Genomic DNA, 56,217 nt, shown 5'->3' on the forward strand with positions numbered 1-56,217 from the left:
GGGCGCGTTGTCCGACCTGGCAGGCTGCGCGCGCAGCGGGGTGATCCAGCAGGCCTCGCGCGCCGAGCGTCGCAACATCACGCTGTCGTACGACGGCGCCAACCAGGCGTGGGTCTCGGTCTCGCATGAAGACGCCGCGACGCTGGTGGAAAACGTGCTCGACAACGCCGTACGCGAAACACCCAACGGTGGCGAGGTGCGCGTGGCCGTCAAGCGCATCGAGCAAGCCGGCGCGCCGATGGTCGAACTGCGCATCGAAGATTCCGGCCCCGGTATCCCGCCCGACGAGCGCGATCGCGTGTTCGAGCGTTTCTACCGCCCGCGCACCAGCCAGTCGCAGGGCAGCGGCCTGGGCCTGGCGATCGTGCGCCGTATCGTTGAATTGGGGAATGGCTCGGTGGCCATCGAAGACGGTCTGGCGCATGCGGAGGGCAGGGGTTGCGCGATCGTGATCCGCCTGCCTGCGCTGGATTCCGCGCCCGAGCCGATCGAGCCCGACGATGCGCCTCCCGGCATGGCCGATACGCCCAGCCATTGATTGGCGTGGCTCGCGTTGGGTTGTCCTGGCACTGGTGGCGCTGGGGCATCTGATGCTGCTGGCGTGGTGGCGCGATCGGCCGGCGCCGATTCCGCACGATGCATTCCCGGTGCTGCAAGGGCAGTTGCTCAGCCTCGAGATTCCGCATGCGCCGACGCTGCAGGCCGAGCGCAGCCGGCCGGCGGCAGCGCAGTTGCCTCCAACCCATTCCATGCCGCATTCGACCGAGCCAGCGCAGCAGCGTATGCCTGCCGCGCCGGCGGGTGCCGATGCGGTTGAGGCACGCACGCTCGACCTGGGCGCACCACCGATGCCCAGCCCGCACGCGCGGTCCCATGCCGAAAACAACATCGCCCAGAGCACTGGGCGCGGTACTGGCCACGCCTTCGGGCCAGACGTCGCCTCGTCGCCACGTGCCGCAAGGCCGATCGAGGAGTCGCGCGGCGCTGCGGGCCGTTGGCAAGCCCGCGTGGAAGTGGGCGGCAACGCTTACTGCCTGAGCGCGCAAGACCCAAGCCTGCGCCGCGATCCCTTTGAAAAGGCACTGGCCGTGCCTTCCCTCTGCCGCTGATCAGTAACCGACCGTGAAACGCTGGCGCGGGTGTGCGGGCTTTTCCGTTTCGTCGAGGAATGCGATGGCGAAGTCCTCCATCGAAATCCAGGGCTTGCCGTTCGCATCCACCAGCAGCGAATCCTTGCCGACGCGGAAGTGCCCCGTACGCTCGCCCGGCTCGAAAATGGCCGACGGCGAAACGAAGGTCCAGTTCAGCTCGGTTTCCTTGCGCAGCGCATTGAGGAAATCGCGGCCGGCCGAGGCTTCTTCAAAGTACTCCTTGGGAAACTGCGGCGTGTCGATCAGCGCGACGCCCGGTGCCACTTCCAGGCTGCCGGCGCCACCCACGACCAGCAGGCGCGGCACGGCGGCATTCTTCACCGCACCCACGATCTGGTCTGCATTTGCCTGCAGGAAACGCACGGTGCTGTAGACCACATCGTTGCCGGCAAGCGCCGCCACGAGGCCGGCCTGGTCGGCCTCGTCGACATCCTTGGTCGTCAGGCCGGCACGCGCCGGCAGCTTCGAGGCGGTGCGCGCAATGGCTGTCACCTGATGGCCGCGGCGCAGCGCTTCGTCGATCAGGCGGGTGCCCACGCGCCCCGTGGCGCCGATGATTGCGATCTTCATGGTCAATTCCTTGTGGTTGGTCTGGGTGGTTGAAACGTTATATGTAATTAATGCAGTTACATATAGGGGTAAAAAAATAGGCCGACATGTGGCCCGGCTAGGCCCGACGGCGGCGGCGCTGCGCGTGCCCCACCTCGCTGAGGATGCCGGCGATGGTCTGCGCAGCCAGCTCGGCCTCCAGCGCGGCCTGCGCGCGCTCCGTCACGCGCTCCAGCACGCCGGTGATCTCGCGGCCGACCTCGCACGCCGGGTTGGGTGCGTTGGGCGGCAGCGCAATCAGCACCGGAGATTCCACTACACGAAAGACGTCGAGCAGCGTGATGCGATCTGCTGGCCGCGCCAGCGTGGCGCCGCCTGTTGCGCCCATCTGCGAGGTCACAAAGCCGGCGTCCGCCAACTGCGCCACCAGACGCCGGATCAGCGCCGGGTTCGTGCCCACGCTGCCAGCAATGAGCGATGACGGCACCGGCCCCTCTGCGCTGGCAAGCAGGGTGAGGATATGCACGGCGACGGCGAAGCGGCTGCTGGTAGACATGGAGTTAGGCGCGAAAGTGTAACCATGTTAGATACACTTTGGCGCGCAGTCAACCCGGTGGCCAGACGTGCATTTCAGAAGGCTGCGCCCAATGCCGCCGCCCGCGCTTTGGCATCGGCCTTGGTCGCCGCCAGCAGATCGGGCGCCGTGAGCGTGGGGGCGGCGCTGATTTCGGTCACGTCTTCGATGCCGAGAAAACGCAGCCAGCGGCGCAGATAGGGCTTCTGGAAGTCGTCCGGCGATTCGCTGGCACCTTCCGTGTGTGCGGCGTACGCCCCGGCGCTGGCGTAGATGAGCGCCGCCTTCTTGCCCGAGAGCAGCGCCTGATAACCCGTGGCGGGCGACCAGTTCCAGTTCTGCCCCGGCAGCGTCACCACATCAATGAAGTGCTTGAGCCGATACGGCACACCGAAATTCCACATCGGTACGGAAAAGAGGTAATGGTCGGCCGCATTGAACCGCTGCGCTAGCGCCACGGCGCGCTGCCATTGCGCATGCTGCTCCGGCGTGGCGGTCTGGGTGCGCAGAACGGCAAACTTGGCGCCGATCATGTCGGCGTCGAATTCGGGCAGGTCGATGTCCCGGCTCCACAAGTCGATCGTGTCCATCTCGTGGCCGGGGTGCGCGGTGCGGTACGCGTCGAGAAACTGCTTGGCCACGTCGATGGAGTGGGACAGCGTTTTCATGGGCGAGGCTTCGATATAGAGCAGGCGAGTCATGCTGGGCTCCTGGATACGTTTTACGCAGCGTTGAAGAAGTTGAGGCCGACGGTGCCGGCAATCACGAGCCCGATGCAGGCCAGGCGCGCGGGCTGCATGCTCTCGCCAAAGAGCACGATGCCCAGCACCGTCACGCCCACCGAGCCGATGCCCGTCCAGATGGCGTAGGCCGTGCCGGCGGGCAGGCCGCGCATGGCATGCGTGAGCAGAAAGACGCTCGCAAGCGCCGTCACGATGCCGAGCACGCTGGGAATGGGGCGCGTCCACCCTTGCGCAAATTTGAGCGAGACCGCCATGGCGATCTCCACAGCCCCGGCTGCCAGCAGCCAGAGCCAGGCGGTTTGAAGCATGGGACCTCCGAGATGTCCGCTGCCGGGCCGGCAAGCGGATGCGTTGCGATGCACTCAGAGTAAGGACGGTGCGGTGCGGCAACAAGTACGCACCTGGAGGTAACCACCATGGGCGGCGCGGGTATGGGTCTCAGGGCATTCGGGCATCCGGGCATCCGGGCGCCCACCAAACGATCTGTGCGCCGCGTTGGCAAAAACGCAATTCGCTGCCGTGTCGCGGCGCCCGATCGGCACCATCGTCGGCACCGCTGCTCCTAAGCTAGACGCCATGCAAGGCGGCTTGCCGCCACCCTTGGATTCATTCTGGCGTTCAACCATTCAGGAGCGTTGTCATGGCCCTTCGGGATTTCAAAGTGCTGACTTTCGACGTCGTCGGAACGTTGATCGATTTCGAGGGCGGCATGCTCGCCTACCTGCGCCGTGCGGTGCCCGACAGCAAGGTCACCGACGAGGATTTTCTTGGCGCCTACCGGGCCGCGCGCAAACGCGGCCAGACCGAGTGGTACCCCGACGATCTGGTGCCGTGCTGGCACATCGTCGCGCAGCAGCTTGGCTTGCCCGATACCGATGCGCTGGCGCGCGGCTTTCGCGATTCGGTGGCCGAATGGCCGGCGTTTCCCGATTCGGTGGAGGCGCTGCAGCGGTTGGGCAAGCGCTTCAAGCTCGTCACCATGACGAACGCGCAGTCGTGGGCGCTCGATCATTTCCAGCGGACGCTGGGCGCACCGTTCGACCTGCTGCTCAGCTGCGACGATGCCCTGTGCGAGAAGCCCGATGCGCAGTATTTCGCCTATGCACGCGGCCGCTATGAAGGCGCGTGGGGCTTCAAGCAGGCCGACAACCTACACGTGGCGCAGAGCCAGTACCACGACATCGGCATCTCGAAACGCCTCGGCATCACCACCTGCTGGATCGAGCGCCGGTACGGCATGAAAGATTCGGGCGGCACCATCGAATCGGAGCACACCGTGCCGGATTACCACTTCCATACGCTCGCCCAGTTGGCCGATGCGGTCGAGGTCGGCAAGTGAAGCGCGACGACATTGCCGCCCCCGTCGCCGATCTGCTGCCGGACCTCGTGGCCCTGCGCCGCGACCTGCATGCGAATCCGGAGCTTGCGTACGAAGAACACCGCACGGCGGGCATCGTCGCGCAGTCGCTGCGGGTGTTGGGTCTGGAGGTGGAAGAAGGCATCGGCGGCACCGGCGTGGTGGGCACGCTTCGCGGCGGCCCGGGCACCCGCAGCGTTGCACTGCGCGCCGACATGGATGCCCTGCCGATGGTGGAGCTGGGCCGGTCAGCGCATGCGAGCCGCATGCAGGGCAAGCACCACGGTTGCGGGCATGACGGCCACACCAGCATGCTGATCGGCGCGGCCCGCCAGCTTGCGCGAACGGGCGTCGACGGCACGGTCCACTTCATCTTCCAGCCGGCCGAAGAGGGTCAGGCCGGCGCGCGCCGGATGATCGAAGACGGCCTGTTCGAGCGTTTTCCGTGCGACAGCGTCTATGCGCTGCACAACTGGCCCGACCTGCCGCTCGGTCATGCGCAGACACGGCCCGGCCCGATCATGGCGGCGGCCGACCGCTTCGACATCACCGTCCGGGGGCGTGGCGGGCATGCAGCCCAGCCTCACCACACGCCGGATGCCATCCTCGCGGCCAGCCAGCTGGTGGCGCAACTGCACACCATCGTGTCGCGGCGGATCGATCCGAACGAATCGGCGGTGCTGTCCGTCACGCGCATGGAAGGAGGGCACAGCCACAACGTGCTGCCCGCCGAGGTGCGCATCACCGGCACCGTACGCAGCTTCGATGCGGTATCGCAGGATCGCATCGAGGCGGCGCTGCGCGACACGGCCAACGGCATCGCGCTGGGCAGCGGCACGCAGGTGGAAGTGGATTACCGCCGCTATTACCCGGCGACCATCAACACGCGGGCCGAAGCGCTGCTCGCGTTGGATGCGGCGCAGGCGATCGGCCTGGAGGCTGCAGAGGCGTCACGCGCTGCCTTCACGTCCGAAGACTTTGCCTTCATGCTGCAGCGCAAGCCCGGCGCGTATCTCTGGCTCGGGCAGGGACGTGCCGATGCCGGCCCCGATGGCGAATACCCGCTGCACCACCCGTGCTACGACTTCAACGACGACGCGTTGCCGCTGGGCGTGCGCTGGTTCTGCGAGGTCGCCCGCCGCGCGTTGGCCGCCGTTCCATCTGGTTCTTGAACTGCGGCCATGCGCGTCGCCCTTCCGATATTGCAGCCCTAGAAATCCGCCACCTTGCCCCAGGCCGAGTGCTTGAAGCGCGCCGGGTCGTACGGGGCCGGGTCGAAGATCGGCTTTTCACCGGTCACCAGATCGGCAATCAGGTGGCCGGCACCGGGGCCAATACCGAAGCCGTGGCCCGAGAAGCCCGCGGCCAAAATGAACCCAGGAATCTCCGGCACCTCGCCGATACCGGGCACCCCGTCCGGCGTGTTGTCGACGAAACCGGCCCAGGCGTTGGCGATGCCCGCTTGGCCCAGCACCGGCAGCAGTTCGACGGCGCGGCTGTAGGTTTGCTTGACCGCTGCCGCATCGGGCCGTGGGTCGAGAATGCGCATGCGCTCCATGGGCGTGGGGGCATCGAGCCGCCACCGCGCGAGTGTTTCGTGGCCCGCGCGAATGCCTTCCAGCCCACCGGGGAACACATTGCGCCAGCGCTTCGCGAACATCGGCAGAAACTGCGGCGCGAAGCGCAGCAGCTGTGCCGTCGGGTCCACGCGTCCGCGACCGCTGATGGCCAGGTTGTAGCTGCCATCGCTGCGGCGCGTGATGGATACGCGTGCAGTGTGCAGGGCGTCAGGCACCGGCTCGGTCACTCCCGTCACACGCACGATGGACTGGCGAACGGTCGCCTGCGGAAAACGGATGCCCAATTGGCGACAGAACGACGAGGCCCACGCGCCGCCTGCAAACACCACGGTGCGGGTCTTGATGGTTCCGGCTTCCGTGACGACGCCGCTTACGCGGCCGCCCTCGATTTCAATGCCCCGTGCGGCGCAATTCTGGTGAACGGTGCCGCCGAGCTTCATGAGCGCAGCCGCCACAGACGGTGCAGCCTTGGCCGGGTCGGCCGTGCCGTCGCTCGGTGAGAACACGCCGCCTTTCCACGCGCGACCGGTCAGGCGGCCACGCTCGGAGGCTTCAGTGCTGCTCAGCATGTGCGTGGTCACGCCGGCCGTCTTTGCGAAATCGCGCCACTTCGTCCAGCGGGCAAGTTCTTCTTCGTCGTTGCTGAGATAGAGCAGGCCGCAGCGGCGGAAACCTGTGTCTTCGCCCGTGTCGGCGGCAAACTGCTCCCACAGTTCAAGGCTCTTGGTGGCCATCGGCAGTTCACGCGCATCGCGGTTTTGCTGTCGGCACCAGCCCCAATTGCGGCTCGACTGCTCGGCCCCGATGCGGCCCTTTTCGACCACGGCCACCGACACGCCGCGCCTGGCCAGGTAGTACGCAGCAAAGACGCCGATGATGCCGCCGCCGATCACGACGACGTCGGCCTGCGCTGGAAGGGGAGAGGCGCTCTCGATGAGGCGCAACGGTTGAGACATGACTCGCTTTCCTCGTTCGTTCACGCCTGGGCGTTTTGCACCACGTAGAACTTGGCGACGCGCTCCGTGCTGAGCCATCCGATGGCGGCGCCCTGCGGCACGAAGATGGCATCGCCGGCACTCACGGACAGCACGCTGCCATCCGGGCCAGCGAACTGCACACCGCCATCAAGCACGTACATGAACTCGTTCACCGGATGCGCGCGGACGATGCGGTGATAGGGCGTCGAGTCCCAGGTGCCGGCGCGGTATTGCGTTGGCTCGTCGGTGAAGACGTTGTCGCTGCGGCACTGCGGAACCGGCCCGATCAGCACTTCCGGCGCCGGGCCGCCCGAGGGTTTGAAGTCCGCATCGGCGTGCAGCGGGATGAGCGCCGGCGTGGTCGGTGTGTTGATGACAGCAGCGCAGAACACGAATCGAACGCCCGTAGCAGCCTCGATGCGCACGGCCGTGCCGGATGCGATGACCGCGCCCGCGCCCGGGCCGATCACGTGCGGTGCAGAGCCCGGCGCCGTGAGCGTCAACTCGCCCTCCACGACGGCGAGCGTCTCGGTATGGGGAAAGCTCGCGACATCCCGTTCGCCGACAAAGCTCGCCCGGCCGGCGCTCATCGCGTTGGGCCCTTCCCAGGCAATCTCCCGTTGTTGCGCGAAGGGGTCGTCGGGGCTCAGGGCGGCGGGCCGGAACGCGGTTGAGATTGGGGCGCCATCGGCGCGATGCAGCATCAGGGCGGTTGTCATGCAGGGTTGGTCCTCACCGCATCCAGCAGTGGACTCGGCTTCGAGGGCGTCAGCGTTGGTTGGGAAAGAGCCGTTCGATCGGACAGTGCGTTTTGATGAACGGCGATTTGATGACGATGTAGCTGAAATATTTGGCAATGCCGATGTTGCGCTCCAGCAGCTCTTCAATCACCTCCTGGTAGTGATTGACGCCGCGCGTGATGAAGCGCAGCAGGTAGTCGTAGCCGCCGGAGAGCAGGTGGCATTCGAGCACCTCGTCCACCTCGCGGATGGCCGCTTCAAAGCGCACGAAGGTTTCGCGGTGGTGGTCCGACAGCGTGACTTCCGTGAAGACGGTCAGCGTGTCGCCCAACTTTTCCAGGCGGATGTGCGCGCCGTAGCCGGAGATGTAGCCGGCTTGCTCCAGGCGCTTGACGCGGATCAGGCACGGGCTGGGCGACAGGCCCACGGCGTCGGCCAGGTCCACGTTCGTCATGCGCCCGTTCTTCTGCAGTTGGGCGAGGATGCGCAGGTCCAGACGATCGATCTTGAGAGCTTCGGTCATGGCAGGGGCGAAGGCGTGGAAGATAGATCCGATTCTGCGGCAGCCAGTGTCTTTTGTGTCAGCTTGTTGGGGCCTGTTGCTACCGGTTGCATCAGGCGAGCGCCGCACGCACGGCCGGCATGGCCAGCACGTCGTCGAGCGTCTTCTTCAGGCGCGCGAAGAGCTGGGCGAACTCGTCTTCGGTGTAGGTCAGCGCCGGGGCGAAGCCGAGGATGTTGTCGCCAAACGCCCGGAACACGAGGCCATTGCCGTAGGCCGCCGTGGCAATCAGGTTGGGCAGGCCAAGTGCCGCATCGAAGCCCCGCTTGGTGGCCTTGTTGCTCACGAGTTCGAGTGCGCCCAGCAGGCCGCGGTGGCGCGCGTCGCCCACCAGCGGATGCGTGAGCAGCCCGTCGAGCCCCGCTGCAAAACTCGTCGCGCCGCGCTGGCCATTGGCGAGGATGCCGCCTTCTTCGTACAGGCGCAGCACTTCGAGCGCCACCGCTGCGCTCACGGGGTGCGCCGAATATGTGGCGCCGTGGCCGATCGGCACACCGGCGGGCGCGCCGTCGGCAATGCCCGCGTAGAGCTGGTCGGAAATCAGCGTCGCGCCCATCGGCACGTAGCCTGCCGTGAGCCCCTTGGCCATCGTCATGATGTCCGGGTCGACGCCTTCGGCATCGCAGGCAAACATCGGGCCGGTGCGGCCAAAACCGGTGATGACTTCATCCACGACGAACAGGATGCCGAGTTCGCGCGTGGCGTCGCGCATGGCTTTGAGCCAGCCCTTGGGCGGGACGATCACGCCGCCGGAGCCCTGGATCGGCTCGCAGAAGAACGCGGCAACGTTGTCCGCGCCCAACGCCGCCACCTTGGCGCGCAATGCTGCCACCGAAGCGTCGATGATGCCTTGCGCGTCCGCCGGGTTGGCCGCGCGGTATGGGTTGGGCGAGGGGATGTAGTGCTGCGTAGGCAGCGGCAGGTCGAAGTCACGATGGAAGGCCGGCAGCGCCGTCAGCCCCGCGCCCGTGGAAGACGAGCCGTGATACCCGCGCTCCAGCGAAATGAAATGCTTCTTCGTCGGCTTGCCCACGGCATTGAAGTACTGGACGATGAAGCGCACGGCGGCATCCACCGCCTCAGACCCACCCAGCGTGAGATAGACGTGATTGAGCGAGCGCGGCGTGATCTGCACGAGCTTGTCGGCCAAGCGGATGGCGGGCTCGCTGCTGAAGTGAAAGTAGCCGGTGGCGTAGGGCAGGCGGCGCATCTGCTCGGCGGCGGCCTGCACCACGCTCTCCTGGCCATAGCCGACGTTGACGCACCAGAGGCCCGCGAAAGCGTCGAGCAACTCGTTGCCATGCGCGTCAGTCAGCCACGCACCGCGTCCGGATGTCAGCACGGTCGGCCCGCGTTGCTCGTGGGTGCGCCAGGCGGCCACCGGGTGGATCAGGTGTGCGCGGTCGATGGCGTCAAGCGAGGCAAGCTGGGGCAGATCGGTGAGCTGGGTCATGGCAGAGTCCGTTCGTGCAATGAAGGCAATCAATGGACTCAAGAGTAGGCTGTGCGGCCTGAGGCTTGGTGCTGCTTTGCGCGGGAAGAACGCAGCGTGCTGCTGTTGTTCGGCGCGCAGCAGCAGATCGTGCGGCGCGCCGTTTGATGCATCGTTTCAGTAGCCGCGCGAGCGGTCCACCAGCCCGACCATGGGTTCGCCGGCGGTGAAGCGGCGCAGGTTGTCGATGACCACCGCTGCTGCGGAAAGCGGCTGCGTCATGCTGGCAATGTGCGGTGTGATGTGGACGCGCGGATGGCGCCACAACGCATGGCCGGCGGGCAGCGGCTCCGGGTCGGTCACGTCGAGCATGGCTTCGCTGAGCTGCCCACTGTCGAGCGCTGCAAGCAGGTCGTCGTTCACCAGCTGCGGGCCGCGGCCAACATGCACCAGCGCGGCGCCTTGCGGCAGTTGGCCGAACAGCGCTGCGTTCAGCACACCGCGCGTGGCATCGGTCAGCGGCATCAGGCAGATCAGGATGTCGGTGCGCGCCAGGAAGGCGGCCAGTTCGTCTTGCCCGGCAAAGCACTGCACGCCGTCGATGGCATGGCGCGATCGGCTCCAGCCCGCGCAGTCGAAACCGAAACCCTGCAACTGCGCCAGCACGGCCTGCCCGAGCGAGCCGAGCCCCAGCACGCCAATGCGGCGTTCATTGGCGGGCCGCACCGGCAGCGGGTGCCATTGCTCCGCCTGCTGCTGGCGGCGGTAGGCAGGAATATCGCGGTGCAGGCTCAGCACGGCATGCGTGACGTACTCCACCATGCCGCGCACGATGCCGGGCTCGACCATGCGCACCACGGGCAGCGTGGGCGGCAGCGCTGCAAAGTTGAATTGATCGACCCCCGCGCCCGAGGAGAACAACACCTCCAGGTGCGGAAACTGGGTCGCGATATCGGCGGGCGGCTCCCAGGCCGCAAGAAAGCGCACCCGCAGCGGATCGCCGATGTCGGGCCAGATGCGGAAGTCGATGTCGGGCGCGTGCTGGCGGAACACCTCGGCCCATTGCCGACCGCGGACGGGGTCGGACTTGTAGAGGAAAGTGGTCGTCACGATACGGTGTTGGCGCGGTGTTCGAGGTTCAACCCATCGCCTGGGTCACGATGGCAAACAGCGTAGGGCCGCCGGGCGGCGTGGTCAGCGGCGCGCCGCGCACCATGGTGGTGGGGGCGTCCACGCGCAGCAGGCCGATGCTCTCCAGCCACTCCGCCAGGCCGCTGTCGAAATCGATATCGATGCGGGTGAAGTGGCCGGCGTTGATGCCTGCCAGATGCGCGATCAGCGCCTTGGCGCTCTCGGCATCCGGGGCGACCACGGGGCCGATGGCGTGGCCGCGTCCGAATCGGCGCAGCATCGCGAAACCGCGCGCCTCGCCGTCGTCGTCCAGTACGACGCAGGCGTCTGCGCTGGCGAGCAGATCGTCGATCAGTGCATCGCGCGGCATCCCCCGCGCCTGGGCGTCGAGCCGGCGCAAGTCCGCAGCCTCATTGAGCCCGGCGGGGCGCAGGCGCCAGCCGGCGGGCAGGGCGATCAGCGGCGTGGGTTGCGCAATGCCCTGGTGCTGGCGCATCTCGCCGGTGCGCACAAAGCCCAGTCGCTCATAGAGGCCGCGTCCTTCTGCGGTGGCATGCAGCAGCACGGTGTGGTTGTCCAGGCCGTCGAGCAGCGCGCTCATCAGGCGATGGCCGATGCGCCGGCCCTGGCATGCGGGCGTCACGATCACCAGCCCGATGGTGGCGTGGCGCGGGCCCCAGCGCCAACGTTGCGCGGTGGCGATGAGCTGGCCGTCGCGCTCGGCGACGATGCCCTCGGCGTGCGCAAAACTCTGCGCCCAGTCGGCCGGGCGGTGCGGCCAGCGCTGCTCTTCCGACAAGGCGTGCGTCTGGGCCAGATCGTCGGCGGTCATGGGGCGCAGCACCACGCCGTCGTCGGCGGGCAGGTTCTGGGCGGGGACGGACGAGGAAGACATGGGAGGTTCCTTCCGGCGAAGGATGAAGGTGGCACCGGCACTTATCTTGGACGACATCGCGGCCCGGAGCCAGATCGAATTCGGGTTTGCCCGCAATTTGCAAGCATCGTCTGCGCAGGGTGTGGCTTTCGCAATTCGATGCGGTAGCGCCCGCGGTTACGAAACCAAATGCCGAGCCTTCCTGCATAGGATCAATGACCTCATTTCGATATGGGTGCCGGGCTTCGGCGCCCCCCAATTTCGTGGCCAAATTCGACCCCCAGACCATCCGCGTGCCCTCCGGTCATTTCATCGGCGGCAGGCTTGTGCCCGACGCGGGCCGCATCACCGTGCGCCGCCCTTCCGACAACGCCGTGCATGCGGAGCTGCCGCTGGCGGACGCTTCCACCGTCGACGCTGCCGTGCAGGACGCTTGGCAAGCCTGGCGCACGACGGACTGGGCGCGCCGTGCCCCGCGTGACCGGGCACGCGTGCTGCGCCGCTGGGCCGACCTGATCGACGCCGACGTGGCAAACATGGCGCCGCTCGAGGCCGTGTGCTCCACGCGCCCGCTGCGCGACGCCGCTGCCTGGGACGTGCCATTCACCGCCGAAGGCCTGCGCTTCTTTGCCGAATACGCCGACAAGCTTGGCGGCGACGTGGCGGCCACGCGGCACGACAACCTCGGCATGGTGGTGGCCGAGCCGTATGGCGTGGTCGGCGCAATCACACCGTGGAATTTCCCGCTGGTGATGGTCTCGTGGAAGGTCGGCGCGGCGCTGGCCGCCGGCAACGCAGTCGTGCTCAAGCCTTCGGAATTGACGCCGTATTCCGCCATCCGGTTGGCTGAACTCGCCATCGAAGCGGGCGTGCCGCCGGGCCTTTTCAACGTGGTGCAGGGCGACGGCCGGACCACGGGCGACGCGCTGACGCGGCATCCGCTGATTTCCAAGATGACCTTCACCGGCTCGACACGCACCGGCGCCGCCATCATGGCGACCTGCGCCTCGCATGGTCCGAAGCCCGTCACGCTGGAGCTGGGCGGCAAGAGTCCGCAGCTCGTCTTTGCCGACGCGCCGGACATCGACCGGCTGGCAGGCATTGTCGCGGGCGCCATCACCGGCAACGCGGGGCAGGTGTGCGTGGCCGGCTCGCGTCTGATCGTGCAGCGGCAGATTGCCCAGGCATTGATCGAGCGCATCACCGCACGCTTTGCCGCGCTGCGGCCCGGCGCCACCTGGGACGACACCGCCACGCTGCCGCCGATCATTTCGGCCGCGCAGGCTGCGCGCATTCTCGACATCGTGGAGCGGTCGCGCGATGCCGGCGCGCAGGTGCGCTGCGGCGGCGGCCTGTTTGGCGACGGCCCGGGCGGGGCGTACTTCCAGCCCACGCTGCTCGAAGGCGTGCGCGCAGACAACCCCGCCGTGCAGGAAGAAATCTTCGGCCCCGTGCTGACGGTGCAGACCTTCGATGACGAAGAGGAAGGCCTGGCACTCGCTGCGCACGAACACTACGGCCTGGCCGCCGGCGTGCACACCGCAGACATCGGGCGCGCGCTGCGCGCCATGCGCGGCATCGCAGCGGGCACGGTGTGGATCAACCGTTATGGGCGCAGCGCCGATTTCGTCATTCCCACCGGCGGCTATCACCAATCGGGTATCGGCAAGGATCTGGGCCGGCAAGCCGTGGAGGCCAACCTGCGCTTCAAAAGTGTGCTGATCGATTTTGCTGCGACGCATTAACGTGCCTTGGCGGTGCGCGGGGCACGCCAGCGGTGCAGACCGCATGGCATGCCGCGAGTGCCATTCGAAACAGCAGCTTTCTCACGTGAGACCGCGCATTTCCCTACAACCGTTGCGAGTCTGCGTGCTTCAATGATTTCGTCATAACCGTGCTGCAAAGACGGCATAACGGCAGCCACCTTCAGGACCTGAGGACCTCAAACCATGACCTTCCGCCCCAAGTACATCACCTTTGACTGCTATGGCACGCTCACGCGCTTTCGCATGGGCGAGATGACGCGCGAGTTGTTTGCGGACCGTATCCCGGCCGAGCAGATGGAGCAGTTCATTGCCGACTTCACTGCCTACCGCTTCGACGAGGTGCTGGGCGACTGGAAACCGTACGAGGTGGTCCTGAAGAACGCCGTGCGCCGCCTGTGCAAGAAATGGAAGATCCAGTACTTCGACACCGACGGCCAGGCCTACTACGACGCCGTGCCGACGTGGGACCCGCATGCCGACGTGCCAGCAGGTCTGGCCAAGGTGGCCAAGGAAATCCCGCTGGTGATCCTGTCCAACGCCGACGACGCGCAGATCCAGAAGAACGTGGCGATGCTCGGTGCGCCGTTCCACCGCGTGTACACCGCACAGCAGGCCCAGGCCTACAAGCCGCGCCTGAAGGCGTTCGAATACATGTTCGATTCGCTCGGCTGCAACCCGGAAGACGTGCTGCACGTGTCATCCAGCCTGCGCTACGACCTGATGTCGGCCGACGACCTCGGCATCGTCAACAAGGTGTTCGTCAACCGCGGCCACGGCCCGGGCAATCCGGCGTACCGTTACACCGAGATCCAGGACATCGGCGGCCTGCCCGGTGTTGTTGGCCTCTAAGCCGCGTCTCCATCGTCGCCCCACATGACCTCCATGAAACTCGACTCCTACTGGAACGACTCGGTGCCCGCGCTGGCGCTGGACGCGCACGATCTGCCGGCGCAGGCAGACGTGGTGATCGTCGGTGGCGGTTTCACGGGGTTGTCGGCGGCGCTGGCGCTGGCCCGGCGCGGCGCCAGCGTGGTCGTGCTGGAAGCGGGCGAGAGGGTGGCGCCCGAGGCGTCGGGGCGCAATGGCGGTCATGTGAACAACGGCCTGGCCGTCGACTACGCCGACCTGGCCGCCAAGGTTGGCGTGGACCGCGCCCGCGCCTGGTATCACGCCTACGACGCCGCCGTGGATACGGTGGAGCGCATCGTGTGCGACGAGGGCATCGCCTGCGACTTCCAGCGCAACGGCAAGCTCAAGCTCGCCACCAGGCTGTATCAGATGGACGCCCTGCAACGCAGCGCGGACCGGCTGATTGCGGATGGTGTGGATCGGGATGTCGAGATACTCGATGCTGCCCGCGTGCGCGCGGAGGTGCAGAGCGAACGCTTCCAAGGCGGCTTGCTCTACAAGCGCAGCGGCCAGATGCACATGGGCCGTTTCGCGCAAGGCTTGGCCATGGCAGCGCAACGCCAGGGTGCACAGATTCATACGGGCACTTGCGTGCAACGCGTCGAGCGTGTGCAGGGGCAGGTGCATCGCATCCACACCGCGCGCGGCACGGTGCTGGCCAAGCAGGTGCTGCTTGCGACCGGCGCGTCGCGTCATGGCGGTTACGGCACGTTCGGCTGGTTGCGTCGGCGCATCGTCCCCATTGGCAGCTTCATCGTGACTACCGAACCGCTTGGTGCAGAGCGCGCGCACGCGTTGCTGGCAGCGCGCCGCACGTATGTGACGGTGGCGAATATTCACCACTACTTCCGGCTCACGCCAGACCACCGGCTGGTCTTCGGCGGCCGCGCGCGCTTTGCGGTGTCGAGCCCGCAGCAGGATGCGATGAGCGGCGAGGTGCTCCGCGCAGGCCTGACGGAAACCTTCCCGCAGTTGTGCGACGTGCGCCTCGATTACTGCTGGGGCGGGCTCGTCGACATGACGCAAGACCGCCTGCCGCATGCGGGTGAGCGTGACGGCTTGTTCTATTCCATGGGGTACAGCGGGCATGGCACGCAGATGTCCGTGCATATGGGCGAGCGCATGGCCGAAGTCATGGCCGGCGACGCTGCAGCCAACCCGTGGCGCGATCGCGCGTGGAGCGCCATCCCCGGTCACTTTGGCCCGCCGTGGTTTTTGCCCGCGGTCGGCATGTACTACCAGCTCAAGGACCGATTTGCCTGAGCGGCGCCGCAAACGCAGTCTTCCTCCGTATCCAACGATCGCAACGCATTCCATTCAGACCAGATCCACCAGGAGCCCCCCACCATGAGCGACAGCCATAACGAGTTCGAGAACCTTGTCGGTCCCGCCGAAAGCCAGCGCGTGATGGCGTCGCTCAAGCGCGGTGCCTCGCGACGCGACGTGTTGAAGATGCTGATGGCCGGCGGCATGCAGGCCACCTTGGCTGGCAGCTTGGCGGGCACAGCCGCCAGCGTGTATGCACAGACGCCGCGCCGTGGCGGGCGCATCCGCGTGGCGGCCGCCACGGCAGCAGCGACCGACACGCTCGACCCGGCCAAGCAGTCGAACCAGAACGACTACGTGCGCTGCAACATGGTCTACAACGGCCTGTTTGTGCTGGACGGCAGCCTGACGCCGCGCCCTGCGTTGGCGGAGTCGTACCACACGGCAGATGCCAAGACCTGGGTGCTGACACTGCGCAAAGGTGTGACGTTCCACGACGGCAAGGCCCTGTCCCCGGCGGATGTGGTGTATTCCGTCATGCGCCACAAGGATCCGACCACGGCGTCAAAGGCCAAGGTGCTGGCCGACCAGATCGAGAGCGTCAAGGCGACCGGGCCGAACGAAGTGACGGTGGTGCTGACCGCGCCGAATGCTGACTTGCCGGTGATCCTGGGCACCTTCCACTTCCATATCGTCAAGGACGGCACGACCGATTTCAACGCCGGCATCGGTACCGGCCCGTACAAGCTCAAGGAGTTCAAGCCTGGCGTGCGTACCGTCGTCGTGCGTAACGACGGCTACTGGAAACCGGGCAAGCCGTATCTGGACGAGATCGAGTTCGTCGGCATCGGCGACGAAAGTGCGCGCGTCAATGCGCTGCTGTCGGGCGGGATGGACCTGGTGGCCTCGGTCAACCCGCGTGCTGTGGCACGCGTCAAGAGCACGCCCGGCTACGCGATCTTCGCGACGCAATCGGGACAGTACTCCGACCTGATCATGCGCAAGGATACGGGCCCGGGTGCGAACCCCGATTTCGTGATGGCGATGAAGTCCCTGTTCGACCGCGAACAGATGAAGAAGACCATCGCGCTGGACTACGCGGTGCTGGGCAACGACCAGCCGATCGACCCGACCAACCGCTTCTATTTCAAGGAGCTGCCGCAGCGCGCGTTCGATATCGAGAAGGCGAAATTCCACCTGCAGAAGTCGGGCGTGACGGGCAAGATTCCCGTGGTGGCATCGCCGGCGGCACAGTATTCGGTCGAAATTGCCCTGGTCCTGCAGCAGGCCGGTCAGCGCATCGGTCTGGACCTCGACATCAAGCGCATGCCGGCGGACGGTTACTGGTCCAACCATTGGCTCAACAGCCCGGTCGGGTTCGGCAACGTCAACCCGCGCCCGAGTGCTGACACCATCCTCACGCAGTTCTTCAAGTCCGATGCGGCCTGGAATGAATCGCGCTGGAAGAGCCCGAAGTTCGATCAGCTGCTCACCGCTGCGCGCGCCGAAACCGACGTCGCCAAGCGCAAGCAGATGTATGCCGACATGCAGACGATGATCCATGGAGAGGCGGGCATCGGCATTCCGCTGTTCCTGGCCAGCATCGACGGGCACACAACCAAGCTCAAGGGCCTGGCGCCGATCCCGCTGGGCGGCCTGATGGGCTATTCGTTTGCCGAAAACGTCTGGCTTGATGCCTGACGGCGCGGTGGTAGCGTTCTTGCGGAAGGTGATGAAGGGGCTGTCATGAATCGAGTCATCCTTAAGCTGCTGATGCGGCGCGTGGCGCTGGCGCTGCTGTCGTTGCTGGCGGTGTCGGTCATCGTGTTCTCCATCACCGCTGTACTGCCCGGCGACGCCGCGCAAGAGCAGTTGGGGCAGGACGCCACGCCCGAAGCCCTGGCCGCCCTGCGCGCACAGATGGGCCTGAACGTGCCGGCGCCGCAACGCTATGCGCACTGGCTCGCCGGCATTGCGCGCGGTGACCTCGGGCAGTCGACCACCACGCAGATGCCGGTGGCCGAACTCGTGGCAAGCCGCTTGCCGAACTCGCTCCTGCTGGCGGCGGTGACGGCGCTGTTCTCGGTGCCGATTGCGCTCAGCCTTGGCGTTGCCTCTGCTGTCTGGCGCGGCTCATGGTTCGACCGGGTGGCCTCAACCGCCTCCGTGGCTGTGGTGTCGGTGCCGGAGTTTCTGGTGGCAACGCTGGCGGTGCTGGTGTTTGCGGTCAAGCTGCGCTGGCTGCCGGCGCTGTCGTACGTCAACGACATCGAATCGCTCGGCCAAATGCTGCAGGCCTTTGCCATGCCGGTGCTGAGCCTGTGCTGCGTGATCGTCGCGCAGATGATGCGGATGAGCCGCGCTGCCGTCATCGACCAGCTCGAAGCGCCTTACATCGAAATGGTGCGTCTGAAAGGTGCCTCGCCGATGCGCGTCGTGCTTGCGCATGCCTTGCCCAATGCCGTGGGACCGATCGCCAATGCGGTGGCGCTGTCGCTGTCGTACCTGCTGGGCGGCGTGATCATCATCGAGACGATCTTCAACTACCCCGGGATTGCCAAGCTGATGGTGGATGGCGTATCGCAGCGTGACATGCCGCTCGTGCAGGCCTGCGCCATGATCTTCTGCGCGGGCTACCTGCTGCTCGTGACCGCGGCCGATGTGCTGGGTATCGTCGCCAACCCGCGTCTGCGCCACCGTTGATGCTGATCCTATGAACAAGAGCCTGACGATGGAAACCACGCCAACTTCCCCTACGTTGCCGGCCGGCACACCACCGGCGCCGCCCGCACCGCGCCACCCGATACGGCGCCTGCTGAGCGGCTTCGGTGTCACGGGCCTCATCGGCCTGGCCGTGCTGGTGTTCTGGCTGCTTGCGGCAACGGTTGGGCCCGCGCTGCTGCCCGCGCACCTGATCACCAGCGGCGACGGCAACGGCGATGTCTTCGGGCCCATGAGCGCGGCCCACTGGTTCGGCACCGATTACCTCGGCCGCGACATGTTCGTCCGCGTGGTGGAAGGTGCGCGCTACACCGTGGGCGTGGCGCTGGTTGCCACCGTGATGGCGAGCGGCACGGGCACGGTACTGGCACTGTTTGCCGCCGCCATGGGCGGGCTCGTCGACGCCACGCTGAGCCGTGTGCTCGATACGCTCACCGCCATCCCGAGCAAGATGTTCGCGCTGCTGATGGTGGCCGGCTTCGGTTCTTCGGTGACGATGCTGGTGGTGACCGCCGCGATCATCTACGTGCCGGGGGCGTATCGCATTGCACGCTCGCTGGCGGTCAACATCAACGCGCTGGACTACGTGACCGTGGCGCGCACGCGCGGCGAGGGCACGCTTTACATCATGCTGCGCGAGATCCTGCCGAACATCCTCGGGCCCATGCTGGCCGATCTGGGATTGCGCTTTGTGTACGTCGTGCTGCTGCTGGCGAGCCTGAGCTTTCTGGGCCTCGGCATTCAGCCACCGTCGGCCGATTGGGGTTCGCTGGTGCGCGAGAACATCGGCGCGTTGCCGGATGCGGGTGCCTCCGTCATCGTGCCGGCGCTGGCCATTGCGAGCCTGACGATCGCCGTCAACATCGTCATCGACAACCTGCCGGGCCGGGGTCGTTCCGGTGCCCGCGAACGCGGAGGGCGTTGAACATGGGTGCGTCCGTCGTCGTAGAAGGCCTGCGCATTACCGCAGGCGAACAGACCCTCGTAGACAACCTGAGCTTTGCCATTCAACCCGGCGAAGTGCTGGCGCTGATCGGCGAGTCGGGTTCCGGCAAGACCACCACTGCGCTGGCACTGATGGGCTATGCGCGGCGCGGCTGCGAGATCGCATCGGGCAGCGTCCGCATTGGCGAAATCGATGTGCTGCACCTGCCGCCCGCAGAGCAACGCGCGTTGCGCGGGCGCACCGTGGCTTACATCGCGCAGAGTGCAGCAGCGTCGTTCAACCCGTCACGCACGATCCTGGATCAGGTGGTGGAGCCTGCGCGCATTCACGGCACGATGTCGCGCGCGCAAGCCGAGGCCAAGGCCGTGGAGCTGTTCCGCGAACTGGCGCTGCCCAATCCCGAAACCATTGGCGAGCGGTATCCGCATCAGGTGTCGGGCGGGCAGTTGCAGCGGCTCATGGCCGCCATGGCGCTCATCATCGATCCGGATCTGGTGATCCTGGATGAGCCGACCACCGCGCTGGACGTGACCACCCAGATCGAAGTGCTGCGTGCGTTCCGCCGTGTGGTGCGCGAGCGCCGCGCCACCGCCGTCTACGTGAGCCATGACCTGGCCGTGGTGGCGCAGATGGCCGATCACATCCTGGTGCTGCGCGGTGGGCAAATGCAGGAGATCAACCCGACCGCGCACATTCTCGCCACGCCCGATCACGACTACACCAAGAGCCTGCTGGCCGCGGCACGGCCAAAGGCGCGCCCGGCAGAGCACTGCCTGGGCGAGGGCGAATTGCTCCTCGATGTGCAGGGCTTGGGCGCCGGTTACGGGGCGGTGGATGCCAAGGGCCAGCCCGCCACGCGCATCCTCGACGACATCAACTTCAAGCTCTATCGCGGGCAGGCCATCGGCGTGATCGGTGAGTCGGGCTCGGGCAAGACCACGCTGGCGCGCGCCATTGCCGGGCTGATTGCGCCGTGCGAGGGCAGCATGACGTTCCGCGGGAAGGCGCTCGAGCCCTTGCTGGCAAAGCGCTCTCACGACGCGTTGCGCCGCATCCAGATCGTCTTCCAGATGGCCGACACGGCGCTCAACCCGTCGCACACCATCGAGCGCATTCTGGCGCGGCCGCTGCAGTTCTATAAGGGGCTGAAGGGCGAAGCGTTGCAGCGCCGGATTCGGGAGTTGCTGGATCTCGTGCGCTTGCCGCACAGCGTGGCCCAACGGCTGCCGGGCGGTCTCTCGGGCGGCCAGAAGCAGCGCGTGAACCTGGCGCGTGCCCTGGCGGCCGAGCCCGATCTGATCCTGTGCGACGAAGTGACTTCCGCGCTTGACACGGTGGTGGGCGCCGCAGTGCTCAACCTCATGGCAGACTTGCGGCGCGATCTGGGCGTGTCGTACCTCTTCATCAGCCACGATCTGCACACGGTGCGCGCGGTGTGCGACGAGATCGTCGTCATGCAGCACGGCCGCAAGCTCACGCAGGTGGCGCGTGCCGATTTCGATCGCGGCCCGCACCATCCATACTACGAACAACTTGCCAACTCGGTGCCCGAACTGCGCCAGGGCTGGCTTGACGAGCGGGACCGTACGGTGACCCATTCCGCGGCGGTCTCCATCTAACAGAGAAAAAAAGGAACGACATGATTCCCGCATTCCGCATCGCGATCATTCCAGGAGACGGCATCGGCAAGGAGGTCATGCCAGAAGGCCTGCGCGTCATCCAGGCGGCGGCCGAGCGCTTTGGCTTCGAGCTTGAGTGCCACACCATCGATTGGGCCAGCTGCGACTACTACCAGCAGCACGGCCAGATGATGCCCGACGACTGGAAGGCCCAGCTCAAGGGCATGGATGCGATTTTCTTTGGCGCGGTCGGCTGGCCCGCCACGGTGCCCGATCACGTTTCGCTGTGGGGTTCGCTGCTCAAGTTCCGCCGCGAATTCGACCAATACATCAACCTGCGCCCCGTGCGATTGTTTGAGGGCGTGCCGTGCCCGCTCGCCAACCGCAAGCCCGGCGACATTGATTACTACGTCGTGCGCGAGAACACCGAAGGCGAATACACATCGCTCGGCGGCGTCATGTACGAAGGCACGGATCGCGAAATCGTCATCCAGGAATCGGTCTACTCGCGCAAGGGTGCAGAGCGGCTGCTCAAGTTCGCCTTCGACCTTGCACAAAGCCGCCCGCGCAAGCACGTGACGCTTGCCACCAAGAGCAACGGCATCGCCATCAGCATGCCGTGGTGGGACAAGCGCGCCGAGGAAGTCGCGCAACACTATCCCGACGTCACGCTCGACAAGCAGCACATCGACATCCTGACCGCGCGCTTCGTGCTGCAGCCGGGCCGCTTCGACGTGGTGGCCGCCACCAACCTGTTCGGCGACATCCTGTCCGATCTCGGCCCCGCGACGACCGGAACGATCGGCCTGGCGCCTTCGGCCAACCTGAACCCGGATCGCACGTTCCCGTCGCTGTTTGAACCGGTGCACGGCTCGGCGCCGGACATCTACGGCAAGAACATCGCCAACCCGATTGCGATGATTTGGTCAGGCGCGTTGATGCTGGATTTCCTGACGCAAGGGCAGGGCGCGGGGCGTGCGGCGCACGACGCCATCGTCGCGGCCATCGAAGCCGTGTTGAAGGACGGCCCGCGCACGCCGGACCTGGGCGGCACCGCCAACACCACGCAGGTGGGCGAGGCGATTGCCGCGCACGTTGCGGGTGCCTGATTTTCATTTGCTGTGGACCAGAACACCATGTCTCTCTCGCTCGATCGCGCGGACCTGATCCGCAGCGGCAACTACATTTCCGGCGAATGGCTGAGCGCAACCGGCCCGCTGCTGGACGTGACAGACCCCGCCACCGGCAACCTCATCACACGCGTGCCGGATTCCGGCGCGGACGAGGCACGCGCCGCGCTGGGGGCCGCGCATGCCGCCTTCCCGGCGTGGCGCAAGGTGCCCGCCAAGCAGCGCGCGCAGATCATCAAACGCTGGAACGATCTCGTGCTGGCGCATCAGGAGGATCTCGGCAAGCTGATCTCGCTGGAGCAGGGCAAGCCGCTTGCCGAAGGCAAGGGCGAGGTGGCCTACGCTGCGAGCTACATCGAATGGTTTGGCGAAGAAGCCACGCGCATGAACGGCGAGGTCATTCCCGCGCCCGTGCCGGGCCGGCGCATGTTTGCGCTCAAGGAGCCGGTGGGCGTGGTGGCAGCCATCACGCCGTGGAATTTCCCGGCGGCGATGATCGCGCGCAAGATCGCCCCGGCGCTCGCGGTCGGCTGCACCGTCGTCTGCAAGCCCGCCGAAGACACGCCGCTGACATCGCTCGCCCTCGTGCGCCTGGCGCAGGAAGCCGGCGTGCCGCCGGGCGTGCTGAATATCGTGACCGCCTCGCGCGAGCGGACGCCTGAAGTAGTGGACGTTTGGCTGGACGATGCGCGCGTGCGCAAGATCACGTTCACGGGCTCCACGCCGGTCGGCAAGCATCTGGCGCGCCGCAGCGCCGACACGCTGAAGAAGCTGTCGCTCGAACTTGGCGGCAATGCGCCCTTTATCGTGTTCGAAGATGCCGACGTCGATGCCGCCGTGGATGGTTTCATGGCGGCCAAGTTCCGCAACGGCGGGCAGACCTGCGTGTGCCCGAACCGCGTGTTCGTGCACGACGCAGTGCACGATGCGTTTGCCGCCAAGTTGGCCGCACGCGTGGCCGCGCTCAAGGTCGGGCCGGCCGCCGACCCCGCTTCGCAAATCGGCCCGATGATCAACGCGCGTGCGGTCGAGAAGATCGACCGGCATGTGCAGGACGCTATCGCGAAGGGCGCCAAGGTGTTGACCGGCGGTGCGCGCCTGACCCAGCTCGGCGCCAACTACTACGCACCCACGGTGCTGATCGACGCCGATGCCACCATGGCTTGCGCCTGCGAGGAAACCTTCGGCCCCGTCGCACCGCTCACGCGCTTCACCACCGAAGACGAGGTGATTGCCGCTGCCAACGACACGCCGTTTGGGCTGGCCGCCTACTTCTACAGCCAGAACGTGCGTCGCATCTGGCGCGTGGCCGAAGCGCTGGAGACCGGCATTGTCGGCATCAATGAAGGCGCGTTGGCCGCCGAGGCCGCGCCGTTTGGCGGCGTGAAGGAATCCGGCTACGGCCGGGAAGGCTCCGTCCACGGGCTGGACGACTACCTCCACACCAAGTACGTCTGCCAGGGCCAGCTCGACTGACGGGCCACGTTGCAGGGTGGCACGATTGGCGGTACGGTCACGCGTATCCCAATCGTGTTCCGGAGGCCCCATGGCCGACAACCTGGCTCCGTCCTCTTCGTCTACGCCGGAAAGTCCCGCTGAAGGCACCGTGGACGCCTGCCCGTCCACGCGCGCGCTTGAACTGGTCGCCGGCAAATGGGCGCTGCGCATCTTCCCCGCTCTGGAAAATGGCCCCGTGCGCAACAACGAACTCCTGCGCCGCGTGGGCGACGGCATCTCGCAAAAAATGCTCACGCAGACGCTGCGCGAGCTGGAAGCCAACGGCCTCATCCTGCGCACCATCTACGACAGCGTCCCGCCGCACGTCGAATATCGTCTCAGCCCGCTCGGTGAATCGCTCAACCGCACGCTCGTCGGCCTGGACGACTGGGTGCGCGCGCATTGGCCCGAAATGGAACGGATTCGCAAAAGTCAGGTCGATTCCGATTGACATCCGGCCGATCTGCCCGACGTTGTGTGCAGATGCAGCATTTTTCCGATAGTATTCGGAGCCCATGTTTGTGACGAATCTTTCCTCCGCCTTGCCGACGTTGTCTCGCGCCACCGCGCGGGGCGTGCTGTCGCGTGCGCGCGGCGTGCGGTGGATCGTCACGATCTGGTGCCTGTTGTTCACGGTTTCGGTGTTCTCGGCCACCCATTTTCCCGATGGCCAGGCTGCGGACGACGCGCTGGAAGCCATCGAAGCCGTGGTCGACGACATGCCCGGCGATGCCCCGCCGGTTGCCAAGCCGAGCAAGGGTTTCGAGCGCGCCATCAAGGTCGCGCTCGGCAAGGCGGTCAAGCAGCCCGGCCAGTGCTTCAGCGTCGAACACTGGGTTGCGCACGCTCCCGATGCGCCTGATGCGCCCACCACCAGCGCCGCCGCCCCCGATCACCCCAGCGACGCGCCGGAACTCTGGCTGCCGCCGCCGCCCATGGTGTTGACGCCCGGCCTGCGTGTCGCGCGCGTCCGTGTTTCGCTTCCTCCGTTCCAGGCTGGCCCCACGCCGGCCCCCATGCTGCGCCCGCCCGCACGCGCCTGATCTCCGGCATTCGCCGGAAACCATCCCCTTGAGTTGCTAGTGCTGCGCCAACCGGCCCGTTGAGCGGCTGGGCGTTCGCGCTTGCCTGTTCTTCTTTTTCAGGATGATTTCGGATGTTGTCCAATCAGGATGCGGCCAACCCGCGCCCCGCAGCAGGCGCGCGCGCGTCGCGGCGTGCTGTTCTTTCCGCTGTGCTGGCCGCGATGGCTGTCCATGCCAATGCAGCGCCCCCGACACCGTCGCCACGTGGTGCCCAGACCGCCACCGCCCGTGCCGACGAGGCGCTCCCGCAGCCGCGCTACACCTTGCAGCAGTTGCTGGAACTGGCACGCGCCAACCACCCGGCGCTCGCCGCTTCACAGGCGCAGGTGCAGGCTGCGCAGGCGGGCATCGCCACCGCACGCGCCTGGCCCAACCCCGAGGTGGAAGCCATGGCCGGCCGCCAGCGTGCTCGCATGCCGGGTGCGGCGGAAGGCCGCACCAATAGCGTGTCGATCACGCAAAAGCTCGATTTGCCGTGGCAGCGCGCCGCCCGTACGCAAGCCGCCGACGCCGCGTACGAAGCGTCGCAAGCCACCGCCCGATCGCAGGCACGCGACGTGGAAGCCGATCTCAAGCTGCGCTTTTACGACGTGGTGCGCCGCGAGGCCGAGCAGCGCAACGCGCGCGAAGACGTGACGCTGGTCGAGCAGATCCGCCGTGGCGTGGCCGTGCGTGTGGAAACCGGCGAAGCCCCGCGCTACGAACTCATCCGCGGCGACGCGGAGTTGCTCAACGCGCAGCGCAACGAGCAGGCCGCCGCACTGCGTGTGCAGCAGGCGCTGGCTGAACTGCGCCGCGCCGTGGGCGCCGATCTGCCGCAGACGTTCGATGTCGATGCCGGGGCGGAGACGCCGTCGGTCGCGCATCTGCCGCCGCTGGCGGATCTCGTCAGCACGGTGCTCGCCACGCATCCGGAGCTGGAAGCCGACCGCGCCGCCGTGCGCGAGGCCGAAGCGCGTCTTGCGCACGAGCGCAGCCAGCGTTGGCCGTCGCTGGCGCTGCGCGGGTCGGTCGACCGCCAGCCCGATCTGCAGGACAGCCGCGTGGGCTTGGTGATGTCGATTCCGCTGTTCGACCGCCGCGATGGTCCCGTCGGTGAAGCCGTGGCCGCCCGCGAACGCGCCCGCGCCCTGTTGCGCGACCGGGAGTTGCGCACGCGCCAGGCAGTGGAATCGGCCTATCGCCAATACGAGATTGCGGAGTCGCAAGTCAGCGCACTGGAATCCGGCGTCATCAAGCAGGCCGAATCGGCGCTGCGCGTGGCCGAAGCCGCATACCGCCACGGCGAGCGCGGGATTCTCGACTACCTCGATGCCCAGCGCGTCTTCCGCCAGGCACGCAATGACCTGATTGCCGCACGCGCAGACCTGCGCGCCGCCGCCGTTGAACTCGACCGCCTGCGCCCGGAGGCCCCATGAAACGCCCCAGCCATCGCGTTGCCTCCCGAACTCACGAATCCAGCCAGACCATGACCGTACCTTCTTCTTTCTCTTCTTCGATCCGGCTGGCCGGCGTTGCCCTGGCGGCGATGCTGCTGCTGGGCGCTTGCGGCAAAGATGCCGCCAACGATGCCAAGGCCGCGCAACAGGCCGTCGACCCGAACCTCGTGGTTGCCCAGCCCACGCTGGTGCAGCGCCTGAAAGTAGCGCCGGTGGGCAAGCAGCCGATTGCCGAGCGCCTGCGCGTGCCGGGACAGATTGCGTTTGACGAACAGCGCGTGGCCCGCATCGGCGCCACCGTCACGGGGCGTGTGACCGAGCTGGTCGCCACGCCTGGGCAGAGCGTGAAGGCAGGCGACATCCTCGCGCAACTGCACAGCACCGAGCTTGGCGCCGCGCAGCTCGCCTACCAGAAGGCCGCCGCGCAGCGCGACCTGCAGGCGCGCGCGCTGGAACGCGCCAAGCTGCTGCTGGCCGCCGACGTGATCGGCTCGGCCGAACTCCAGAAGCGTCAGAGCGAACTGGCGATGGCCGATGCCGAAGTGCGCGCGGCCGTCGACCAATTGCGCGTGATGGGCGTGTCGCCCGGCACGCTGGCGAAGATGCGAACGGGCGGCATGTCGTCGATCTCGCCCGTGGTGGCGAGCATCAGCGGCACGGTGGTGGAGCGCAAGGTGACGCGCGGCCAAGTCGTGCAGCCGGCCGACGAGCTGTTCACCGTGGCGGATCTGTCGCGCGTGTGGGTGGTGGGTGAAGTGCCCGAAAACGCCGCTGCCGGCGTGCGCGCAGGCCAGGCCGTGGAGATCGACACTGGCGCGGGCGATCGCATTGTCGGCAAGCTGATCTGGGTATCGGACATTGTCGACCCGCAAACGCGGACGGTCACGGTGCGCACCGAAGTGGACAACGCAGAGCGCACGCTCAAGCCGTCGATGCTGGCCACGCTGCTCATCCAGTCGCGGCCGGAAGAACGCGTGGTGGTGCCGACGTCCGCCGTGGTGCGCGAAGACAACCGCGACTACGTGTTCGTGCGCGCCAGCGAGACGAACTACCAGCTCACGCCGGTCAAGCTGGGCGATGAATCGAACGGGGTGCGCCCGGTCATCTCGGGCGTGCAGGCCGGGCAGCCGATCGTCGTTGAAGGCGGCTTCCATCTGAACAACGAGCGCAAGCGCGCCGAGATGGAGGGCGCATGATCGACGCATTGATTCGCGGCGCGCTCAAGCAACGGCTCGTGGTGGCAGTGATTGCCGCCGTGCTGCTGTTCTTCGGGTTGGATGCCGCACGCAAGTTGTCGCTTGACGCGTTTCCGGACGTGACCAACGTGCAGGTGCAGATCGCCACAGAGGCGCCGGGCCGCTCGCCGGAAGAGGTCGAGCGCTTTGTGACCGTGCCGGTGGAAATGGCGATGACCGGCCTGCCGGCGCTGACCGAGATGCGCTCGCTCAACAAGCCGGGCCTGTCGCTCATCACGCTCGTCTTTACCGACGAGACCGATGTGTACTTCGCGCGCCAGCTTGTGATGGAGCGGCTGATCGAGGTGCAGTCGCGCATGCCGACGGGCGTGACGCCGGTGCTCGGCCCCGTATCGACGGGCCTGGGCGAGGTGTATCAGTACACGCTCGACAAACCGGATGACGGCGACAAGGAGCTTTCAGTGGAGGAACTCACCCAGCGCCGCATTGCGCAGGACTGGGTGGTGCGGCCGCTGCTGCGCTCCATTCCGGGCGTGGCCGAGATCAACTCGCAGGGCGGTTACGAGAAGCAGTACCAGGTGCTCGTCAATCCGGAGCGTCTGCGCCACCACAACGTGACCGTCAAGCAGGTGTTCGAGGCGCTGGCCGCCAACAACGCCAACTCGGGCGGCGGGGTGCTGCCGCACTTCGCGGAGCAGTACCTGATCCGCGGTGTGGGTCTGGTGCGCGACACCAACGACATTGGCGCCATCGTGCTCAAGGAAGTCAATGGCACACCACTCACGATTCGCGACGTGGCCGATGTGAAGATCGGCACGGCGGTGCGCGCGGGGGCGGTGGTCAAGAACGGCGTGACGGAATCCGTCGGCGGTGTGGTGATGATGATGCGCGGCGGCAACGCGAAGGAAGTCGTCGCCCGCATCCAGGATCGCGTGAAGGCCATCAACAACGACGGCATGCTGCCCGACGGCCTGAAGATCGTGCCGTACTACGAGCGTTCGGAGCTGGTGGATTCGGCCTTGCAGACCGTCATCAAGGTGCTGGCCGAAGGCGTGGTGCTGGTGGTGATCGTGCTGCTGCTGTTCCTGGGCGACATACGTTCGTCGCTCATCGTGGTCGGCACGCTGATCCTCACGCCGCTGCTGACCTTCATGGCGATGAACAAGCTCGGCATCTCGGCCAATCTGATGTCATTGGGCGGGTTGGCCATCGCCATCGGCTTGATGGTCGATGGCTCGGTGGTCGTGGTGGAGAACGCCTTTGCGCACCTCGCCAAGCCGCGTGATCCGAACGAGAGCCGCGCGCGCGTGATCCTGCATGCCGTGACGGAAGTGGCCACGCCCGTGATCTTTGGCGTGGGCATCATCATCCTGGTGTTCCTGCCGCTGATGACGCTGGAGGGCATGGAAGGCAAGATGTTTGCGCCGCTGGCCTTCACGATTGCGATTGCGCTGTTCTTCTCGCTGGTGCTGTCGCTCACGTTGACGCCGGTGTTGTCGTCGTATCTGCTCAAGCCCAAGGTGCACAAGCACGTGGAAGGCGAGCACAGCGACGACCCCCACGCCGAGCACGACGCGCATGACACGTGGCTGATCCGCAAGATGAAGAAGCCGTATCTGCGCTTGCTGGAGTTGAGCCTGAACAACGGCCGCAAGACCGTCATCGTGGCCGTGGCCGTGTTTCTTGCCACGGGCGCGCTGATGCCGTTCCTGGGCACGGCGTTCATTCCGGAGATGAAGGAGGGCTCGGTGGTGCCAGGCATCAACCGCGCGCCGAACATCTCGCTGGAAGAGTCGATCCGCATGGAGATGGAAGCCATGCGCCTGGTGATGCAGGTGCCGGGCGTGAAGTCGGCGGTCTCCGGCGTGGGCCGCGGGGAGTCCCCGGCTGACCCGCAGGGCCAGAACGAATCGACGCCGATCGTCTCACTCAAGCCGCGCGATGCATGGCCCAAGGGCTGGAACCAGGACGACATTGCCGAGGCGATGCGCAAGGCGCTGCAGGTGCTACCCGGCGTGCAGATCGTCATGGCACAGCCGATTTCCGATCGCGTGGACGAGATGGTGACCGGCGTGCGTTCCGACGTGGCCATCAAGGTGTTCGGCGACGACCTGAACACGCTGCGCGAGAAGGCCGAGGCGATTGCCAAGGTGGCGCAGGGCATCCAGGGTGCGCAGGACATGCGCGTGGAGCGGATCACCGGTCAGCAGTATCTGCAGATCGCGATCGACCGCCAGGCCATTGCACGCCACGGCCTGAATGCGGCTGACGTGCACAACGTGATCGAGACCGCCATCGGCGGCAAGGAAGCCACGGAAATCTTCGAAGGCGAGCGCCGCTTCAGCGCGGTGGTGCGCCTGCCGGACGCATATCGCGGCAGCGTGGAGGCCATCCGCAACCTGATCGTGGCCGCCCCCAATGGCGCACAGGTGCCGATGGAAAGCATCGCCCGCATCGATGTGACCGACGGCCCCGCGCAGATCAGCCGTGAGCTGGGCAAGCGACGCGTGGTGGTGGGCGTGAACGTGCGCGACCGCGACTTGGGCGGCTTCGTGGCCGAGTTGCAGGCGGCCGTCGCGCAGAAGGTCAAGCTGCCCGAGGGCTACTACCTGGAGTGGGGCGGCCAGTTCCAGAACATGGAACGCGCCATGGGCCACCTGAAGGTGATCGTGCCGATCACGGTGGCGGCCATCTTCTTCCTGCTCTTCCTGCTGTTCAACTCCGTGCGCTACGCCACGCTGATCATTCTGGTGCTGCCGTTTGCCTCGGTGGGCGGGATCATCGGCCTGTTCGTCACGGGTGAGTACCTCTCCGTGCCGGCATCGGTCGGCTTTGTGGCGCTATGGGGCATCGCCGTGCTCAACGGCGTGGTGCTGGTCAGCACGATCCGCAGTCTGCGCGAGCAGGGCATGTCGGTGGAGGAATCCGTGCGGCTGGGTTCACGCATGCGCTTCCGCCCCGTGATGATGACGGCCACCGTGGCCATGCTGGGCCTGATCCCGTTCCTGTTCGCCACAGGGCCGGGCTCGGAAGTGCAACGGCCGCTGGCCATCGTGGTGATCGGCGGTCTGCTGACCTGCACGCTGCTCACGCTGGTGATGCTGCCCACGCTGTACAAATGGTTTGATGAGGAGTCGAAGGCATGAAGGAAATCCGCATCGTAGTGCGCCCGCAACTGCTGGAACGCATGCATGAGGCGCTGCGCAGTTGCCCAGGTTTTCCGGGCATGACGGTGGGTGAGGTGAATGCCTATCCGCCAGCGGCTTCACAGGGCGGCGCGCATTCCATCAAGGAAGACCTGACGGAGTTTGTGCCGCGCGTGCGCATCGAGATCATCGCTTCCGATGCGCTGGCCAGCGTGCTGTTCGAAAGCGCCGTCAAGGTGCTGGAGCACGGCCAGACCGGCGAGAGCGCCATCTGGATGACCGACGTGATTCAGGCCACCTTCCTGCATCGCACGGGTTGATGGTCGTGTGACGCGCGCATGAAAAACGGCGGACCATGTCCGCCGAAAATCAGGAGCCACCCTTGCAGCGGGCCGCATCGTCAGACGCGGCCCGCTTGCATTGGCGCTTACCGCTTGATGTCGGTCAGATGCTTCATGAGACCTTCGTAGCGGAACTTGTGGATCGGGCGATCCATCGACTGCATTTCCTGCAACTGCACCGCTTGCGGACGCAGCGAGCCGGTCGGCTTCACAGACTGGGCGGCCAGGGTTGCCACCGCAGGCTGGAAGTTCTTGATGCCGACGATCTGGTCGTACTGCGCCTTAGTGATGAGCTGCGCGTTATACAGCTGCGTGGCATCGCCTGCGATGTTGGTCTTGGCCGCATCGCTGCTGATGGACCCGGCCTGTGCCAGCAGGTTGCTCCACAGCGTCGGGCTGTAGTTGGTCACGTAGTAGTCCAGGCCCGACGGGTTGGCCAGCACGGCCGAGCACGTCGGCAGCGTGACCTGCGCGGTCTGCTGGTCGAGCACGATGGTCTGCGATTGACCAAAGTTGTCGCCATAAGCCAGCGTGAGCGGCACGTTCCACTGGTAGCCCGAATAGACGTTCTTGTTCGGGAAGGCCTTCTGCGTGATGGTCAGCACGTTCTGGTTGGTGGCCGGATTGCACTGCGCATCGATCGTGACGAGCGGCAGGCCGGTCTGGCGCACGAAGCTGTCGCCCACCTTGCCCACCGGCTTGCCGCTGGCCGCTTCCAGTTCTGCCCACAGGCGCGGTGGCGTGCCGTTGCCGAACTTGTATTTGTTCAGGTAGCTCTGCAGGCCCTTGCGCATGGCGTCCTTGCCGACGTAGTTCTCGAGCATCTGCAGGACATGGCCGCCCTTGTTGTAGGCAAAGCTGTCGAGGAAGTCCATCGAGCCGGCGTCGCTCAGGTTGTGCTGCACCGGCACGGCTGTCGGCTGCAGATCCAGCGTGATCACGCGTTGCTTGACCGCCGCGTAGTTGGCCCACGTGTTGCCCTGGAACTCGGGGTGCAGCGTGATCTTCGTGACGTTCTCGAACCAGTTGGCGAAGGACTCGTTCAGCCAGATGTCGTCCCACCAGTCCAGCGTGACCAGGTCACCAAACCATTGGTGGGCCAGTTCATGCGACACCACGACGAACGAGCGTGCCTTACCCATCGAGTGGACCGTCGTCGGTGCGCCATCGGGCGGCACCAGCACCTGGTCGGCAAACTCGAAGATGGCGCCCCAGTTCTCCATGCCGCCAAAGCCGGCATTCTTGTTGTCGTAGCTGTCGTTGGCGACGATGGTGTCCATCTTGTCGAACGGCAGCGGGATCTGGAAGTAGTTGTAGTAGTGGTTCAGCGCTTCCTTCGTGAACTGCATGCCGGCCACTGCCGAGTGCGCCTCGCCAGGCGGCACCCACCAGCGCAGGCGCATGCTGCTGCCATCGAGCGGGTTGGTGAACTGGTCTTCCAGGATGTCGAACTTGCCGCCGCCGAAGAACAGCAGGTACGCCGGCATCGACGGTGTCTTGGCAAACGACACCTGCTGATAGCCATCCGGCAGCTTGGTGGCGCCCGTCTGCCTGCCGTTGGCCACGGCCTTCCAGTCGCCCGGAATTTCCGCCGTCACTTCGAAGGTATTGCGGAAGGCCGGCTCATCCCAGCTCGGGAACCATTCACGCGCGAAGTTCGATTCGCCCTGCGTGACGATAGCGTCCGAACTCTCGCCGGTTGCCGCCTGCAGGCCCAGCTTGAAGATGCCCTCGGCCTTGGTGAAGTTGATCGTGCCCGTCCATTCCATGTGCAGCACGTAGTTGCCGGGCTTGATGTCTCCGGTCGGGTCGCGCAGGTCATAGAAGGCGCCTTGCGATTGCGGAATCGGCACGAGCACGCGCGACGCGCCATTGCCCGAAGTGGGCGTGAGCGTCAGGCGCGAGGCGTCGAGCTTCAGGTCGCGCACGGCCAGCGTCACGGCGCCGGTCTGCTTGGTGACCTTGATCTCCACATCGGCGCGGCCCGAGAAGCTGTTCAGGTCTGCGCTCGGGCGGAACCACAGCTTGTAGTTGACCGGCCTGATGTAGTCCGGGAGTTCCACCGGCGGCACCGTCGCGTCGACGGCAGGTGCCTGCGCATTGGTGTTGCCGGTATTGGTATTGCCCTGCTGCTGCGAGCCGTTTGCGTCCAGCTTGCCGCCGGCCGGCGTGAGCGCGTCATCTCCGCCGCCGCCGCAGGCGGCCAGAATCAGCGCGGCCGCAGCCTGAGCCACGAGTGCCAGCTTGAATGAACGACGTGTCCGGGCGTTGTACGCGCGCCCGGTGTCTGTCGTGGCCGTACGACGGTGCGTTGTCGAATCCCGCATTGCATTTCTCCTGAGGTGGAAACGAATCGGCGGCCCAGGGCTCAAAAGAAATTGGGGGGCAGGCCGCAGAATCGGGACAAGGAATTACCCGCTTCTTGCGCGGTGCAAATCACAGCCCGCGCACGGGATGCACGGATTCTGGAGGAAACGGCCTGCGAATCGAGACGAAGTTTTTTAAATCACGTGCGAGAGAATCTGCTGCGGAATTTGCAGTTTTTGGTATGCGCATCCACGAAGCGGCGGGCGCCTTTCCGGGCGTTGGGTGACTTCTGCAAAGTGCGTTGAAAAAACGAAATGCGTCTCCCGCTTCATGAAAATATCTTAAAAATCGAAGCGGCGATTTTTACAACGCCAGATAAAGCAAAACTAAATACGGCGCAGCGCCGGAAAATCCCGCTGGGGAACTTTCCCGGCCTTCGACGAGGTATTGCGCTGCAGCAGCTGACCGCGCATCGGCTGCATGGGGGTAATCCTTCCGGATGAGCGAGGCGCTGTGCGCGGCTTTACACAAAACCGGTACGCTCGCAACGTTTGCGAAGTGTTTCCGTTTCCGTAGAGCGATTCATGCAATCCGCGTCCGATAGCGTCAGCAGCCCGGCGGCTGTGGGTGTCAACCTGATCGACTTCTTCGATGTCACGCCCACGTCATTGTGGCTGGAGGACTACAGCGATCTGCACCGCCTCTTTGCCCAATGGCGGGCGGCCGGCGTGACCGACCTGCAGCGCTTTCTGGAAGAGGACACCTCCCGCGTGGCCGCCTGTTCGGCCTGTATCAAGGTGCTGCGCGTGAACCGGCGCACGTTGTCCATGTACGCCGCCCCGGATGCCGAAACGCTCACCGCGCGGCTGGCCGACGTCCTGCGCGACGACATGCTCGAGGCCCACGTGGGCGAACTCGTGCAGCTCTGGTCTGGCGAGCCGTCGTTCGAGAGCCGCAGCGTCAATTACACGCTCGACGGCCGCCGTCTCGACATCCTGCTCAAGGGCGTGGTCCTGCCCGATCACGATCAGCCGTGGGACCGCGTGCTGGTGGCGGTGGACGACATCACCGAACTCGAAGACGCCCGCCGCCGTGCCGCCGCCAGCCAACTTTATGCGCGCGGCGTGTTCGAGCATGCGCCGGTGTCGCTGTGGGTGGAAAATTTCAGCACCATCAAGATGCTGCTGGACGAAGTGCGCATGCAGGGCATCACCGATTTCCGCACCTTTACCGACGTGCATCCGGAGTTTGTCGAACGGTGCATGCAGGAAATCCAGGTGCTTGACGTCAACGGCTTCACGCTGGAGATGTTCAAGGCGCGCCACCGCAACGACTTGCTTGGCCGCTTGCCGGAAATCTTTCGCGACGACATGCGCCCGCATTTTCGCGAGCAGTTGATCGACCTGTGGGAGGGCAAGCTCTTCCAGCAGCGCGAGGTCGTCAATTACGGGCTGGATGGCAACCCGCTGAACATCCACCTGCAGTTCTCGGTGTTCCCGGGCCGCGAGCAGGATTGGGACATGGTGCTCCTGGCGCTGACCGACATCACCGCGCGCAAGAAGGCCGAGTCGTATTTGGAATATCTCGGCAAGCACGACGTACTGACCAAGCTGAAGAACCGCTCGTTCTACGTGGACGAGATCAACCGGCTGGAGCGCAAGGGCCCGTTCCCGGTTACGGTCATCATGATCGACCTGAACGACTTGAAGCGCGTGAACGACCAGCTCGGCCACGCCGCGGGTGACGCGCTGCTGCGGCGCGCCGGCGAGGTGCTCGGCAAGGCCATCGACAAACCGGCACACGCCGCGCGCATTGGCGGGGACGAGTTTGCCGTGCTGCTGCCGGGCGCCGACGCGCAGGCCGGCACGGCGCTGGTGGAAAGCCTGCGCAAGCTGGTGGAACTCAACAATCAGTTCTATCCGGGTGCGGAGCTTGGGTTTTCCATGGGCTGCGCCACCTGCCACGGGGGCGGGCGTCTCGAAGAAACGCTGCGCGAGGCCGACGTCGCGATGTACGAAGACAAGCGGATGCAGCACGAAGGCAAACGCTCGACATAACAGCGGCGATTTGTGCGTGCGATGCACAGATCCTGTGCCACGGGCCGTCTGGTCGCGGCGCCGATGCGCTGAGAGACTGCGCTCCTGACAACTTTTTCAGGAGCCAGCATGTCCGGCCAAACACTGCGCAGCATTCTCGGCGCGACCACGCCCACGGCGCTACCCGCACGCGGCACCGCGTTGCTCGTCATCGATTTCCAGGACGAATACTTCACCGGCGCACTGCCGATTCCTCATGGTGCGCACGCGCTGCACAACGCCAATACCCTGATTGATTTTGCGGACCAGCAGGGCTGGCCTGTCGTACACATTCAGCACGTGGCGCCAGCCGAAGCACCGATCTTCGCCAAGCACGTCGCAATTCATGCGGATGTACGTCAGAAGCCCAACCACCGCTGTGTACAGAAGACGTCGGTCAGCGTGTTTGCGAGCACCGATCTGGCGAGCGAGCTGAAGCGCGACGGCATTACGCATCTGGTCGTGTGCGGGCTCATGACGCATGCCTGCGTGGCTGGCGCCGCGCGCGATGCGGTGCCAGCCGGGTTTGAGGTGATTGTGGTGGACGACGCTAGCGCCACGCGTGACATCGTGGTCAACGAATCGCTGCGTGTGTCGCACGACGTGCTGCATCGCGCTGCACTGGCGGAGATTTCCGACACATTCGGCGCGGTGCTGCGCACGCAAGAGGTGTTGTCGCTGAAGGCGGCCTAGCCCGGTTTGGCGCAGGGCAGCGTGATAGCATCCGACGCCTTGGCAACACGGGCACATTCGACCATGGATCAGTTGCTTGCAATGCGCGTGTTCTGCGCCATCGTCGAGGCGCAAGGGTTTTCCGCTGCGGCGGAGCGCCTCGACAGCACGCATTCCTCCGTGTCACGACAGTTGAAGCGGCTCGAAGCCGAGCTTGGTGTGCAACTGCTCAACCGGACGACGCGCCGCTTTGCATTGACGGCCGCTGGCCAGCGTTACTACGAGGCCTGCGTCGATATTCTCCAGCGGGTGGAGTCTGCATCGCAGGCCATGGCAAACGAGCATCAGCGTGTTGCCGGTACGTTGCGCGTCAGCGTGCCGCTGGTGATCGGCACGCTGGAGCTTCGCGACTGGCTGCCGGCATTCCAGCAGCGCTATCCGGACATCCGCCTTGATCTGTCGTGCAGCGACGAGATGATCGATCTCGTTGCACACGGATTTGACGTTGTCCTCCGGATCAGTCAGCCCCTGGGCGACAGCAGCCTCGTCGCCCGCAGGCTGGCCGAATCCGACATCGTGCTGGTAGCGTCGCCTGCCTATCTCGCCCGCCGCCGGCCGCCTGGCGCACCGGATGATCTGGTCGAGCACGAGCTGATCGCGTTTTCGGGCTCGCAAACCGCAACGGAATGGGCGATTACGCCGCCGCAGGGCGAGCCCGTCCAGGTGTCGCTGCATGGGCGGCTGACCACAGATGCCATTACGGCGGCGTATTCGGCGGCACTGGCTGGCGTCGGTATTGCGGCGTTCACTTGGCATACCGTGCGAGCGGCCCTGGCGTGCGGGGACCTCGTGCAGGTGCTGCCGGGCTGTACGCTCGGCAAGCGCATTTACTACGCGCTGTATCCGCACACGCGGCATGTCGCTCCGAAGGTGCGCGCGTTTGTCGACTTCATGAGCGAGCACTATCGCGCGCGCTAGCCCGCAGTGCCCCGCACCCCGGGCGTTATGGAGCGTGCGGCGAGCCCGGCAAGTGCATCAAGCCGGCGCAAAAAACCGTTCGTGCAGTTCCTCCAGCCCCAGCGTGCTGATCACCTCGTTCAGCCGCTCGGTTGGGCGGCGGCGCGGCAGGTCTTTGTACTGCGCGATGATCAGCTCGTTCTTCATCGAGTGTTCCCATCCCACGAGTTCCGTCACGCTGACCTGATAGCCGTGCGCTTCAAGCTGCAGGCAGCGCAGCACGTTGGTGACCTGGCTGCCGAATTCGCGTGTGTGCAGCGGGTGGCGCCAGATTTCCGTCAGCGCATTGCCGAGCGACTTACCCTTGTTCTTGCGCAGCACGCCGGCCACCTCCGCCTGGCAGCACGGCACGAGCACGATGTACTGCGCCTTCTTCTCCAGCGCGAAGCGGATCGCATCGTCCGTGGCGGTATTGCACGCATGCAGCGCGGTCACGATGTCGATCGTCGCGGGCAGTCCGTCAGAGGTAATCGACTCCGCCACCGACAGGTTCAGGAACGACATCCCCTTGAAGCCGAGCCGGGCGGCCAGTTCGGTCGATTTGGTGACCAGTTCTTCGCGCGTTTCGATGCCGTAAATGTGCGAGGTGCCATCGCCCGGCTGCTCCTTGCAGAACAGGTCGTACAGGATGAAGCCGAGGTACGACTTGCCTGCGCCGTGGTCGACCAGCGTGACATGCCCCTTGGTTTGCTGCACGTCGGCCATCAGCGGTTCGATGAACTGGAACAGGTGATAGACCTGCTTGAGCTTGCGGCGGCTGTCCTGGTTCATCTTGCCGTCGCGCGTCAGGATGTGCAGTTCCTTGAGCAGTTCGATCGACTGGTTGGGGCGGATTTCGTGGGTCTTGTTGGACATCGTCAGGACAGCCTGGGCGACATGTCGCACGGAATGGGACCGGTGCGGCGGCGCGGAGAAAAACGGAAAGAGGGCGCCAGTTTACCGAAAAGCGGGGTGGGCGACGGCAAGCGCACCCCAGGCGGCGTCATGCGCGACCTCGTTTGCCCGCGCCCTGTGGGGATGTGACAATAGCGCCCCGCTTGTCTGCCCCGCGCGATTCGATCCGTTCCTCCCCGCATGTCCGAAACATCCAACGCCCCTCTCGTTGCCGTCATCGGCGCCGGCCCCGCCGGGCTCATGGCCGCTGAAGTCCTGTCGCGCAACGGCGTGCGTGTGGAGGTGTTCGACGCCATGCCTTCGGCCGGGCGCAAGTTCCTGCTGGCGGGCATCGGCGGGATGAACATCACGCATTCGGAGCCGATCGACGCATTTCTCGGCCGCTATCGCACGCGGCGCGAGGCGCTGGCGCCGTTCATTGGCCGCTTCGGCCCCGACGACCTGCGTGCGTGGATCCATGTGCTGGGCATCGATACGTTTGTCGGCAGTTCGGGACGTGTCTTTCCGACCGAGATGAAGGCCGCGCCCTTGCTGCGCGCATGGCTGCACCGGCTGCGCGAGGCGGGCGTGCAGCTGCACATGCGGCATCGCTGGGTGGGCTGGGCAGAACCGTCAGACCACGCGCAGGTGCTGCGCTTTGAAACCGCCGATGTTGAACGGCTGGTGCAAGCCGATGCGGTGGTGCTGGCCATGGGCGGCGGCAGTTGGCCGCGCCTGGGCTCCGACGGCGCCTGGGTGCCGTTGCTTGAGGCGCGCGGCGTGCAGGTGCAGCCATTGCAGCCCGCCAACTGCGGGTTCGATGCCGATTGGAGCGCGTATTTCCAGGAGCGTTTTGCTGGGCAGCCCGTGAAGTCGGTCGCCATCGGTTTGCCGTCGGGCGATGGCGGTGCGCTGCAATTCCGCCAGGGCGAGTTCGTCGTCACGCAGACCGGCATTGAAGGCAGCCTGGTCTATGCGTTGTCGGCGCCCATTCGCGACGCGCTCGCCACAGAGGGCAGTGCGACGATCTGGCTCGACCTTGCGCCAGGCTGGAGTGCGCAACGCGTGACGGATGAACTGATGCGCCCGCGCGGCGCGCGTTCGATGTCGAGCCATCTGCAAAGCAAGCTGAATATCACGGGCGTGAAGCTCGGCTTGCTGCGCGAGTGCCTGAGCAAGGAAGCGTTTGCCGATCTGGCTCAACTCGCGAAGGCCATCAAGGCGTTGCCGTTGCGGCTCATACGCACGCGGCCCATCGACGAGGCGATCAGCACCGCGGGCGGTGTGGTGTTTGAAGCGCTGGATGCAAAGCTGATGATCGAGCGTCTGCCGGGCGTGTTCTGCGCCGGCGAGATGCTCGACTGGGAAGCGCCCACAGGCGGCTATCTGCTGACGGCGTGTTTTGCGAGCGGCGCCGCTGCGGGGCAGGGCGCACTCGACTACCTGGCGGCGATGGCCTGCTGATTCAACGGTTTACTGGCGCGCCTTCAGGCGCCACAGCGACGTGACCTCGGCAACCCGCGCGCGATAGAGCGGGTCGTTTTCATCGGACGCCTTCGGGTGCTTCGGCTTGATGTCTTGCCGGGCCACCACCTGCAGGCCGGCAGCGTCGATCATCGCCAGCAGGGCATCGCGCGTGCGCAGGCCAAGATGCTCGGCAAAGTCCGACAGGATCAACCAGCCCTCGCCATTCGGCTCCAGATGGGCGGCCAAGCCATCCAGGAAGCCGCGCAGCATGCGACTGTCCGGGTCGTAGACGGCGCGCTCGATGGGCGAGCTGGGTCGCGCCGGCAGCCACGGCGGGTTGCACACGATCAGCGGCGCACGGCCTTCGGGAAACAGATCTGCATCGACAACGTCCACCCGCGCTTGCAGACCGAGACGCGCCAGATTGTCGCGCGCACAGGCCAGCGCGCGCGGGTCCTGATCGGTGCCGATGACGTGCTTCACGCCGCGTTTGGCCAGCACCGCTGCCAGCACGCCCGTGCCCGTGCCGATATCGAATGCCAGGGTTTTCGAAGGCAACGGCGCATTCGCCACGAGATCGATGTATTCGCCGCGCACCGGGGAGAACACGCCGTAGTGCGGGTGAATGCGCTCACCACCGAGCGCCGGAATCTCGACCCCCTTCTTGCGCCACTCATGCGCGCCGATCAAACCAAGCAGCTCGCGCAGCGAGACGACGGAAGCAGCGTGGCTCGTGCCGTAGGCCTCGGTGCAGGCCTCGCGCATGTCGGGTGCGCGGCGCAGCGGGATCGTGTAATCCGCATCCAGCGGAATCAGCAGCATGCCCAGCGTGCGGGCGCGCTGCGATTGCGCCTGTCGATGCAGGTTGAACGCATCGATGGGCGAGGCGGGTTCCTTGCGCGCCCTGGCGGGTTTGCGATCCGTGCGGCGAGACATGGCCTGCAGCAGTTGGCGCGCGTTCTGGAAGTCGCCTTGCCAGAGCAACGCAGTGCCTTCGCAGGCGAGGCGGTAGGCGGTATCGGCGGGGGTCCGGTCATCTGCGATGACCACGCGCTTGGGCGGCGGGTTGCCGGCTTCGGACCGCCAGAGGGCGGTATGGACGGCGTCGCTGCTGGCTTCAGGGCGGTCGTCGGTCCAGGTGAGGGTGGGGTGTTCGGTCACGGGGGAAATGGGCGGGAAAGCGGGGAGGGTGCGGTAGTGGGCGACACGATACCGCTGTCGGCCTGATCGCACAAATGCTGGCGGGCAACCGAGCGGCGCGGCACTGACGCCGTTTCGGTGGGCCCCGTGTCAGAAAAGGCCCAATGCCACGCTATGAGCCGAAGGACGTCGCCCCGTATTGCCCGCGAGCCGATTGACCGCTGCGATTCTTCTGGCGAAGTGATTCTTCTGCCACCCAAAGACGCCAGTCCGACCCGGCAGGCAGTGTAAACTCCAGCCTTTTTTCGGCACTCGTAGCATGGCGCACGCCCAGCAACGCAGGGCGCTCAGCGGCCCCGCGCTGATCCGCATTCTTGCTCGCCTGACGGACGTCGACGTTTCCGCATCTGCGCAGCCCCTTTCTGACCGGTTAAGCCAATGGCTCAGCTGGACGGATGCCATCACGCTTTCGTCGGCATTGAGCGCGGCCCCGCCCGCCGGTGCCTCCAGCACGCGGCCCGTCGGGCCGGACGCCGAGACCATCGGCGGCCGTGTCCGTGCGGCGTTGACGAAATCCATCGCGTCCAGCTGCGCGCCAGAGACGAGGCCCGGGCCACGCGCACCGATCCAGAACCCGGCGGTGCCGGTGGTGGTCGACTATGCCGATTTCCGGCAGCGCTACGTGCTGATGCAGCAGACGATGGAACTGGAGATCGGCGACCTGCGTGGCCGCCTGCGGCGCCTATTGGCTGCCAGGACGCCCGACCTCGCGCGGCTAGCAGTGCTGGATGCCAGCATGGAGCAGGCGCTCGCCGGCCGCGAACGTTCGTTGCTCGGAGCCATTCCGTCGATGCTGGGGCCGTACTTCGAGCGCCTGCGCGCGGCCGAGCAGCAGCGGCAGGCCGAGCTGCCCGCGGAAGGCCAGGCCACCCCCTCCACATCCCGCGCCTGGCTGGACGCGTTCCGCAAGGATATGCAGAGCGTGCTCCTGGCCGAGCTTGATGTTCGTTTTCAACCGATCGACGGGTTGCTCGCAGCCCTTCGCCCCCGCTAAGCGGGACAGACACCATTCATGTCCAGACATCACCTGAATCTCATCGTTTTTTCTGTCGGGCTGGCGGCCTTGGGATGGATTGCCGTCGGCTACCTCGTCGGCGGAAACCTGCTGGCGCTGGCTGTCACGCTCGTAATCGGTGCCGCCTATGTGGCAGGCGCGCTCGAGCTGCGCCGCTATCGTCAGGCGACGGGCAGCGTCACGCAGGCCGTGGCGGGGCTGACCGAGCCACCGCCCAATCTGGCGGCGTGGCTGGAGCCACTGCACCCGAGCGTGCGCAATGCCGTGCGCCTGCGTGTGGAAGGCGAGCGCGCTGCGCTGCCGGCGCCCGCGCTGACGCCGTATCTGGTGGGCCTGCTGGTGCTGCTTGGCATGCTCGGCACGCTGCTCGGCATGGTGGTGACGCTCAAGGGCACGGGCGCAGCCCTGGAAAGCGCGACGGATCTGCAGGCGATCCGCGCTTCGCTGGCCGCCCCGATCAAGGGTCTGGGATTCTCGTTCGGAACCTCGATTGCGGGTGTGGCAACGTCGGCCATGCTGGGGCTGCTGTCGGCGCTGTGCCGGCGCGAGCGGCTGCAGGCAGTCCAGGCGCTCGACGCGAACATCGCCACCACGCTACGCATGTATTCGCATGCGCATCAGCGTGAAGAGACGTTCAAGCTTCTGCAGCGGCAAGCCGATGTGATGCCCGCATTGGTGGACCGCCTGCAGGCGATGATGGTGTCGCTGGAGCAGCAGGGCGCAGCCAGCAGCGAGCGGCAGATCGCCGCGCAGCAAGCGTTTCTCGACAAGACGGAAGTGGCCTACAGCCAGCTCGCGTCTTCGGTTGGCCAGTCGTTGAAGGACAGCGCAGCCGAAAGCGCGCGGGTTGCCAGCGCGGCGCTGCAGCCTGTGGTGGAAACGACGATGGCGGGCCTCGCGCGTGAATCGGCCGCGCTGCAGGAGACGGTCACGCACGCGGTGCAGCGTCAGCTGGAGGGCCTGTCGTCACGCTTTGAGGCTACGGCGGAGGCGGTCTCCGGCATCTGGAACAACGCCCTGTCGGCGCATCAACGCTCGAGTGAGGCGCTGGTCGGTCAGGTCGGCACGTCGCTGGACCGGTTTGCCGAGACATTCGAGCAACGCTCGGCGCGGTTGCTCGATGGCGTTGCCGAGCGACTGGACGCCACCGCAGGCGGCCTGTCCACCGCCTGGCGCGATGCGCTGGCCCGCCAGGAACACGCCCAAGCCGAGTTGGCCACCCAGAATCAGCGCGCGCTGGAAGCGGCTGCCGCCACGTTCGAGCAGCACGCCGTGTCGTTGCAAGACGCGTCGCGCCAGTCGCATACGGCACTGCAAGCCGCACTGGAAGCACGAGACGCGCAACGTCTGGCGGCCTGGACCGGGGCGCTCAGCGCAACGGGCGAAAAACTGAGCCAGGCGTGGGAGAAGGCCGGCGCCGATACGGCGAGCCGTCAACAAGACATCTGCGATGCGTTGGCGCAGACCGCGCGCGATATCGCCGCGCAGCAGGACGCATCGCGTCAGTCGCAAGCCGCGTTGCAAGCTGCGCTGGAAGCCCGAGACGCACAACGTCTGGCCGCCTGGGCCGATGCCCTCGGCGCCATGGGCGAGAAACTGACCCAGGCATGGGAAAAGGCCGGCGCCGATACGGCGAACCGCCAGCAGCAGATTTGCGACGCACTGGCGCAGACGGCACGCGACATCTCCGCGCAAACGCAGGCGCACGCCAACGACACGATCGGCGAGATTTCGCGCCTGGTCCAAGCCGCGTCGGAGGCGCCCAAGGCCGCGGCCGAAGTGGTGGCCGAGCTGCGCCAGAAATTGTCCGACAGCATGGTGCGCGATACCGCGATGCTGGACGAGCGTGCGCGCCTGCTGGGCACGCTGGAAACGCTGCTCGACGCCGTCAACCATGCGTCGACCGAGCAGCGCACGGCGGTGGATGCGCTCGTGGCGACGTCGGCGGATCTGCTTGAGCGCGTTGGCGTGCGGTTCACCGATCGGGTGGAAGCCGAGACCGGCAAGCTTGGCGCGGTGGCTGCCCAGGTGACCGGCAGTGCGGTGGAGGTGGCGAGCCTGGGCGAGGCGTTTGGCGCGGCCGTGCAGCTGTTTGGCGAGTCGAACGACAAGCTTGCAGCCCAGTTGCAGCGCATCGAAGCTGCACTCGACAAGTCGCTCACCCGCAGCGACGAACAGCTTGCCTACTACGTGGCCCAGGCGCGTGAGGTGATCGACCTGAGCATGCTGTCTCAAAAGCAGATCCTCGAAGACCTGCAGCGCCTGGGTGACCAGCGCGCACTGGCCGGGGCCGAAGCGGCATGAACGACGAGTTCGACGGTGGCATCGAGGCCACGGCGCCCGTGTGGGCCGCGTTTGGCGACCTGATGTCGGTGCTGCTGGGCGCGTTTGTGCTGATTCTGGTGGGTGTGATCGGCGTGCAGCTGGAGCTGTCCTCCAAGCTGGAAAACGAGGTCAAGCAGCGCGAGGCCGAAGCCCAGCGCCGCAAGACGCTGGAGCAGGCGCTGGCCGGCCCGCTGGCGGCCGGGCGCGTGACACTCGTCAACGGGCGCATCGGCATCAATGGCAATGTGCTCTTTGCGATCAACTCCGATCAGTTGCAGCCGGAAGGTCGCGCGCTGCTGAAGAGCCTGGCGGGGCCGCTGGGTGCTTATCTCACCTCGCGTGAAGAGATCTTGATGGTGAGCGGCTTTTCCGACGACCAGCAGGTGCGTGCTGGTAACCGGCTGTTTGCCGATAACTGGGAGCTGTCCGCCAAACGTGCCTTGACGGTGACGCGTGCGTTGATCGACGAGGGCATTCCTGCGTCGAGCGTGTTTGCGGCGGCGTTCGGATCGCAGCAGCCCGTGAGTTCCAATGCAGACGACGTCGGCCGCGCCAAGAACCGGCGTGTGGAAATCGCGCCTGTCCCGAGGCAGGCCGCTTCCAACGGTGGACGTCGTGAGCCGCATTGAGGCCTCGACGCAGGCCATGCTCGACAGCTGGCGCGCCAGCGGCGCGGACCGGCTGGACCGCGTGCGCTTTGGCTTCATCGAGGCATTGCATCGGCGTGCGGCCGGACAAACCGGCGAGGCGCGGCGCATTCTCGATGCGCGGCTCGACGAGCTGATCGCGGCCTACGCGGCAGACCTCGATCGCCCGACGGCAACGTCCGACGCGAGCGACGCAAAAGCGCCTGCCGACAGCGCGTTGGCCAAACTGCTGCGTGACATTGCCAGCCGGCAACGCACGGATGTCGGCGAGGCTTCGGATGGCGGATCTGGGCCTCATCCGCGTGCATTGCCGGAGCTGAAGATTCTCGAGGACGTGCGCGACACGTGGTCCCGCGTCAGCGCCGAGAAACAGTTGCGCGACGCGCTGGACAAGGTGCCGGTCAATGCCGGTCCGCTGAATTCGAGCAGTCTTGTGCATCGTTCATTGCTATTGATGCGCGAGGTCTCACCCGATTATCTGCGGCAGTTTTTGTCGTATGTGGATGCGCTTTCGTGGCTGGAACGCATGAGCGGGGACGGCGCCGTCGGTGGTCAGGATGCGGCACGCGGCGGCGGAAAGGGGGCTCGCAAGGCGCGCTAGGCATCACAGCACAGCGCCTTCGGCCATGCCGATTGGTCCGCGCCTGCTGCGTCTTCCGACCGGCAAGCACGAAAAAAAGGGAGCCGAGGCTCCCTTTTTCTTTGCGCTGGCGATCAGCCGTTGAGGGCTGCGTCCTTGACCTTTTTCAGGGCGCGGACCTTGACGCGCACGGTTGCCGGTTTGGCTTCGAACCACTGCTCCAGACCGGTGAAGGGGTTCTTGCCGAAGCGGCGCTTCGTTGCCGGCACCTTGACCGACGTCACCTTGAAGAGGCCGGGCAGCGTGAATTCGCCGACGCCCTTCTTGTGCAGCGAAGCCACGATGGTGTTCTCCAGATGGAGCAGCACCGCCTTCACCGCCTTGGCGTCGACGGCAGCCTGTTCAGCCAGATGGCTCACCAGGCTCGCCTTGGTGAACGTGTCCTTCAAGGGCTTGAGAGTCGGCGTCGTTGCAGCAGGCTTCTTTGCTGGCGCGGCCTTCTTTGCCGGCGAGGCCTTCTTTGCGGCGGTCTTGGCAGCGGTCTTGGTTTTGGTGGCCATAGTGAAAATAGATGGTTGGGTAAAGTTGACCATTCAATGGAAGCGACGCCTGTGCAGCGCGCTTCGAGCAAGCATAGCAAAGGTTGAGCGCCGTGGAAGCGTTATCTAGGCTGTTTTGAGGCTGCGGAACGCTTATTGCAAGGGATTTCGGGCGTGTATCACCCAGCTGAAGCATCCCGGGTTCAGCACAGACATGCCCCAACGTAAATCGTCGCAGAGCGTGGTGAGCCCCAAAAACCGCGCCCCCATACTCGCCCAGCTGCGCCAATCGAAGATGACGCGCTCCACCCATGCGTACGTTCGCGGCAGCACCGTAAAGTTCTACGAGTGGCTGAGCGAGGTGCAGTCGCACACGTTTCCCGAGGGGCCCACCATCTGGATTTGCGGCGATTGCCATGTCGGCAACCTCGGCCCGATCGGCGATGCTTCCGGCGCCACGCGCATACAGATCCGCGATCTGGACCAGACGGTGCTCGGCAATCCCGCGCACGACCTGATCCGGCTTGGCGTTTCGCTGGCGACGGCCGCGCGCGGGTCCGACCTGCCAGGCATCGTGACGGCAAGAATGGTCGAGGCGCTGATGGCCGGCTACCTGAACGGCATCGACCCGGATGCGGCGGTGCATCTGCCGCCGCGCCCCGCATCCGTGCGCACCGCCATGAAGGCCGCGACCGCGCGTACGTGGAAACAGCTGGCCAGGGAGCGGCTTGATGACACGTCTCCAACCATTCCGCTCGGGCGCCATTTCTGGCCGCTCTCCCGCGAAGAGCGGCGCGAACTGAAGCACCTGGTGAGCCAGCATGAAGTGCTTGCCCTCGTGGCGCGTCTTTACGAGATGCCCGGCGAGGCGTTGGTCAGCATCGTCGACGCGGCGTACTGGGTCAAAGGGTGCAGCTCGCTCGGGCGGCGGCGCTATGCCGTCTTGTTGGCCGTCGATCAGGACCGCGGGCCGCGATATCGGCTGATTGATATCAAGGAGGCGGCCAAGGCTGCAGCGCCCAGCGCGTCTACCGCCGAAATGCCACGGTTGAATGGCGAACGCGTGGTGACGGGCGCGCGCCGTCTTTCTCCCGATCTGGGCGATCGAATGGCTTGGGGAAGCATGCTGGGCAGCAGTTTTTTCATGCGCGAGCTGCAGCCGCAAGACCTGAAGCTGTCGGTCGACAAGCTGGAGCACAAGGACGCCACCGTCCTGGCCGCGTATCTGGGCAACGTCGTCGGCCTGGCGCATGGCAGCCAGATGCCGCGGGATGTTGCGAAGGCATGGCACCGTGAACTGCGGGCACGCCATGGGCGCTCCATCAACGCGCCGTTCTGGCTCTGGTCTTCGATTGTCGATCTGCTTGGACTGCACGAGCGGCAGTACCTCGAGCACTGTCGCGCCTGGGCAGGCTGATCGGCTCTGCTGCGTCCCTTCACTGGCATAAACGCTGCTATCGAACTTTCGGGGCCATCGCGAGCCGACGATGGCCGATTGCGCTCGGCGCTCGGCTGCCGAAGTGCGCAAGTAGACAGCGACAAGGAGGCGCGATGTACGTAGTGATGGGTGCAACCGGACATGTGGGAGCCGCGGTGGCGGAAACACTGCTGGCCAGTGGCGAAGACGTGACGATCCTGACCAGACGGCCGGAGCGTGCAGGTCGCTGGCGGGACAAAGGTGCATCGGTCGCGACGGCCGACGTGGAGGACGTCGCCTCGTTGAGGGCGGCATTCCGACGCGGGCGGCGCGCCTTCCTGCTCAATCCGCCCGCCGATATTGCCGGCGACACCGACGCTACAGAGCGCCGCACGATCGCCAACATCCTCGCCGCGCTGGAAAACTCCGGACTGGAGAAAGTGGTGGCCGCTTCAACTTTTGGCGCGCGCCCGGGGCAGGGCATCGGCGACCTCACCACGCTGTGGGAGTTGGAGGAGGGCCTGCGTCGCCAGTCCATTCCGGCGGCCATCAATCGCGGCGCTTACTACATGAGCAACTGGGCCAGCATGCTCGAAACCGTGGCGCAGACCGGCACGCTGCCGAGCATGTTCCCCGCCGACATGCGCATACCGATGGTCGCGCCCGCAGATCTTGGTGAGGCAGCCGCGGCGCGGCTTCTGACGCCGCCCGACGACGTGGGTGTGCGCTACGTCGAGGGCCCGCAGCGCTACACACCGCAGGACGTTGCGCAGGCCATGTCGCGCACGCTCGGCCGCGACGTGGTGCTCGAAGTGGTGCCGCGCGACCGTTGGGAAGCCGTCTACAAAGGGCTCGGTTTCTCTGACGAGGCGGCTCGCGCCTACGCGAAGATGACGGCCGTGACGCTGGACGAGGGGTTCGACCAACCGGCGGCGGACGACGTGCTGGGCCATGTTTCGCTGGCTGACTTCATTGCAGCAGCGTGGGTACGCGCGGCCCACGCCTGACCAGACCCGCTGCGCCGCCGCTGTCCCGCATCGCTAGGCGATGAGATGGACGAGCAGCGCGCCGTTCAACCCCGCCACCAGCACGGCCCCCACCGTCGCCAGTCGCACCAGGCCGCGAGTGGCGGCATGCTGGCCCATCAGGTCTGGCCGGCGTGCCAGCCAGATCAGCGCCGCCATCGGAAACGGCACCACCATGCTCAGCACCACCTGGCTGAGTACGAGCGCCCGTGTGACATCCATGCCCGCGCCGATGACGATGAACGCCGGCACCATGGTGATCAGTCGGCGCATCCATACTGGCAGGCGCACACGCAGGAAGCCTTGCAACACCATCTGGCCCGCCATCGTGCCGACCACGGAGCTTGAGAGCCCCGATGCGATCAGCCCAACCAGAAACACCAGCCCGGCCGATGCTCCAAACAACGGCGCCAGGGTGATATAGGCATCCTCAATGCCGGCCACCTCCGCATGTGCGCCGTGAAATGCGCCTGCTGATACCACCACCATGGCGAGGTTGATGCAGCCCGCGGCGGCCAGCGCTGCCACCACCTCGCGGTTGGAATAGCGAAGCAGTTGCGACGTCTCTGACGCACTCCGTGGGCGCACGCGCGTATTGACCAGTCCCGAATGGAGAAAGAGCGCGTGAGGCATCACCGTGGCCCCGACAATGCCGGCCGCCAACATGAACGCGTCGGGCGGCAGTGCTGTGGGAACGAAGGTTTGCCGCAGCGCCGCCGCCCACGAAACAGGCAAGATCCACACTTGGATGATGTAAGAGATACCGATGACGGCCACCAGCGCGCCAATCATCAGTTCAACGGAGCGGAAGCCCCGCCCCTGCAGCATCAGCAAAAGATAAGTCAGCACACCGGCGATGACCATGGCGTGCAGCAGAGGCATCCCGGTCAGGAGCGCGATGCCCACAGCGGCACCGACGAACTCGGCAAGGTCGGTCGCCATGGCGGCAAGCTCGCTGACGAACCACATGCCAAGACCGGCTGGCGCAGGCAGGTGCGTGCGGCAGAGCTGCGCCAGATTTTGGCCCGTCACGATGCCCACGCGTGCAGAGAGCATCTGGAACAGCATCGCCACCAGGCTCGATGCCAGCACGACCCATAGCAGCTGATATCCGTAGCGGGCGCCGGCCTCGATGCCCGTGGCGATGTTGCCGGGGTCGGTATAGGCGACTGACACCACCACGGCTGGACCAACGAACGGCGTGAACGTGCGCCAGCCCCGTCGGCGGCCTTCCAGCGCTGCGCGCGCCTGAGCGACGACGCTTCTCGATGCAGAAGAACTGTCGCGTTCAAGCGCGAGGGCGTCGTCCATGGGTGCTCCGGGAGATAGGCGGCGCAAGGCCCTTCGCAACGCGCGTACCCGACGGCGCAACGCGAGGCGTGCGGTACGCGATGGAACGGGTGTTGCGGAAAGGGTTGCGCCATGAAGGCATCCACCCATTCCCGGAGAACATCCATGTTCATGCACAACAAGCGATTGCAATACACCGTTCGGGTCAGCGAATCCGATCCCGGACTGGCCAATCTGCTGCTGGAGCAGTTCGGTGGCCCGCAAGGCGAGCTTGCCGCAGCGATGCGCTACTTCACGCAAGCCGTTGCAGAAGAGGATGCAGGCCGCAAGGACATGCTGTACGACATCGCGACGGAAGAGCTCAGTCACCTCGAGATCATCGGCTCCATCGTCGCCATGTTGAATCGCGGTGCCAAAGGCGAACTGGCCGAAGCGGTGGATGAGCAGGCGGAGTTGTATCGCAAGCTCAATGGCGCTGGTAACGACAGCCATGTGACGCAGGTGCTCTATGGCGGGGGCCCATCGCTGACGAACTCCGGAGGCGTTCCATGGACGGCCGCCTACATCGATTCGATCGGCGAGCCGACGGCGGACCTGCGCTCGAACATTGCAGCCGAAGCGCGCGCCAAGATCATCTACGAACGATTAATCAACGTCACCGATGACCCGGGTGTGCGCGAAGCACTTGGCTTTCTCATGACGCGCGAGGTGGCGCACCAGAAGTCGTTCGAGAAGGCGCTCTACGCCATCAACGGCAACTTCCCGCCGGGCAAGCTGCCGCCGGTGCCGGAGTTCAGCGATGCGTATTTCAAGATGTCGCGCGGTGGCCCCATCGTGCAAGCGCCGTGGAATAGCGGCACGGGTCTTGAGCTGGTCGCAGACCCGCCGGTGCCTGCGGACGGCGGAGACGGCAACGCATCGGTCAACCTCACCGATGCCGAACTCGAAACGCTGGAGGCCATGAAGACGCGTCTGGCTTCAGACCCGGCGGTCGATCCGACCACCGGCGCGGAGCTTGGTGAGGGGAAGGCGTAACGACCGCCTCCAGGCCCGGGCAAAGCGCCGCCCGGGCCTGGACGTTGCGTCTACGCCAGGAACAGCCCGTTTCAAGCACGAACAGACATGGAGACGCTCATGCATATGCAAGAACTCCTTGCGATCGCGGCGCTCACTCTTGCCGTGATTGCCATGTATTCGCTCGCCCGCGGCTTGCCTGCCGGCGTGTTCGGGGCCGGTGTGCAATCCGTCGCGCCGGTGTATTCGGGTGTTCAGCCCCCGCACCCATTCCTGAACGGAAAGCGATGATGCAGAACGAGACGACGCACGAAGGCGAAGCGCGCTTCGAGTGTGCGGGCCAGACCGTGACGGTGACTGCGGAGCAGGACGCGCAGGGCGTGTGGGTGCCCCGCATCTCAGTCGCAAACGGGGCGCGGCAGTTCGAAATCCGAGAAATATCCCAGACATGGCGAGGCTGGCACACCGAAGGCGAGGCCGTTCGAGACGGCATGGAGCAAGCCCGGCTGCTGCTCACGCATGGGCGGTCCTGAGTTTTGAACCACGCAACTGAACCGCGCAACTGCGCGCCACGGCTTCGGCATGACGCCGTCGCCCCGACAGAATCGACAAGGAGTTTGTGATGAAGGCACTCTGCTGGCACGGCAAACATGACATCCGCTGCGACACCGTTCCGGACCCGACGATCCAACACGGCCGCGACGCCATCATCAAGGTCACGGCGTGCGCCATCTGCGGGTCGGACTTGCACCTCTTCGACGGTGTCATGCCCGGCATGGAAAGCGGCGATGTGGTCGGCCACGAAACGATGGGCGAAGTCGTGGAAGTGGGGCCCGAGAACACCAAGCTGAAGGTCGGCGACCGCGTTGTGGTGCCGTTCACCATTTCCTGCGGCGAGTGCTTTTTCTGCAAACGCGGGTTCTATTCCGGATGCGAGCGAACCAACCCTGACCACGCCAAGGCCGCCAAGCTGTGGGGTCATTCACCGGCAGGTTTGTTCGGCTACTCGCACCTGCTGGGCGGATATGCCGGCGGCCAGGCGGAATATCTGCGTGTGCCGTACGCAGACGTGGGGCCCATTCGCGTGCCGGAGGGCGTGGACGACGAGACCTTGTTGTTCCTGTCGGACATCTTCCCCACCGGCTACATGGCCGCCGAGAATTGCAATATCCAGCCCGGCGACACCATCGCCGTGTGGGGTTGCGGCCCCGTTGGGCAGTTCGCGATCCGCAGCGCGTTCCTGCTGGGCGCGGAACGCGTGATCGCCATCGATACAGTGCCCGAGCGCTTGGCCATGGCCCGCGCGGCCGGCGCACAGACGCTCGATTTCAAAGCCAGCGATGTGCAGGAGGCGCTCAACGAAATGACGCAGGGCCGCGGCCCCGATGCCTGTATCGATGCAGTGGGCACGGAGCCCGAGACGACCGCCAGCTTCGACTCCGTGGTCGACCGCATCAAGGTCGCCACCGCGCTCGGTACGGATCGGCCCCACGTGCTGCGGCAGGCCATTCAGTGCTGCCGCAACTTCGGTACGGTCTCGATCGTCGGCGTGTATGGCGGGTTGCTCGACAAGGTGCCGTTTGGCTCGGCCATCAATCGCGGGCTGACGTTCCGGATGGCGCAAACACCGGTTCAGCGGTATCTGCCGTTGTTGCTCGAACGCATTGAGCGGGGCGAGATCGACCCGTCGTTCGTGGTGACGCATCGCGGCACGCTGGCGGATGGCCCAGACCTGTACAAAACCTTCCGCGACAAGCAGGACGGATGCGTGAAGGTGGTGCTCAAGCCCTGATGCCAGCGGCGCATTTGCGTGGAAGGAAGCGCCCTAGCTGCGTAGCGGCCAGACGCAGTCGTCGGCGACGGCAAAAAGCGCTTCTCCGGGCGTGGCCGGCGCGGTCCACAAGCCGGTGAACTCGCCGAATGCGGGGAGCAGGGCGCCGGTCGCTCCAAACCGGAAACACGGCAGCCGGAGGCGGTCCCGAGCCGGTCCACTGATGACGACGCCCGGGTGCACATGGCCGGCGATGACGTAGCGACCGGGCACCGCCTGCGGCTCATGGCAGAGCGCGAAGGGGCCGATCCCCCACGGCTCTTCGACCACGTTGAAGCGCAGGTCCGCAGGTGGGTCGCCCGCATGGCGGTCGTGGTTGCCGCGGACCAGCGTGCATGCGACCTCGGCGTGGCGCGCGCGCCAGGCGGCGAGTGCATCGATGGCGGCGTGCGCCTCGCGCGCGTGGAGAAGGTCGCCCAGCCACGCGATATGCGCCACCGGCAATCGGGCGAGCATGGCGTCTAGGCGGGCGACCGCCTGGCTGGTGCTGCCGGCCGGCACCGGCACCCCGCGCGCGCGAAAGGTCGCCGCCTTGCCGAAATGCGCATCGGCCACCATCAGCATGCGTTGCGCAGGCCACCAGAGCGCACGCTCGGGCAGCAGCCATACCGTCTCGCCTGCGCACTGCATGGCGACGTCATTGGGGGCAGTCATAGCAGTGGCAGCGGCTTCGATGTCTTGCGTGGCCGGCGCGCGGGGCGGGTGGATTTGCCCGCAGTGTCGGGCGATTCAGTCAGGCGCAGGGCGGCCTGGACCTCCGTCTCGATCTCCGGCCGTGTCGCGGCATCCGGATCGGTAGGTTCTGGGCCAGCGGCGCGCTCGGCTTCGGCGAGCATGCGTGCGATCCGATCAGCGAGTTTCTCCGTCGAAAGCTGCTCGCGAAACCGCTCCACCATCAACGGAAAACCGAACGGCGAAGGCCGCTTCAATGCGCAGAGCTGGAGCTGCAAGCCGCGCATGCGGATCAGAGCGGCTTCGATGCGGTCGAGGTCCAGCTCCTGGCGCAGCACTTCGGTTTCTGCCTGCGAGAGAAGCAGGTTGCCGGGGTCGTGGCGCCGGAAGACTTCATAGAACAGGCCGGACGATGCCTGCAACTGCCGCGCGCTCTTGTGCGCGCCGGGGTAACCCTGAAACACCAGCCCCGACACGCGGGCGATCTCGCGAAAGCGGCGCTGAGCCAGTTCTCCGGCGTTGAGGCTGGCCAGCACATCCTGCATCAGCGTGTGAGTGGCAAAGAGTTCGCCGCTGGCCAGCAGCGCCGGCCAGTCGATGGGCGTGGCCGACAGCAGTTCGAGGCCGTAGTCGTTGAACGCCAGTGAGAACGTCGCCGGCGTGCGATTGGCTGCGCGCCAGCCAAGCAGGCTCGCGAGCCCCAGGTGCGCATGCCGCCCGGCAAACGGGTACAGAAACAGATGCCAGCCCTCGCGCGACTGCAGCGTCTCGGCCACCAGCGTGGCCGTGGTGGGCAGCGCAGACCAGCGCGCCTGCAACTCCAGCAAGGGGCGCGCGGCCTGCATTTCGGGGCTGTCGAAGCGGGCGTGTGCTGCCGCATCAAGCTGCGCCACCACCGCGTGCGCCAGCTCGGTGGAAAGCGGCATGCGACCGCCGTTCCAGCGCGGCACGGCGGCGCGTTTGCCGGTGGCTCGCCGCACATAGGCGGTCATGTCCTGCACGCGCACCAGCTCCAGCAGGCGGCCTGCAAACAGGAAATTGTCACCGGGGTGCAGCCGCGCAATGAAACCTTCTTCAATCGACCCCAGCGCGCCGCCGCCGGATGCGTGCCACCAGCGCACGGTCATCGTTGCATCGCTGACGATGGTGCCGATGCTCATGCGGTGTCGCCGCGCAAGACGCGCGTCTGGCACGCGCCAGACGCCGTGTTCGTCGGGCACCACGCGATGGTAGTCGGGATACGCCGTGAGCGAGTGGCCGCCCTGCCGTACGAAGTCCAGCGCCCATTGCCATTCGTCGTCGCGCAAGTCGCGGTAGGCCCAGGCGCGGCGCACTTCCTCCAACAGCGCGTTGGGCACGAAACCACCGCCCAGCGCCACCGTCACCAGATGCTGCACCAGCACGTCCAGCGGCTTGTGCGGCGAGGTGCGGGCCTCCACCTGGCCCGACATGGCTGCTGCGCGGGCGGCCGCGCCTTCCACGAGTTCAAGGCTGTGCGTCGGCACCACCGTTACGCGAGACGGGCGGCCGGGCGCGTGGCCAGATCGCCCAGCGCGCTGCAACAGCCGCGCCACGCCCTTGGGCGAGCCGATCTGCAGTACGCGTTCCACCGGCAGAAAGTCGACACCGAGATCGAGGCTGGACGTGCAGAACACGGCCTTGAGCAGGCCCTGCTTGAGGCCGGTCTCGACCCAGTCGCGCGTTGCGCGATCCAGCGAGCCGTGATGCAACGCAATCAGCCCCGCCCATTCCGGCCGCGCGTTGATGACGGCCTGATACCACAGCTCCGCTTGCGACCGCGTGTTGAGAAACACCAGCGCGGTGCGGGCGCTTTCCAGCTCTTCCAGCACATGCGGCAGCATCGCCATGCCCAGATGCCCGGCCCACGGAAACCGGCCTACGCCGTCGGGGAGCAGCGTATCGATCTCCATGCGCTTGGGCAGGTGGCCCTGCACCAGCGTGCCGGGGGCGGGCGTTCCTGCATCGCCCAGCGCGTCCATGGCTTCCGCCAGGTTGCCCAGCGTGGCGGACAACCCCCACACGATCAGGTCCGGCGACCACGTGCGCAGCCGGGCCAGCGCCAACTGCACCTGCACGCCACGCTTGTTGCCGACGAGTTCATGCCATTCATCCACGACCACCACGTGCACCGAGCCCAGGGCCTCGCGTGCATCGGCGCGTGCAAGCAGCAACGACAGGCTTTCGGGTGTGGTCACCAGGGCGGTGGGCAAGCGGCGTGATTGCGCGGCGCGTTCGGCGCTGCCGGTGTCGCCGGTGCGCAAGCCGAGCGTCCAGTGCGGCGCCAGTGCCTGTGCCGCTTCGGTCAATGCGCGCGTGGTGTCGGCCGCCAGCGCGCGCATGGGCGTGAGCCACAGCACCGACAACGGCGGTGCGTTGCCACGCCCGCGCACCTGCGCCAACCGCTGCAACGCCCCGAGCCAGACTGCATAGGTTTTCCCCGCGCCTGTGGTGGCATGCAGCAGGCCCGATTCGCCGCGCGCCATGGCCGACCACACGGTGCGCTGGAACGGCATGGGAGTCCAGCCACGCGCAGCAAACCAAGCATCAAGATCGGGCAGTACAGGTTCGTTCATGACGGCGGTAGCAGGCCTTCCAGCGTCTGCAGCGTATCGGCCTCTGCGACTGGCTTGTCGTGTCGCCAGCGCAGCATACGCGGAAACCGCACCGCGATGCCGCTCTTGTGCCGAGGGCTGCGCGCAATGCCTTCAAAGCCCAGTTCGAACACCAGCGTCGGCGCCACGCTGCGCACGGGGCCGAAGCTCTCCACCGTCGTCTTGCGGATGAGCGCGTCGACCTGGCGGATCTCTGCGTCGCTCAGGCCGGAGTACGCTTTGGCAAACGGCACCAGCTTGCGCTCGGGTACATCCGGCGGCGCATCCCACACGGCAAAGGTGTAGTCGGTATACAGGCTCGCGCGCCGGCCGTGGCCGCGCTGTGCATAGATGAGGACGGCGTCCACAGAGAACGGATCGATCTTCCACTTCCACCACACGCCCACGTCCTTGGTGCGGCCCACGCCGTAGCGCGCGTCGCGCCGCTTGAGCATCAGCCCCTCCACGCCAAGCTCGCGGGACGCCTCACGCTGCTGGGCAAGATGCTGCCAGTCGTCGCCTTCCAGCAGCGGAGACAGCTCCAGCGCCGGATGGATGCAATCGGCAATCACGCGTTCGAGTTGCGCGCGCCGTTCGCTCTGCGGGTGCTCGCGCAGATCCTGCCCCTGCCATTCCAGCAGGTCATACGCCAGCAGCACGGCCGGCGCCTCGCGCAGCACGCGCGCGTTCAGCGTCTTGCGGCCGATGCGTTGCTGAAGCAGGGCAAACGGCTGCACGCGGCCCGCCTGCCAGACTACGATCTCGCCGTCGAGCACGGTGCCTGGCGGCAGTACCTCCGCCATGGCGGACAGTTCGGGAAAGCGATCGGTGATGAGTTCCTCGCCGCGCGACCACAGCCATGCGCTGTCGGCGCGACGCACGAGCTGCGCGCGGATGCCATCCCACTT

General features: G+C 66.1%; 52 protein-coding genes (2 of these 52 cut by a window edge). 34 read left to right on the forward strand and 18 right to left on the reverse strand.

Annotated elements, in window-relative coordinates; genetic code table 11:
- Both N511_RS0114555 and N511_RS0114560 read left to right on the forward strand, forming a co-directional pair.
- Nucleotides 1-538, forward strand: partial view of an ATP-binding protein gene (locus tag N511_RS0114555; protein ID WP_027679980.1) — the 3' end only. The gene continues 950 nt to the left of window position 1, outside the view; 538 of the gene's 1,488 nt are visible here — the last part of the coding sequence; its start codon lies off the left edge, out of view; its stop codon occupies nt 536-538.
- Nucleotides 501-1,109 carry a hypothetical protein gene (locus N511_RS0114560; protein ID WP_027679981.1) on the forward strand — a complete coding sequence of 203 codons (609 nt, stop codon included), beginning with the start codon at nt 501-503 and terminating at the stop codon, nt 1,107-1,109. The genes N511_RS0114555 and N511_RS0114560 overlap by 38 nt, the downstream gene beginning before the upstream one ends.
- On the opposite strand, the gene N511_RS0114565 is transcribed toward N511_RS0114560, so the two are convergent.
- From N511_RS0114565 to N511_RS0114580, 4 genes are all read right to left on the reverse strand, one after another.
- Complete coding sequence (locus N511_RS0114565; protein WP_027679982.1) at nt 1,110-1,721, reverse strand: NAD(P)-dependent oxidoreductase; 612 nt, start codon at nt 1,719-1,721, stop codon at nt 1,110-1,112. It lies immediately after the preceding gene.
- Nucleotides 1,722-1,818: 97 nt separating this feature from the next.
- Nucleotides 1,819-2,256 (reverse strand): Rrf2 family transcriptional regulator, encoded by a 438-nt coding sequence (locus tag N511_RS0114570; protein ID WP_027679983.1) that lies wholly within the window; start codon nt 2,254-2,256, stop codon nt 1,819-1,821.
- 74 nt (nt 2,257-2,330) lie between these two features.
- Complete coding sequence (locus N511_RS0114575; RefSeq protein ID WP_027679984.1) at nt 2,331-2,975, reverse strand: FMN-dependent NADH-azoreductase; 645 nt, start codon at nt 2,973-2,975, stop codon at nt 2,331-2,333.
- Between the two features lie 20 nt (nt 2,976-2,995).
- A complete protein-coding gene (locus N511_RS0114580) occupies nt 2,996-3,325 on the reverse strand; it encodes a DMT family transporter (RefSeq protein WP_024541774.1) in 330 nt (109 codons plus the stop codon).
- A 332-nt stretch (nt 3,326-3,657) separates the two neighbouring features.
- Between N511_RS0114580 and N511_RS0114585 the strand changes: the two genes are divergently transcribed.
- Nucleotides 3,658-4,356: an HAD-IA family hydrolase gene (locus N511_RS0114585; RefSeq protein WP_027679985.1), complete on the forward strand. Its 699-nt coding sequence runs from the start codon at nt 3,658-3,660 to the stop codon at nt 4,354-4,356.
- On the forward strand, nt 4,353-5,546 hold the full coding sequence (locus N511_RS0114590; RefSeq protein WP_037026695.1) for an amidohydrolase: 1,194 nt from the start codon (nt 4,353-4,355) through the stop codon (nt 5,544-5,546). The genes N511_RS0114585 and N511_RS0114590 overlap by 4 nt, the downstream gene beginning before the upstream one ends.
- 38 nt (nt 5,547-5,584) lie before the next feature.
- Here N511_RS0114590 and N511_RS0114595 read toward each other — a convergent pair whose 3' ends face one another.
- From N511_RS0114595 to N511_RS0114625, 6 genes are all read right to left on the reverse strand, one after another.
- Complete coding sequence (locus N511_RS0114595; protein ID WP_027679987.1) at nt 5,585-6,910, reverse strand: NAD(P)/FAD-dependent oxidoreductase; 1,326 nt, start codon at nt 6,908-6,910, stop codon at nt 5,585-5,587.
- A 20-nt stretch (nt 6,911-6,930) separates the two neighbouring features.
- Nucleotides 6,931-7,650, reverse strand: coding sequence for a cupin domain-containing protein (locus tag N511_RS0114600; RefSeq protein WP_027679988.1), 720 nt, complete (start codon nt 7,648-7,650; stop codon nt 6,931-6,933).
- A 49-nt stretch (nt 7,651-7,699) separates the two neighbouring features.
- Entirely contained in the window at nt 7,700-8,194 is a 495-nt protein-coding gene (locus N511_RS0114605; RefSeq protein ID WP_027679989.1) for an Lrp/AsnC family transcriptional regulator, read from the reverse strand.
- Nucleotides 8,195-8,285: 91 nt separating this feature from the next.
- Nucleotides 8,286-9,686 (reverse strand): aspartate aminotransferase family protein, encoded by a 1,401-nt coding sequence (locus tag N511_RS0114610; RefSeq protein WP_027679990.1) that lies wholly within the window; start codon nt 9,684-9,686, stop codon nt 8,286-8,288.
- A gap of 156 nt (nt 9,687-9,842) precedes the next feature.
- On the reverse strand, nt 9,843-10,775 hold the full coding sequence (locus tag N511_RS0114620; protein WP_027679991.1) for a 2-hydroxyacid dehydrogenase: 933 nt from the start codon (nt 10,773-10,775) through the stop codon (nt 9,843-9,845).
- 28 nt (nt 10,776-10,803) lie between these two features.
- Nucleotides 10,804-11,691 carry a GNAT family N-acetyltransferase gene (locus N511_RS0114625; RefSeq protein WP_027679992.1) on the reverse strand — a complete coding sequence of 296 codons (888 nt, stop codon included), beginning with the start codon at nt 11,689-11,691 and terminating at the stop codon, nt 10,804-10,806.
- A 242-nt stretch (nt 11,692-11,933) separates the two neighbouring features.
- On the opposite strand from N511_RS0114625, the gene N511_RS0114630 reads away from it, so the two are divergent.
- The 15 genes from N511_RS0114630 (at nt 11,934) to N511_RS0114700 (ending at nt 30,710) form a co-directional block, all read left to right on the forward strand.
- Nucleotides 11,934-13,415 carry an aldehyde dehydrogenase family protein gene (locus tag N511_RS0114630; RefSeq protein WP_155954049.1) on the forward strand — a complete coding sequence of 494 codons (1,482 nt, stop codon included), beginning with the start codon at nt 11,934-11,936 and terminating at the stop codon, nt 13,413-13,415.
- A gap of 204 nt (nt 13,416-13,619) precedes the next feature.
- Entirely contained in the window at nt 13,620-14,285 is a 666-nt protein-coding gene (locus tag N511_RS0114635) for a haloacid dehalogenase type II (protein ID WP_027679994.1), read from the forward strand.
- A 33-nt stretch (nt 14,286-14,318) separates the two neighbouring features.
- Nucleotides 14,319-15,608, forward strand: a complete 1,290-nt coding sequence (locus N511_RS0114640; protein WP_027679995.1) for an NAD(P)/FAD-dependent oxidoreductase — start codon at nt 14,319-14,321, stop codon at nt 15,606-15,608.
- An 84-nt stretch (nt 15,609-15,692) separates the two neighbouring features.
- Nucleotides 15,693-17,312: an ABC transporter substrate-binding protein gene (locus N511_RS0114645; protein ID WP_027679996.1), complete on the forward strand. Its 1,620-nt coding sequence runs from the start codon at nt 15,693-15,695 to the stop codon at nt 17,310-17,312.
- Nucleotides 17,313-17,357: 45 nt separating this feature from the next.
- Entirely contained in the window at nt 17,358-18,314 is a 957-nt protein-coding gene (locus N511_RS0114650; protein ID WP_027679997.1) for an ABC transporter permease, read from the forward strand.
- A 28-nt stretch (nt 18,315-18,342) separates the two neighbouring features.
- Nucleotides 18,343-19,257, forward strand: a complete 915-nt coding sequence (locus N511_RS0114655) for an ABC transporter permease (RefSeq protein WP_027679998.1) — start codon at nt 18,343-18,345, stop codon at nt 19,255-19,257.
- 2 nt (nt 19,258-19,259) lie between these two features.
- A complete protein-coding gene (locus N511_RS0114660; protein WP_027679999.1) occupies nt 19,260-20,897 on the forward strand; it encodes an ABC transporter ATP-binding protein in 1,638 nt (545 codons plus the stop codon).
- Between the two features lie 20 nt (nt 20,898-20,917).
- A complete protein-coding gene (locus tag N511_RS0114665) occupies nt 20,918-22,006 on the forward strand; it encodes a tartrate dehydrogenase (protein WP_027680000.1) in 1,089 nt (362 codons plus the stop codon).
- Between the two features lie 27 nt (nt 22,007-22,033).
- Entirely contained in the window at nt 22,034-23,503 is a 1,470-nt protein-coding gene (locus N511_RS0114670) for an NAD-dependent succinate-semialdehyde dehydrogenase (RefSeq protein WP_027680001.1), read from the forward strand.
- A 70-nt stretch (nt 23,504-23,573) separates the two neighbouring features.
- Complete coding sequence (locus tag N511_RS0114675) at nt 23,574-23,975, forward strand: winged helix-turn-helix transcriptional regulator (protein WP_027680002.1); 402 nt, start codon at nt 23,574-23,576, stop codon at nt 23,973-23,975.
- 64 nt (nt 23,976-24,039) lie between these two features.
- Complete coding sequence (locus N511_RS0114680; RefSeq protein WP_024974200.1) at nt 24,040-24,567, forward strand: hypothetical protein; 528 nt, start codon at nt 24,040-24,042, stop codon at nt 24,565-24,567.
- A 113-nt stretch (nt 24,568-24,680) separates the two neighbouring features.
- Nucleotides 24,681-26,027: a TolC family protein gene (locus N511_RS0114685; protein ID WP_027680003.1), complete on the forward strand. Its 1,347-nt coding sequence runs from the start codon at nt 24,681-24,683 to the stop codon at nt 26,025-26,027.
- Nucleotides 26,024-27,244 (forward strand): efflux RND transporter periplasmic adaptor subunit, encoded by a 1,221-nt coding sequence (locus N511_RS0114690; protein ID WP_027680004.1) that lies wholly within the window; start codon nt 26,024-26,026, stop codon nt 27,242-27,244. Before N511_RS0114685 ends, N511_RS0114690 begins: the two co-directional genes overlap by 4 nt.
- On the forward strand, nt 27,241-30,390 hold the full coding sequence (locus tag N511_RS0114695; protein WP_027680005.1) for an efflux RND transporter permease subunit: 3,150 nt from the start codon (nt 27,241-27,243) through the stop codon (nt 30,388-30,390). Before N511_RS0114690 ends, N511_RS0114695 begins: the two co-directional genes overlap by 4 nt.
- Nucleotides 30,387-30,710: a P-II family nitrogen regulator gene (locus tag N511_RS0114700; protein WP_027680006.1), complete on the forward strand. Its 324-nt coding sequence runs from the start codon at nt 30,387-30,389 to the stop codon at nt 30,708-30,710. Before N511_RS0114695 ends, N511_RS0114700 begins: the two co-directional genes overlap by 4 nt.
- A gap of 107 nt (nt 30,711-30,817) precedes the next feature.
- Here the strand turns inward: N511_RS0114700 and N511_RS0114705 are convergent, their stop codons facing one another.
- Entirely contained in the window at nt 30,818-33,058 is a 2,241-nt protein-coding gene (locus N511_RS0114705; protein WP_027680007.1) for a M1 family metallopeptidase, read from the reverse strand.
- A gap of 294 nt (nt 33,059-33,352) precedes the next feature.
- On the opposite strand from N511_RS0114705, the gene N511_RS25265 reads away from it, so the two are divergent.
- The 4 genes from N511_RS25265 (at nt 33,353) to N511_RS0114720 (ending at nt 36,763) form a co-directional block, all read left to right on the forward strand.
- A complete protein-coding gene (locus N511_RS25265; protein ID WP_155954050.1) occupies nt 33,353-33,541 on the forward strand; it encodes a hypothetical protein in 189 nt (62 codons plus the stop codon).
- 81 nt (nt 33,542-33,622) lie between these two features.
- Nucleotides 33,623-35,095: a sensor domain-containing diguanylate cyclase gene (locus tag N511_RS0114710; protein ID WP_027680008.1), complete on the forward strand. Its 1,473-nt coding sequence runs from the start codon at nt 33,623-33,625 to the stop codon at nt 35,093-35,095.
- Nucleotides 35,096-35,203: 108 nt separating this feature from the next.
- Nucleotides 35,204-35,806, forward strand: coding sequence for a cysteine hydrolase family protein (locus tag N511_RS0114715; protein WP_027680009.1), 603 nt, complete (start codon nt 35,204-35,206; stop codon nt 35,804-35,806).
- Nucleotides 35,807-35,869: 63 nt separating this feature from the next.
- Complete coding sequence (locus tag N511_RS0114720; RefSeq protein ID WP_027680010.1) at nt 35,870-36,763, forward strand: LysR family transcriptional regulator; 894 nt, start codon at nt 35,870-35,872, stop codon at nt 36,761-36,763.
- Nucleotides 36,764-36,820: 57 nt separating this feature from the next.
- Here N511_RS0114720 and N511_RS0114725 read toward each other — a convergent pair whose 3' ends face one another.
- On the reverse strand, nt 36,821-37,657 hold the full coding sequence (locus tag N511_RS0114725) for a class I SAM-dependent methyltransferase (RefSeq protein ID WP_027680011.1): 837 nt from the start codon (nt 37,655-37,657) through the stop codon (nt 36,821-36,823).
- A 219-nt stretch (nt 37,658-37,876) separates the two neighbouring features.
- On the opposite strand from N511_RS0114725, the gene N511_RS0114730 reads away from it, so the two are divergent.
- Entirely contained in the window at nt 37,877-39,139 is a 1,263-nt protein-coding gene (locus tag N511_RS0114730; RefSeq protein ID WP_027680012.1) for a TIGR03862 family flavoprotein, read from the forward strand.
- 9 nt (nt 39,140-39,148) lie between these two features.
- Here the strand turns inward: N511_RS0114730 and N511_RS0114735 are convergent, their stop codons facing one another.
- Nucleotides 39,149-40,303: a methyltransferase gene (locus N511_RS0114735; RefSeq protein ID WP_027680013.1), complete on the reverse strand. Its 1,155-nt coding sequence runs from the start codon at nt 40,301-40,303 to the stop codon at nt 39,149-39,151.
- Nucleotides 40,304-40,601: 298 nt separating this feature from the next.
- Here N511_RS0114735 and N511_RS0114740 point away from each other — a divergent pair, with 298 nt between their 5' ends.
- The 4 genes from N511_RS0114740 to N511_RS0114755 are packed head-to-tail and all read left to right on the forward strand — an operon-like array spanning nt 40,602 to nt 44,930.
- Complete coding sequence (locus N511_RS0114740) at nt 40,602-41,336, forward strand: DUF3348 domain-containing protein (RefSeq protein WP_027680014.1); 735 nt, start codon at nt 40,602-40,604, stop codon at nt 41,334-41,336.
- An 18-nt stretch (nt 41,337-41,354) separates the two neighbouring features.
- On the forward strand, nt 41,355-43,661 hold the full coding sequence (locus tag N511_RS0114745) for a DUF802 domain-containing protein (protein ID WP_027680015.1): 2,307 nt from the start codon (nt 41,355-41,357) through the stop codon (nt 43,659-43,661).
- Nucleotides 43,658-44,311, forward strand: coding sequence for an OmpA family protein (locus N511_RS0114750; RefSeq protein ID WP_027680016.1), 654 nt, complete (start codon nt 43,658-43,660; stop codon nt 44,309-44,311). Before N511_RS0114745 ends, N511_RS0114750 begins: the two co-directional genes overlap by 4 nt.
- A gap of 16 nt (nt 44,312-44,327) precedes the next feature.
- On the forward strand, nt 44,328-44,930 hold the full coding sequence (locus N511_RS0114755; protein WP_051530955.1) for a DUF2894 domain-containing protein: 603 nt from the start codon (nt 44,328-44,330) through the stop codon (nt 44,928-44,930).
- 113 nt (nt 44,931-45,043) lie between these two features.
- Here the strand turns inward: N511_RS0114755 and N511_RS0114765 are convergent, their stop codons facing one another.
- A complete protein-coding gene (locus N511_RS0114765; protein ID WP_027680018.1) occupies nt 45,044-45,469 on the reverse strand; it encodes an HU family DNA-binding protein in 426 nt (141 codons plus the stop codon).
- Between the two features lie 193 nt (nt 45,470-45,662).
- Here N511_RS0114765 and N511_RS0114770 point away from each other — a divergent pair, with 193 nt between their 5' ends.
- Complete coding sequence (locus N511_RS0114770; RefSeq protein ID WP_051530936.1) at nt 45,663-46,865, forward strand: DUF2252 family protein; 1,203 nt, start codon at nt 45,663-45,665, stop codon at nt 46,863-46,865.
- Nucleotides 46,866-46,999: 134 nt separating this feature from the next.
- Nucleotides 47,000-47,872 (forward strand): NmrA family NAD(P)-binding protein, encoded by an 873-nt coding sequence (locus N511_RS0114775; protein ID WP_027680020.1) that lies wholly within the window; start codon nt 47,000-47,002, stop codon nt 47,870-47,872.
- Between the two features lie 33 nt (nt 47,873-47,905).
- Here the strand turns inward: N511_RS0114775 and N511_RS0114780 are convergent, their stop codons facing one another.
- Nucleotides 47,906-49,201, reverse strand: coding sequence for an Nramp family divalent metal transporter (locus N511_RS0114780; protein WP_027680021.1), 1,296 nt, complete (start codon nt 49,199-49,201; stop codon nt 47,906-47,908).
- Nucleotides 49,202-49,345: 144 nt separating this feature from the next.
- Between N511_RS0114780 and N511_RS0114785 the strand changes: the two genes are divergently transcribed.
- The 4 genes from N511_RS0114785 to N511_RS0114800 all read left to right on the forward strand — a co-directional run bounded on the left by N511_RS0114785 (nt 49,346) and on the right by N511_RS0114800 (nt 51,986).
- Nucleotides 49,346-50,215 carry a manganese catalase family protein gene (locus N511_RS0114785; protein WP_027680022.1) on the forward strand — a complete coding sequence of 290 codons (870 nt, stop codon included), beginning with the start codon at nt 49,346-49,348 and terminating at the stop codon, nt 50,213-50,215.
- An 87-nt stretch (nt 50,216-50,302) separates the two neighbouring features.
- Nucleotides 50,303-50,485 carry a hypothetical protein gene (locus N511_RS24290; protein ID WP_037026699.1) on the forward strand — a complete coding sequence of 61 codons (183 nt, stop codon included), beginning with the start codon at nt 50,303-50,305 and terminating at the stop codon, nt 50,483-50,485.
- Nucleotides 50,482-50,727: a DUF6566 family protein gene (locus N511_RS0114795; RefSeq protein ID WP_143708227.1), complete on the forward strand. Its 246-nt coding sequence runs from the start codon at nt 50,482-50,484 to the stop codon at nt 50,725-50,727. The genes N511_RS24290 and N511_RS0114795 overlap by 4 nt, the downstream gene beginning before the upstream one ends.
- Nucleotides 50,728-50,816: 89 nt before the next feature.
- Entirely contained in the window at nt 50,817-51,986 is a 1,170-nt protein-coding gene (locus N511_RS0114800) for a zinc-dependent alcohol dehydrogenase (RefSeq protein WP_027680024.1), read from the forward strand.
- A gap of 33 nt (nt 51,987-52,019) precedes the next feature.
- On the opposite strand, the gene pdeM is transcribed toward N511_RS0114800, so the two are convergent.
- The 3 genes in view from pdeM to N511_RS0114815 are tightly spaced (each overlapping or abutting the next) and all read right to left on the reverse strand, a layout consistent with a single transcriptional unit that may run on beyond the window.
- Nucleotides 52,020-52,679, reverse strand: a complete 660-nt coding sequence (gene pdeM, locus N511_RS0114805) for a ligase-associated DNA damage response endonuclease PdeM (RefSeq protein ID WP_027680025.1) — start codon at nt 52,677-52,679, stop codon at nt 52,020-52,022.
- Nucleotides 52,676-55,291 (reverse strand): ligase-associated DNA damage response DEXH box helicase, encoded by a 2,616-nt coding sequence (locus tag N511_RS0114810; RefSeq protein ID WP_027680026.1) that lies wholly within the window; start codon nt 55,289-55,291, stop codon nt 52,676-52,678. Before N511_RS0114810 ends, pdeM begins: the two co-directional genes overlap by 4 nt.
- Nucleotides 55,288-56,217: the 3' portion of an ATP-dependent DNA ligase gene (locus tag N511_RS0114815; RefSeq protein ID WP_027680027.1), read on the reverse strand. Its footprint extends 717 nt past the window's final position; 930 of the gene's 1,647 nt are visible here — the last part of the coding sequence; its start codon lies beyond the right edge, outside the window; its stop codon occupies nt 55,288-55,290. The genes N511_RS0114810 and N511_RS0114815 overlap by 4 nt, the downstream gene beginning before the upstream one ends.

This window comes from Ralstonia sp. UNC404CL21Col (assembly GCF_000620465.1).
In the GTDB taxonomy this organism is placed as follows: Bacteria; Pseudomonadota; Gammaproteobacteria; order Burkholderiales; family Burkholderiaceae; genus Ralstonia; species Ralstonia flatus.

What these genes read in the sequence shown, in the direction of transcription:
- N511_RS0114660 (WP_027679999.1), top strand. Translation starts at nt 19,260, where the DNA reads ATGGGTGCGTCCGTCGTCGTAGAAGGCCTGCGCATTACCGCAGGCGAA.
- N511_RS0114810 (WP_027680026.1), bottom strand. Translation starts at nt 55,291, where the DNA reads ATGAACGAACCTGTACTGCCCGATCTTGATGCTTGGTTTGCTGCGCGT.
- N511_RS0114695 (WP_027680005.1), top strand. Translation starts at nt 27,241, where the DNA reads ATGATCGACGCATTGATTCGCGGCGCGCTCAAGCAACGGCTCGTGGTG.
- N511_RS0114675 (WP_027680002.1), top strand. Translation starts at nt 23,574, where the DNA reads ATGGCCGACAACCTGGCTCCGTCCTCTTCGTCTACGCCGGAAAGTCCC.
- N511_RS0114720 (WP_027680010.1), top strand. Translation starts at nt 35,870, where the DNA reads ATGGATCAGTTGCTTGCAATGCGCGTGTTCTGCGCCATCGTCGAGGCG.
- pdeM (WP_027680025.1), bottom strand. Translation starts at nt 52,679, where the DNA reads ATGACTGCCCCCAATGACGTCGCCATGCAGTGCGCAGGCGAGACGGTA.
- N511_RS0114670 (WP_027680001.1), top strand. Translation starts at nt 22,034, where the DNA reads ATGTCTCTCTCGCTCGATCGCGCGGACCTGATCCGCAGCGGCAACTAC.
- N511_RS0114655 (WP_027679998.1), top strand. Translation starts at nt 18,343, where the DNA reads ATGGAAACCACGCCAACTTCCCCTACGTTGCCGGCCGGCACACCACCG.
- N511_RS0114710 (WP_027680008.1), top strand. Translation starts at nt 33,623, where the DNA reads ATGCAATCCGCGTCCGATAGCGTCAGCAGCCCGGCGGCTGTGGGTGTC.
- N511_RS0114685 (WP_027680003.1), top strand. Translation starts at nt 24,681, where the DNA reads ATGTTGTCCAATCAGGATGCGGCCAACCCGCGCCCCGCAGCAGGCGCG.
- N511_RS0114665 (WP_027680000.1), top strand. Translation starts at nt 20,918, where the DNA reads ATGATTCCCGCATTCCGCATCGCGATCATTCCAGGAGACGGCATCGGC.
- N511_RS0114700 (WP_027680006.1), top strand. Translation starts at nt 30,387, where the DNA reads ATGAAGGAAATCCGCATCGTAGTGCGCCCGCAACTGCTGGAACGCATG.
- N511_RS0114725 (WP_027680011.1), bottom strand. Translation starts at nt 37,657, where the DNA reads ATGTCCAACAAGACCCACGAAATCCGCCCCAACCAGTCGATCGAACTG.
- N511_RS0114780 (WP_027680021.1), bottom strand. Translation starts at nt 49,201, where the DNA reads ATGGACGACGCCCTCGCGCTTGAACGCGACAGTTCTTCTGCATCGAGA.
- N511_RS0114635 (WP_027679994.1), top strand. Translation starts at nt 13,620, where the DNA reads ATGACCTTCCGCCCCAAGTACATCACCTTTGACTGCTATGGCACGCTC.
- N511_RS24290 (WP_037026699.1), top strand. Translation starts at nt 50,303, where the DNA reads ATGGAGACGCTCATGCATATGCAAGAACTCCTTGCGATCGCGGCGCTC.
- N511_RS0114770 (WP_051530936.1), top strand. Translation starts at nt 45,663, where the DNA reads ATGCCCCAACGTAAATCGTCGCAGAGCGTGGTGAGCCCCAAAAACCGC.
- N511_RS0114785 (WP_027680022.1), top strand. Translation starts at nt 49,346, where the DNA reads ATGTTCATGCACAACAAGCGATTGCAATACACCGTTCGGGTCAGCGAA.
- N511_RS0114625 (WP_027679992.1), bottom strand. Translation starts at nt 11,691, where the DNA reads ATGTCTTCCTCGTCCGTCCCCGCCCAGAACCTGCCCGCCGACGACGGC.
- N511_RS0114595 (WP_027679987.1), bottom strand. Translation starts at nt 6,910, where the DNA reads ATGTCTCAACCGTTGCGCCTCATCGAGAGCGCCTCTCCCCTTCCAGCG.
- N511_RS0114585 (WP_027679985.1), top strand. Translation starts at nt 3,658, where the DNA reads ATGGCCCTTCGGGATTTCAAAGTGCTGACTTTCGACGTCGTCGGAACG.
- N511_RS0114610 (WP_027679990.1), bottom strand. Translation starts at nt 9,686, where the DNA reads ATGACCCAGCTCACCGATCTGCCCCAGCTTGCCTCGCTTGACGCCATC.
- N511_RS0114570 (WP_027679983.1), bottom strand. Translation starts at nt 2,256, where the DNA reads ATGTCTACCAGCAGCCGCTTCGCCGTCGCCGTGCATATCCTCACCCTG.
- N511_RS0114730 (WP_027680012.1), top strand. Translation starts at nt 37,877, where the DNA reads ATGTCCGAAACATCCAACGCCCCTCTCGTTGCCGTCATCGGCGCCGGC.
- N511_RS0114640 (WP_027679995.1), top strand. Translation starts at nt 14,319, where the DNA reads ATGAAACTCGACTCCTACTGGAACGACTCGGTGCCCGCGCTGGCGCTG.
- N511_RS0114765 (WP_027680018.1), bottom strand. Translation starts at nt 45,469, where the DNA reads ATGGCCACCAAAACCAAGACCGCTGCCAAGACCGCCGCAAAGAAGGCC.
- N511_RS0114565 (WP_027679982.1), bottom strand. Translation starts at nt 1,721, where the DNA reads ATGAAGATCGCAATCATCGGCGCCACGGGGCGCGTGGGCACCCGCCTG.
- N511_RS0114705 (WP_027680007.1), bottom strand. Translation starts at nt 33,058, where the DNA reads ATGCGGGATTCGACAACGCACCGTCGTACGGCCACGACAGACACCGGG.
- N511_RS0114645 (WP_027679996.1), top strand. Translation starts at nt 15,693, where the DNA reads ATGAGCGACAGCCATAACGAGTTCGAGAACCTTGTCGGTCCCGCCGAA.
- N511_RS0114800 (WP_027680024.1), top strand. Translation starts at nt 50,817, where the DNA reads ATGAAGGCACTCTGCTGGCACGGCAAACATGACATCCGCTGCGACACC.
- N511_RS0114575 (WP_027679984.1), bottom strand. Translation starts at nt 2,975, where the DNA reads ATGACTCGCCTGCTCTATATCGAAGCCTCGCCCATGAAAACGCTGTCC.
- N511_RS0114775 (WP_027680020.1), top strand. Translation starts at nt 47,000, where the DNA reads ATGTACGTAGTGATGGGTGCAACCGGACATGTGGGAGCCGCGGTGGCG.
- N511_RS0114755 (WP_051530955.1), top strand. Translation starts at nt 44,328, where the DNA reads ATGCTCGACAGCTGGCGCGCCAGCGGCGCGGACCGGCTGGACCGCGTG.
- N511_RS0114605 (WP_027679989.1), bottom strand. Translation starts at nt 8,194, where the DNA reads ATGACCGAAGCTCTCAAGATCGATCGTCTGGACCTGCGCATCCTCGCC.
- N511_RS0114740 (WP_027680014.1), top strand. Translation starts at nt 40,602, where the DNA reads ATGGCGCACGCCCAGCAACGCAGGGCGCTCAGCGGCCCCGCGCTGATC.
- N511_RS0114690 (WP_027680004.1), top strand. Translation starts at nt 26,024, where the DNA reads ATGAAACGCCCCAGCCATCGCGTTGCCTCCCGAACTCACGAATCCAGC.
- N511_RS0114580 (WP_024541774.1), bottom strand. Translation starts at nt 3,325, where the DNA reads ATGCTTCAAACCGCCTGGCTCTGGCTGCTGGCAGCCGGGGCTGTGGAG.
- N511_RS0114560 (WP_027679981.1), top strand. Translation starts at nt 501, where the DNA reads ATGCGCCTCCCGGCATGGCCGATACGCCCAGCCATTGATTGGCGTGGC.
- N511_RS0114750 (WP_027680016.1), top strand. Translation starts at nt 43,658, where the DNA reads ATGAACGACGAGTTCGACGGTGGCATCGAGGCCACGGCGCCCGTGTGG.
- N511_RS25265 (WP_155954050.1), top strand. Translation starts at nt 33,353, where the DNA reads ATGCGTCTCCCGCTTCATGAAAATATCTTAAAAATCGAAGCGGCGATT.
- N511_RS0114680 (WP_024974200.1), top strand. Translation starts at nt 24,040, where the DNA reads ATGTTTGTGACGAATCTTTCCTCCGCCTTGCCGACGTTGTCTCGCGCC.
- N511_RS0114650 (WP_027679997.1), top strand. Translation starts at nt 17,358, where the DNA reads ATGAATCGAGTCATCCTTAAGCTGCTGATGCGGCGCGTGGCGCTGGCG.
- N511_RS0114600 (WP_027679988.1), bottom strand. Translation starts at nt 7,650, where the DNA reads ATGACAACCGCCCTGATGCTGCATCGCGCCGATGGCGCCCCAATCTCA.
- N511_RS0114795 (WP_143708227.1), top strand. Translation starts at nt 50,482, where the DNA reads ATGATGCAGAACGAGACGACGCACGAAGGCGAAGCGCGCTTCGAGTGT.
- N511_RS0114715 (WP_027680009.1), top strand. Translation starts at nt 35,204, where the DNA reads ATGTCCGGCCAAACACTGCGCAGCATTCTCGGCGCGACCACGCCCACG.
- N511_RS0114745 (WP_027680015.1), top strand. Translation starts at nt 41,355, where the DNA reads ATGTCCAGACATCACCTGAATCTCATCGTTTTTTCTGTCGGGCTGGCG.